The organism is Kribbella sp. NPDC104218 (genome assembly GCF_055584105.1).
In genome coordinates this window covers 1,629,666-1,671,088 of the sequence record NZ_JBVJMQ010000002.1, presented here as the reverse complement: position 1 = coordinate 1,671,088, position 41,423 = coordinate 1,629,666, and the positions used below count along the sequence as shown (strand labels likewise).

Genomic DNA, 41,423 nt, shown 5'->3' with positions numbered 1-41,423 from the left:
ACGCCCCCCCCACCCCCCCCCCCCCCCCCCCCCCCCCCCCCCCCCCCCCCCCCCCCCCGCCCACCCCCCCCCCCCCCCCCCCCCCCCCCCCCCCCCCCCCGCTCCAGGTAGCCGATCGCCTTGGAGACCGAAGCCGGGCTGACCTGCAGCGCCGCGACCAGCTCGGCCGCGGTGACGCTGCGGCCGTCCGCGGTGTAGAGCCGGGCCAGCACGCGTGCCGCCATCCGGGGGAGACCGCCGTCGACCATGATCGCGGCGAACTGCTCGGCGTACTCATGGCGCTCGTCGGGCACGGCCTCCGGACGCGGACGGCGGCGGCGGGCCCGGGCCGAGGTCGCGTAGTGCGCGTGATCCGGGCGGTAGCCGCGGGCGCCGCCGTTGCGGGCGACCTCCCGGCTGATCGTGGACGTCGGACGCTCGAGCCGGCGGCCGATCTCGGCGTACCCGAGACCGTGGCCGAGGCCGGTCGCGATCGCGCGCCGCTCGGTCTGGGTGAGGCGTCCACCAGGCATCTGCATTCACCTTCAACTCATTGCAACAATAGTGCATTCACCTTCATATGGTTGCACAGATCGGGTCGATTGAGCTTTCCGGTGCTGTGAACGCAACACTACTTTCAGGGCATGGTTCTGATGGTTGACGGTCTGCGGATGCGCTACGGCGACACCGACGTCCTGCACGATGTCTCGTTCCAGGCGCGGGCGGGCGAGGTGGTCGCGCTACTCGGGCCGAACGGCGCCGGCAAGAGCACGACGATCGAGATCCTGGAAGGTTTCCGGCTCCGGTCGGCCGGCCACGTCGAGGTCCTCGGGGTCGATCCGGCCGCGGCCGGCGAACGCTGGCGGGCGCGGATCGGCATCGTCCTGCAGTCGTGGCGCGACCACGGCAACTGGCGAGTGCGCGAACTGCTCGAACACCTCGGCACCTACTACACGCCGTACGGCGCCGATCGGCCCTGGCCGGCCGACGAACTGCTCGCCGCGGTCGGCCTGACCGCGAGCGCCCGCCAGAAGGTCCGCACCCTGTCCGGCGGCCAGCGCCGTCGGCTCGACGTCGCGATCGGCCTGGTCGGCCGTCCGGAGCTCCTCTTCCTCGACGAGCCCACCACCGGCTTCGATCCGGCCGCGCGCCGCGAGTTCCACGACCTGATCAGCAGTCTGGCCGCCGACCACCGAACGACCGTCCTGCTGACCACCCACGACCTCCCCGAAGCCGCGCGCCTGGCCGATCGCATCCTCATCCTCACCGCCGGCCGCATCGTCGCGGCCGGCACCCCCACCGACCTCACCGCCGCCATCACCGCTCCCCACGACGTCCGCTACACCCTCGGCAACCAGCACTTCCACCACCGAACCACCGACTCAACCCCCTTCGTCCACACCCTCTTCACCCAACACGGCCAAGCCCTCCAAAACCTCGAAGTCCACCGCCCAACCCTCGAAGACGCCTACCTGGCCCTGGTGAACGGAGTGCAGTCATGAGGACGGCGGTGCGGGCTGGGGTTCGGCGAGGGTGGATCGAGTTGCGGCAGTCGTTCACCAATGGGTCTGAGTTGGTGGGGCATTTGTTGTGGCCGGGGTTGACGGTTGCGGGGATGTGGTTCTTGCGGGATCGGGAGTTCGGGGGATTGGTGTTGGGGGCGTTCGTGCTGGCGAGTGTGCTGGGGATGAACGCGGCGATGGGGATGGTCGCGGTCAGCCAGCAGTTGACGGCCGATCGGGGCGACGGGACGTTGCTGCGGGCGAAGGCGACGCCGTACGGGATGGTGGGGTACCTGGTCGGGAAGGTGGTCTCGGTGGCGGGATCGGTGCTGGTGGATCTGGTGATCGTGCTGGTGCCGGGGTTGTTCATCGTCGGCGGTTTGAGCGTGACCGCCGCCGGCTGGACGACGCTGGCCTGGGTGCTGGCGCTCGGGCTGGTGGCGACGTTGCCGATCGGGGCGGTACTCGGTTCGGTGTTCACGTCGGCGCCGGCGCAAGGGCTGATCCAGCTGCCGATGCTCGGGTTCATCGCGATCTCCGGCATCTTCTACCCGATCAGCGCGCTGCCGGCCTGGCTGGAGTGGCTGGGCCAGCTCACGCCGATCTACTGGATGGGGCTCGGAATGCGGTCGGCGCTGCTGCCGCCGGAGGCGGTCTCGGTGGAGCTGGGCCAGTCCTGGCGGCACCTCGAGACGGCCGGGGTGCTCGGGCTCTGGGCGGTGGCCGGTCTGCTGCTGGCGCCGGTCGTCCTGCGCCGGATGGCGCGCCGGGAGTCGGGCTCGGTGGTGGCCGCCCGGCGGGAGCGGGCGCTGCGCCGTTCCGTCGGCTGAAACGAGGTGAACATTCCCGCCGGATGGATCGTTAGATGTGAGTGAAGATTGACCCCCAGCCCGGGCCTGGGCTTCATGCGCCGCGGCTAGGCGCGTTAGATTTGATCAAATCTGACGAGCGTCCAGGGAGCGTGAATGAGTTATGCCGGGTCTGACCAGGACGACGTGGTCGTCTCCTGGCGCCGTCATCCCTGGAACGGCGCCCAGCCGGACGCCGCGGAACCGGACAGCTGGAGGTTGCGCGGTGCGGGACGGCAAGTGCTGAGCAAGGTCCTCGGCGCGGTGGGGGTGGTCCTGCTGCTCGCCGGGCTGGTGTTCGCCCTGGGCGGCGTCCAGGTGGACAACATCGACTGCGGTTCGGTGCTGTCACCGAACAAGGGGATCACTCCGATGCAGTGCGACACCCAGCTCGACCAGCGCGGCACGATCGTCGCCGGCCTGGCCGTCGGCGGCGTCGCGATCGCGCTCGCGGGGTTCGCGCTGGGCGCCGCCCGCCAGCGCCGCGCCGAGGTCGGTTCCTGATCAAACCCGCCCACCCGCGAACGGGTCGCACGACCAGGACCTAGTCTGGACGGCGTGAAGAAGTCCGCCGTGGTGACGATGGCCGACGTCGCCCGGACGGCGGGGGTGTCGACGATGACCGTGTCCAACGTCGTCAACGGCCGGCCGCGGGTCGGCGCGGCGACGCGGGAGCGGGTGCTGGCGGCGATCAGTGAGCTCGGCTACCAGGTCAACCTGGCCGCGCGGCACCTGCGCGCGGGCCGGACCGGCGTCGTCGGGCTCGCGGTGCCCGAGCTCGAGCGCCCGTACTTCGCGCAGCTCGCCGGCCGGCTGGCGGACCGGTTCGAGGCGCACGGCCTGCGGATCGTGATGGAGCGGACGGGCGCCAGCCGCGAAGGTGAACTGGACGCCGTGGCATTCTCCCGGCTGCGGATGTACGACGGCCTGATCCTCAGCGTGGTCGACCTCGACCCCGGCGAGCTGACCGGGATCGGCACCGACGCCCCGGTCGTGATGATCGGCGAGCGCGCGCTGCCGTCGCGCTTCGACCACGTGATGATGGACAACGTTGACGGCGCCCGCCAGGCGGTCGCACACCTGCTGGCCGGCGGCAACCGCCGGATCGCGATGCTCGGCGGCGACCCGGGCGGCGTGGCGACCATGCCCGCCCTGCGGGCCCAGGGTTACGCGCTCGCGCACCACGCGGCCGGCGTCCCGATCGATCCCGCGCTGAACGTCCAGTGCCGCTTCGGTCTCCAGGACGGGTACGACGCCGTCCGGTCGTTGCTCGATCGCGGTATCGCCTTCGGTGCGGTGTTCGCGCTGACCGACGTCGTAGCGATCGGCGCCCTGCGCGCGCTGGCCGACGCGGGGCTGCGCGTCCCGGCCGATGTCGAGCTGATCGGCTTCGACGATCTGGACGAGGCGGCCTACCTGGTGCCGTCGTTGTCGACGATCAATCCCGGCCACGACCAGATGGCCGCGGCGATCGCCCGGCTGTTGCTCGCGCGGCTGGCCGGTGAGCCGCCGGCCGTGCCGCAGGAGCTGATCGTGCCGGCGGCGCTCGTGCTGCGCGGCACCACCCGCTCAAACGACTGAATCAGAAAAAGTCGGACTCCATCCGTTGACGAAACAGTTCGTCTGGGGGTTACCTATGCCTCAACTGTTAGGTAACCTTCCTAACAATTTTCTCCGCTGCGCCCCACGGAGGTTGTATGAGCAAGCGTATGCGCCGGTGGTCAGCCCTGTTGCCGATGGCCCTGGTGGCCGCGGTCGGCGGCACGGCGGCCGTCGCCAGCACCCAGGCCGATTCCCTCTTGTCCCAGGGAAAACCCGCGCTGGCCTCGAGCGTCGAGGACGGCACCTTCACTGCTGACAAGGCGTTCGACGGCGATTCGTCGACGCGCTGGGCCAGCGCCGAAGGCGTCGATCCGCAATGGCTGCGGGTCGATCTCGGCCAGCAAGCCGCAATTCACCGCGTCAAACTCACCTGGGAGGCCGCCTACGGCAAGGATTACCGGATCGAGGTGTCCAATGACGGCACCACGTTCAGTACTGTCAAGAGCCTTACCAATCAGAACGGCAAGACCGACGACATCACCGGGCTGAACGGCACCGGCCGCTACGTCCGGATCGTCGGCACCAAGCGCGGGACGACGTACGGCTACTCGCTGTTCGAGGCCGAGGTGTACGGCGAGGGCAGCTCGTCGGGTGACACTCAGGCGCCGACGGTCCCGACCGGTCTGAAGAGCACCGCGGTCACGGCCAGCACGGTCGCCCTGAGCTGGACGGCGTCCACCGACAACGTCGGCGTCACCGGGTACGACGTCCTCCGCAACGGCACCCAGGTCGGGACGACGGACAGCCCGTCGTACACCGACACCGGGCTGACCGGGGACACGACGTACAGCTACACCGTGCGTGCCCGCGATCTGGCCGGCAACGTCTCGGCGGCCAGTACGGCGCTCAGCGTCAAGACCAGCCCGGGCAGCGGCGGTGGGAGCTTCGTGCTCGCGGCCGCGGGTGACATCGCCCGGCAGTGCACGGCGTCCGACTCCAGCTGCATCCACCCGAAGACGGCCAAGCTGATCGAGACCATCAAGCCGGTCAACATCATCACGATGGGCGACAACCAGTACGACGACGCCCATCTGTCCGACTTCCAGAACTACTTCGACAAGACCTGGGGCAAGTACAAGAGCATCATGAAGCCCAGCGCGGGGAACCACGAGTCCTACGACTCGCCCGCGTTCAGCGGGTACGAGAAGTACTTCGGCGCGATCGCGAAACCGAACGGCAAGCGCTACTACAGCTGGGAGAAGGGCAACTGGCACTTCGTCGCCCTCGACTCCAACGACTTCGCCACCTCGGAGAAGCTCGCGGAGCCGGCCCAGATGACGTGGCTGAAGGCCGACCTGGCGGCGAACACCAAGCCGTGTGTCGTCACGTACTACCACCACCCGCGCTGGAGCACGGGTGAGCGCGGCGACAACCCGGACGGCGTCGACCTGTGGAAGGTGATGACCGACAACAAGGTCGACCTGGTGCTGACCGGTCACGACCACCACTACGAGCGGTTCTACCCGGTCAACAACTCCGGCAGTGTCGACGAGGCCAAGGGCACCGTCCAGATCATCGGCGGGATGGCCGGCGCCAGCCCGTACAAGCTCGGCCCGGCCAAGTCCCGGACGGCCAAGCGGATGGTCTCGTACGGCGTCCTGAAGCTGACCATGACCGAGAACTCCTGGACCTCGCAGCTGATCGGCCTCAACAACGAGGTCCTCGACAGCAGCCCGACCTACACCTGCAAGGCGAAGGGCTGAGGTCATGTACCTCGCCGGAACCCGGGCCGCGGACCAAGCCGCGGCCCGGGCGACCCCCGAATCCACCGACCAGCCGCCGTCCCGGCGGTCGAAGCTGCTGTCCCGCGTCCCCGGGACCGTCCTCGTGCTGGGGATCGTCAGCCTGGTCACCGACATCTCGGCCGAGATGGTGACGGCGATCCTGCCGCTCTACCTGGTCTTCGGCCTCGGCCTGAACCCGCTGCAGTTCGGCCTCCTCGACGGCCTGTACGCCGGCGCGACCGCCGTCCTGCGGCTCGTCGGCGGACATCTCGCCGACCGCTGGCAGCGCCTGAAGGCGATCGCCGGGTTCGGCTACGGCTTGTCCGCGGTCGCCAAACTCGGCTTCCTCGCGGCCGGCTCGTCGGTCCCCGCGATCGGCGCCGTGCTGGCTGTCGACCGGGCCGGCAAGGGGATCCGCACCGCGCCCCGGGACGCGATGATCTCGTTGTCGACGCCGCCGGCCGAGCAGGGTCGCGCGTTCGGCGTCCATCGCACGCTGGACACGATCGGCGCCTTCCTCGGCCCGCTGGTCGCGGCCGCGATCCTGTTCCTTGCTCTGAACAACTACAACGCGGTCTTCGTGACCAGCTTCGCGCTGGCCACCTGCGCGGTACTGATCCTGCTGGCACTGGCGCCCAATCATCAACGGGCGAAGCAGACCAGTAACCGGCCGTCGATCCGCGAGTCGCTCAATCTGTTGCGGGAGGCAAGTTTCCGACGCTGCTGTGTCTGGGCGGCAGCGCTGGGGCTGTTCACGATCACCGACTCGTTCGTCTACCTGGCTCTGCAGCGGCGCTGGGATCTCGACACCCACTTCTTCCCGTTGCTGCCGATCGGCACCGCGGGCACGTTCATCCTGTTGGCGATCCCGCTCGGCAAGCTCGGCGACCGGATCGGCCGCTGGAAGGTGTTCATCGCCGGCCACCTGGCGCTGGTCGCCGCGCTGGTGCTGATCTTCGGCCCGGTCGGCACGTGGTGGCTGGTGCTGGCGTTGCACGGCGCGTTCTACGCCGCGACGGACGGCGTCCTGCCGGCCGCGGCCGGGCCGATGCTGCCCGAACATCTCCGCGCGACCGGCCTCGCCGTCCTGCAGACCGGTCAGGCGCTCGCCCGGATGGCCTCGGCCGTCACGGTCGGCCTGCTCTGGACGGTCTGGGACGTCAAACCCGCGCTGCTCGCCATCACCGCGGCGTTGCTGGTGGTCACGCTGGCCGCCGCGATCCGCCGACCCTTGGAGGCCATCCGATGAGACGACTGATCAGCCTGGCGGTCGGGATCGCCGTCCTGCTCGGCGGCGCCGTCGCGTACGTCGTCTCCGCGCGGAACACCGGCGCCGCGACGAACGCCGTCCCGGTGGTCAAGGATGCGGCCTTGCACCTCGACCGGACTGCGCTGTTCTTCCGCAATCTGGCCGCCGGGCCCGATCAGGGCAAGCTGGCCGCGGTCCCGGCCGCCGACCCCGGGACCGCGCGGCGGGTGGGGGAGTTGTCCTGCGATCGGTTCGCCGCAGCACGGGGTACGGCGATCTGTCTGCGACTCCAGCCCGCGGCCCTGCCGCCGCTGACCGACATCCTCGTCCTGGATCGGAACCTGGCCGTCGTCCACGAGGAGACCCTGCCCGGGACGCCGAGCCGCGCGCGCGTCGCGCCCAACGGCCGGATCGTGAACTGGACCCTGTTCGTCAGCGGCGACTCGTACGCGGCGTCCGGCTTCTCCACCCGGACGGGGATGTACAACCTGGACACCGACCAGCTCACCAAGACGGTCGAGCAGCTGCCGATCTTCATCGACGGCAAGCGCTACTTCGCCTCCGACGTGAACTTCTGGGGGATCACTTTCGATGCCGCCGGCAAGCGGTTCTACGTGACGATGGCGAGTAAGGGCAAGACCTACCTGATCGACGTCGACTTCGCCGCCTACCAGGGCGAGGCGATCGCCCAGAACGTCGAGTGTCCGTCGCTGTCGCCGGACGGCCGCCGGATCGCCTACAAACAGAAGATCGGCGACGGCAAATGGCGGCTCGCCGTCATGGAGCTGGCCACCCGCAAGATCACCCACCCGGCCGACGACCGCCAACTCGACGACCAGCCGGTCTGGAAGGACGACAACACCCTCATCTACCCGATCCGCACCGACGACGGGAAGACCGACATCTGGTCCACCAGCCTCACCAAACCACCCACCCTGCTGATCAGCGACGCCACCAGCCCGTCCCTGGGCGGCCTGCAGTAGCTCCGATCATAACAGCACTTATATAAGTGCTGTTATGATTCCGGGATGGATGATCCGACCGAACAGAGTCAGTGGCGGGCGCTGCACGAGTTGCTGGCGCGGATGGACGGCGATATCGCGCGGATCTATACCGAGCGTGACGTCGAGGGGGTCAAGCCGACGTGGGTGATGGAGCTGTTGCGGCTGCATCTGCGCGGGCCGATGACGATCACGGAGCTGGCTGAGTCGGTCGGGCGGACGCACTCGGCGCTCAGTCAGAAGGTGGCCGCGATGCGTCAGGCCGGGCTGGTCCGGACGGCGCCGGGGGCGGACGCGCGGAACAAGCTGGTCAGCTTGACGCCGAAGGCGCGCGGGCTGGTCGAGTTGCTGGCGGCCGAGTGGCGGGCGACCGAGGCGGCGATCGCCGAGCTCGAGGCCGAGCTGCCGTACCCGATGAGCCGGGTGGTCCGCGATATCGAGGCCGCGCTCGCGCGGACGAGCTTCCACGATCGGATCGCCGCCAAGCTGGCCTCGTCGTGAAGCGGTTCCTGATCGATCTCGAGCCGTTGCGGGTCTCGCCCGCGTTCCGCCGGCTGTGGATCGGCCAGGTGGTGTCGATGTTCGGCGCGCAGCTGGCCTTCGTCGCGGTGCTGGTCCAGATCTGGGATCAGACGAACAGCACGATCTGGACGGGCGCCGTCGGGCTCGCGAAGGCGTTGCCGCTGATCGTGCTCGGCCTGTTCGCCGGGGCCGCGGTCGATCGGTTCGAGCGTCGCCGGCTCTACCTGATCGCCACGATCGGGTCCCTTCTCGCGGCCGTCGCCCTGGCCGCCCAGCTGGTGACCGGTGCGATGCCGGCCGGTGCGTTGCTCGGCGTCATCGCGGTCCAGTCGGCGTTCGGCGCGGTGTCCGGGCCGGTCGCCCGCAGCGTCCTGCCGCAGTTGCTGCCGCGTGAGCTCCTGGCCGGCGGGATCGCGCTGAACCGGATCGCGTTCCAGGGCGCGACGCTGGTCGGCCCGGCGGTCGGCGGCGTGATCGTCGGCGCCTGGGGTCCGGGGACGGCGTACCTGATCGACTGCCTGACGTTCATCGGCGTCTTGTACGGCGTTCTCGGTCTCCCGCGGCTCGCGGTCGAGGGCGAGGTCCGGCCGGGGCTGCGCGGAATCGCGGACGGGCTCGCGTTCGTGGCATCGACGCCGGTGATCCGCGGCGCGCTCATCACCGATCTCGCGGTCACCGTGCTGTCGATGCCGATCAGCCTGTTCCCGGCGATCAACGCCGAACGGTTCGGGAACGACCCGCGGACGCTCGGGCTGTTCCTGACGGCGATCGCGGTCGGGGGAGTGATTGCGTCGGTGCTGTCCGGATCGTTCACGCGCTTGCCGCGACCGGGCGTGGTGATGCTCGTCGGAGCCGGCAGCTGGGGAGTCGCGCTCGGGCTGTTCGCGTTCGCCCCGAACCCGTGGGTGGCGTTGGCCTTCCTCGCGGCGGCTGGCGCCGCGGACACGGTCTCGGTCGTTGCCCGCAGCACTATTGTGCAGCTGCACACTCCGAACGAGCTGCTCGGTCGCGTGGCCGCCGCTGAGCAGATCGTCGGTAGCGCGGGGCCCAATCTGGGCAACGTCCGTGGCGGCGTCACCGCGCAGTTCACCTCGCCGATGACGGCGCTCGTGTCCGGCGCGGTCCTGTGCGTCGCCGCGGTCGTCGCGGTCGCGGTGACCACACCCGGGCTGCGGAAGAACGTCGTACCGGCTGACGTCCCCTAGGGGTCGAGATCACCCCCTGGGTGGATCCCTGCTGACAGCGATGCCGGGCAGGGTACGGCCCATGACGACCATCGGACGCCGTACCTTGCTCACCGTCGTCGCCGGCTCTGTGGCGGCGACGACCCTGCCCGCCGCAGCCGCCAATCCACCCACCAAGCTGGTCCTTCCCGCGCCGACCGGACCGTACGCGATCGGCACCCGCGCGGTGCAGCTCGTGGACAAATCCCGCGCCGACGCGTGGCGCCCCGAGCGCCGCCGCGAGCTGATGATCAGCGTCTGGTACCCGGCCCGCCCCGGTCCTGGACGCCGGGTTCCGTACGCGCCGTCCCTGGTCGCGAAGCCGCTCGCCGACGAGCTGGGCACCTACCTCGGCCTCGCGCCTGGCCGCGTCGATTACGCCGGGACGCCGACGCACGCACGGGCCGACGCGCACCCGATCGGGCGCCATCCGGTGCTGCTCTACTCACCTGGTTTCCGCACGTCACGCCTGCTGGGGACGGCGCAGGTCGAGGACCTGGTGAGTCGTGGGTACGTCGTCGTCACCATCGACCACACCGGCGAGGCAGCGGTCGAGTTCCCCGGCGGCCGCGTCGTCCCGGAGCTTCTGCCGACCGAAGAGATCAGGCCGGTCCTCGACGTCCGGCTCGCCGATATCCGGTTCGTGCTGAACAACCTCGGCCGGCTGCCGTTCGCGGGCTCGATGGACCTGCGCCGGATCGGCATGTTCGGCTACTCCCTCGGCGGCTTCGCCGCGGCCGAGACCATGCGCACCGACCGCCGGGTCGCCGTCGGGGTCAACCTGGACGGCGCCCTGCAGTACGGCTTCCCGGTCGGCGAGCTGAGCGAGGTCGCCAAGCGCGGTCTGGATCGGCCGTTCCTGCTGTTCGGCGCCGCCGAGCACTCACGGCTGCCGATCGCCGGCGACCAGAACGACCCGTCCTGGACCAGTTTCTGGGCCAACCAGCGCGGCTGGAAACTCAACCTGCGCATCCCGGAAGGCGCCCACGGCTCCTTCGCCGACTATCAGGTCTTCGCCCCGCGGCTGGCCAAGATCCACAACCTGGAGCCGAAGCCGGTCACCGATCTGGTCGGTCTGGTCGACCCGGCCCAGAGCGTCGCGGCGCAACGGGCCTACCTGGCGGCGTCCTTCGACCAGTTCCTCAAACACCGCCCGCAACCGCTGCTCCGCAAGGAGTCACCGCGCTTCCCGGTCAAGTTCGTCTAGCCGCAGCTCGACGAACGGAACTGAGTCGCCGGGGAGCAGGTAGCGCTCGACCTCGACGAAACCGTGGGCCAGCGCGAACTTCAGCCCGTCGGCGTTGGTGGCCAGGATATGGGTCTCGACCGGCCCGTGGGTTTGCTGCAGGCAGTGCTGGTACAGCTCCTCGCCGAAGCCGCGGCGCCGGTACTCCGGCAGCACCCGCGCGATCACCGTCGCGGCCGGTGTCTCCTCGGACGGCGGCCGCACCGTCGAGCAGCCGACCAGCACGCCGTCGTCGTACGCAACCTCGAGGACGTTCCGCTCGGCGCGCTCCCGCACCTCGTCCAGCGTGAGCGCCGCCGGCGGAACGATCACGTTGTGCACCTGCTGCCAGTCGAGCAGGGTCGCCTCGTCGTGGACCCGAATGATCTGCATCCGTCCAGCCAACATCCTGTCCGGGTCAACCGGTACCGTCTGGAGGGTGCGAATTCTCTTTGTGGGGAACAGCTTCACGGCGCGGAACAACCTGCCCGGGATGTTGAAGGGGCTGGCCGCGGCGCGGGGGATCGACGTGTCGTCGACCCTGATCCAGGCGGGCGGCGCCTCGCTCCGGCAGCATCTGAACGCCGGAAAGGCGCCGGCGGCGATCGTGACCGGCGAGTACGACGTCGTCGTCCTGCAGGAGCAGAGCACGCTGCCGATCAAGAGTCCGGAGCGGTTTCGGGAGAGCGCGCGGGAGTTCGACGCGGCGATCCAGGCAGCTGGAGCGCGGACGGCGCTCTACCTGACCTGGGCCCGGCGGAACGCACCGGAAACGCAGGCCGCGCTGACCTCGGCGTACGCCGGGAGCGCGGTCGAGCTGGGCGCGACGCTGATCCCGGTCGGCCCGGTGTGGGAGCGGTTCCTGCAGGAGCAGGAGACGCCAGTGCTGCACGACAAGGACAACAGCCACCCGGCGCCCGCCGGCAGCTACCTGGCCGCGTGCGTGTTCCTGATCGCCTTGCTGACCGAGGACCCGGTGGGCATCGACGTACCGGTGAAGGGCCTCGACGCGGACACCGCGGCCCTCCTCCAACAATCCGCCTGGGACATCTGCGAGCGGTTGGCGACCGCCGAGTAGCTCGGCTACGGCGCTCGCTGGCCCAGTACTACCTGGTTGCCGTCCGGGTCCTGCACGCGCGCGATCCGCTCACCCCACGGCTGGTCGGCGGGCTCCTCAACCACCTTGGCGCCCACCTCACGAACCCGGCCGACCGCCGCGTCGCAGTCGTCGACATACACCCAGAGTGCGATCGGCGGCGTCTCCGCCACCGAGGTGGCCGGGCCGGCCGCCAGGCCCAAGGACGCCGTCCCGAACCGCAACGCCACGTACGCCGCCGCGCCCTCCTGCGGAATCCGGTAGTACTCCGCCCCGCCCAACCCGTCCGCGTAGAACGCCAGCAGCCGCGGCAGATCGCCGGTCGTCACGATCGGAAAGATGTCGTCAGCCTTCATCGGTGCCCTCCAAGTAGTTGCTCTCGGGAACCTGACGAACGGGCCGCCGCCGGATCGACAGGTGTCCGGGGAATGAGATTGCGGGTAGTAAGTCGATTGGATTAGTACTCTTTGGGTCACGTGCTGTGATCCGAGAAGAGGAAAGCCATGACTGAGACCGCGCCCAGCTGGTCGTTCGAGACCAGGCAGATCCATGCCGGGCAGACGTCGGACCTGACGACGAAGGCTCGCGCGTTGCCGATTTACCAGACGACGTCGTACACGTTCGACAGCACCGATCACGCGGCGAGTCTGTTCGGGCTGAAGGAGTTCGGGAACATCTACACCCGGATCCAGAACCCGACGCAGGACGCGGTCGAGCAGCGGATCGCGAGTCTGGAGGGCGGGACGGCGGCGTTGCTGGTGGCTTCCGGTCAGGCGGCGGAGACCATCGCACTGCTGAACATCGCCGAGGCGGGCGACCACGTGGTGAGCAGCCCGAGCCTGTACGGCGGGACGTACAACCTGTTCCACTACACGTTCCCGAAGCTCGGGATCGAGGTGTCGTTCGTCGAGGACCCGAACGACCTGGAGTCCTGGAAGGCCGCGATCCGGCCGAACACCAAGGTGTTCTTCGCCGAGACGATCGCGAACCCGAAGAGCGAGATCCTGGACATCGAGGGCGTCGCGGGGGTCGCGCACGAGTACGGCGTCCCGCTGGTGGTCGACAACACGGTCGCGACGCCGTACCTGATCCGCCCGATCGAGCACGGCGCGGACGTCGTCGTCCACTCGGCGACCAAGTACCTCGGCGGCCACGGGACGGCGATCGCCGGCGTGATCGTCGACTCCGGGAAGTTCGACTACGCGGCCAACCCGGAGCGCTTCCCGGGTTACAACAACCCCGACCCGAGCTACCACGGTCTGACTTACGCCCGGGATCTCGGCGTCGGCTCCGACCTCGGCAACCTGGCCTTCATCCTCAAGGCCCGGGTGCAGTGGCTGCGCGACATCGGGCCGGCGGTCTCGCCGTTCAACGCGTTCCTGATCGCGCAGGGCCTGGAGACGCTGTCGCTGCGGATCGAGCGGCACGTCGACAACGCGCTGCAGGTGGCCAAGTGGCTGGAGGCGCGTGACGAGGTGGACAGCGTCGCCTACGCGAGCCTGGAGTCCTCGCCCTGGCACGCGCTGGCGCAGAAGTACGCCCCGCGCGGCGCCGGCGCCGTGGTCGCGTTCGAGATCAAGGGCGGGGTGGACGCCGGGAAGCGGTTCGTCGACGCGCTGCAGCTGCACAGCCACGTGGCCAACATCGGCGACGTCCGCTCGCTCGTCATCCACCCGGCGTCCACGACGCACAGCCAGCTGTCCGCCGAGGACCAGCTCGCCTCCGGCGTGACGCCCGGCCTGGTCCGGCTCGCGGTCGGGATCGAGCACGTCGAGGACATCCTGGCCGACCTCGAGGTCGGTTTCGCCGCGGCGAAGTCGGCCTGATGACCGGTCCCGGGCGACGGTACGCCGACGTCGGCGAGCTGCTGCTGGACGGCGGAACGACGTTGCCCGGGGCAAGGATCGCGTACGAGACCTGGGGCCGTCCCCGGGCGGACAACGCGGTCCTGATCTGCCACGCGCTGACCGGCGACGCGCACGTGGTCGGGCCGGCCGGGCCCGGACAGCCGACACCGGGGTGGTGGGACGGCTTGATCGGGCCCGGCCGGTACCTCGATCCACAGGACTGGTACGTCGTCGCCGCGAATGTGCTCGGCGGCTGCCAGGGAACGACCGGCCCGGCCGGTCCGGCGCCGGACGGGCGGCCGTGGGGGAGCCGGTTCCCGGCGATCACGATCCGCGACCAGGTGACCGCCGAGGCCGCGCTGGCCGATGCCCTCGGCATCGATCGGTGGGCCGCGGTGATCGGCGGCTCGATGGGCGGGATGCGCGCGATCGAGTGGCCGCTGATGTTCCCGGACCGGGTCGGGACGGCGATCGTCCTCGCCTCGACCGGTTACGCCTCGGCCGACCAGATCGCGTGGTGCGCGCCGCAGCTCGCCGCGATCACCAGCGACCCCGATTGGCAGGGCGGCGACTACTACGGCACCGGCCGGTCCCCGATCGCCGGGCTCGGGATCGCCCGCCGGATCGCGCATGTCACGTACCGATCGGAGTATGAGCTGGCGGCCCGCTTCGGCCGCGCGCCGCAAACCGGCGAGGACCCGGCGAGCGGCGGCCGATACGCCGTCGAGTCCTACCTCGACCACCATGCGAGCAAGCTGGTCGGCCGCTTCGACCCAGGCTCGTACGTCGTCCTGACCCGAGCGATGAACAGTCATGACATCACCCGCGGTCGCGGCGAGCTCGCCGACGTCCTCGCTGGGTTGAAGGCTCGTCTGGTCGTCGCCGCGGTCGACTCCGACCGGCTCTACCCGCCGTCGTTGTCGGCCGAGCTGGTCGCCGCCTATCCGGAGGCGGACGGCGTCCACACGATCGCCTCGCCGTACGGGCACGACGGCTTCCTGATCGAGCTCGACCAGGTCGGCGCGCTGGTCGCGCGCACCCTCGCGAAGGTCGCGCATACGGCTGGGCACTGAGAGGGGGAGTGGAGGTGGCGTGGTGGAGCAGCGGTACGACTGGATCTGGCGGACGGCGGTCGCTGTACTGGCCGTAATCGGAGTCCTGGCCGGGCTGGTGCTGGTCAGCCCGACTGCGCTCCTCGCGGCGTTCTTGCTCGGCGCGGTGATGTCCGCCGCGATCTCCATCAGTCTGGGGCTCTCCTGGGGCCGAACGAACCGGGAGTCCGCCCTGGCGGCACCGCGATGGGCCGCGCTGGGCGGCGCCACCGTCGTCGCAGTCATCGGGTACGGCGCTGCCGCGGGGACTCAAGTGATGTTGTTGCTGCTCCTGGTCGCGGGGACGGCGCCGCCGGTTCTCACCGCGCTGGGCTGGCGCTCACCACCCAGCCGCGTGCAACCCACCGAGCCCGCCCCCGTCGTCGACACCTCGGGGCCGACCTTCGACGCCATCGTCAGCGGTGAGCCCGGCTTCCGCCTCGACGTCGACCTCACGCTCCTCACCGACGCCGAGCTCTGCCTGGCTTGGCGCCGCAGCTTCGCCGAGCTCGGCAGATCCGCCGCAAAGGACCGCTGGACCGCGACGGTCGACGTCCGCCGGGCCTTCCTCGACGAACTCGAACGTCGGCACCCGGAGGACTTCGCCAGTTGGCTCGCCTCCGGGCCGCGCGCAGCCGGTGACCCCGGCAGATTCTTCAACCATCACTCCGACCACTGACGCAGCTCCACCCCCATCAGTTCCACCGCGTGCCGGCCGGCTGACAGCACACCGGGGAAGTTGAGGAACGCGTGCATGGTGTCGGCGTACTCCACCAAGCGCGCTGGTACGCCGTCCCGGTTGAGCGCTTCGGCGTACTGGCGGGCGTCGTCGCGCAGCGGATCGCGACCGGCGGCGAGGATGAGCGCCGGGGGCAGGCCTTCGAACGACTCGGCGCGCAGCGGGACCGCAGCGGCGGGCAGGTCGGCGCCCTTCGGGAAGTACTGCGCGGCTGACCAGCGGCCGGGGGCGATGCTGAGGAACGTGCCGTCGAAGAGCCGGTACGACTCGGTGTCCTGGTCGAGGTCGAGACTTGGGTAACAGAGGAGTTGCCGCTCCGGTATCGGCAGTCCGTTGTCGCGGGCAACTAAACAGGCCCCGGCCGCGAGACTCGCGCCGGCGCTCTGGCCGCCGATCGCGATCGGGCCGTCGGTGAGGCTCGCCCGGATCCAGGCGAGGGTGTCGACGACGTCGTCCAGGCCTGCTGGGTAAGGATTTTCGGGGGCGAGGCGATAGTTGAGTGAGACAACGGTGACGTTGCCGAGGGCAGCTAATCTGGAGGTCGCGTACTCGATGTCGCGGAAGTGTCCGCCGATGAAGCCGCCGCCGTGCAGCCAGAGCAATACGTGCCCCTGCGGGTCGGCCGGATGATAGATCCGCGCCTCGAGCGTGCGGTCGGGGAGGTCGATGCGCAGGTCTTTCGGGTTGGTGCGCGGGTCGCAGGTTCCGGCCAGCTCCGGGTCGGGCAGCTCGTCGCGATCGACGAGTAAGGCTTCGTAGGGGTCTGCTTCCGGACCGTTCGGCTGGTCGGCGAACCGCTGGAGCAGGGCGTTGGTCTCGGCGGCGAAGGCTGGTTCGTCGACGATCACGAGGCGGGTACCAGATGCTTGGCCACGTGGCCGAAGGCCTTGTCGTTGGGCGGTGTCGTCACGTACTCCGCCAGCGCGCCGATCCCACCGTCGAAGCCGCCGCCCGTCGCCGGATCGGCCCACGCCGCGTCGTCGTACACCTCGATCTCCGCGACGAACGCCGCGGTGACGCTCTCGAGCCGTTGCAGCAGCAACTCGGACGGGATGTGCCGCGCCGCCTCGACGCCGCCGACGTTGAGCGCGCGGCCGAGCTCGGGGGTCTCCCACGCCGTGCCAAGGCTCCAATGCGACCGCCCGGCGCGCGCGTCCCGGAGCACGGCCAAGTTGATCTCGTCCCACATCAGGACATGACCGACAAGATCATGCAGCGACTCGCAAAAGTGCCCCAACGGCCCGTCGGCCACGCTGTACGGCGCCCGCAACTCAGCCTCGCTCAACCCGGCAACGGCGTCCTCAAGCAGCCGGTGATCGGCGCGAACCAACTCGATCGCCTGCCCCGGTGAAGTCTTCGGTATGCGCATGCACCCGACCCAACCACCAGCCCCGTCCCGGACCCCGCGGATTGAGCGATTCCCTCAATCCGCGAGCCCGAGCTCGGCCAGCGTCTCCGCGACCGGGCGCCCGGGCGGCGCGGCGGCGATCAGGCCGCGGATGCAGCCGGTCATCACCATCCGGAAGTAGGCCTCGCCGGAGATCGGCGGCAACTCCGCGTGCGCGGCCGCGAGCGTCGGATCGGCGCCGATCAGCGCGTACACCTTCGCCAGCTCGTCGCCCTCGTGGAAGGGTCGATGACGCTCCTCGGCCGCGGTCAGGTTGATCGCGAGCGACGCGACCGTGCCGGTCATCATCACCGCGCCGGCCGCGCCGTAGCCCCGGCGTACGAGCGCTTCGATCGCCTCCCGCTGAAGGCGCATGCCGGACGCGCCGCGGGGGAACAGCCCCTGCATGTACGCCGCCAGGCCGGGGTGGTCGAGGACGAAGGCGCGGATCTGCGCGGCGGTGGCGAGCAGATGCGCCTCGACGCCGTCCGCCGGATCGTCGCGGATGTGCAACTCGGCGAGGACGGCCTCGCCGACGACCGCCTCGAGCCCGGCCTTGCCGTCGACATGGCGGTAGAGCGCGGTCGCGCTGACGCCGAGCGCGCCGGCGACGCCGTTCACGGTCAGCTGCGCCAGGCCGATCCGCAGGCCTTCGCGCTCGATGTCCGCGAGCCCGATCTGAGCCTGCCGGCCGCCGGTCTTCCGGCGCGGCGTCGGTGCTGTCACGACCCTCCTGACCTCTAAGTTATGGTACTAACTTAGATCTTGTCCTGTCCGTACTCCCCAAGGAGACCATGGTGAGCGAGCACCGCCCCACTCGGAGAACCCTGCTGAAGGCCGCCGGCGGCCTGACGGTCGCGACCGGCCTCGGCGCCGGGACCATTCTGGCCACCTCCGCCGCCGCCAGCGCGGCGGGCGACGGCTTCGGCCTGCGCATCGTCGACCGCAACGAAGGCGATCCGCGGATGTGGTACTACCGCTTCCAGACCGGCGAGATCGGCTGGAACCCGGGCGTCAACGTCCTGCTCCCGGACGGCTACCACGGCAGCGGCCGTCGCTATCCCGTCCTCTACCTGCTGCACGGGGGTCTGCAGGACTTCATCACCTTCGACGCCGCCGGCGTCCGCGCCTGGACCGCGGGGAAGCCGATCATCGTCGTGATGCCGGACGGCGGGCGCGCGGGCTGGTACTCCAACCCCGTCACCACCAACGCCGGCCCGCGGAACTGGGAGAGCTTCCACCTGAACCAGCTCATCCCCTGGATCGACGCGAACTTCCGCACGTACGCCGAGTTCGCCGGCCGCGCCGTCTCCGGCTTCTCGATGGGCGGTTTCGGCGCCCTCAAGTACGCCGCCAAGTACTACGGCCACTTCGCCTCGGTCAGCTCGCACTCCGGCCCCGCCAGCGTCCGCCGCGACGGCGGCCTCGTCGTCCACTGGGCCAACGCCTCCTCCGCCGCCGTCGACCTCAACGGCGGCACCGTCTACGGCGTCCCCTGGGACGAAGCCCGCGTCACCGCCGACAACCCCCTCCAGAATCTCGAACGCTACCGAGGCAAACGCATCTACCTGGTCGCCGGCACCTCCCCCGGCCCCGACCCCTTCAACTACGCCAACGAAACCCAGGTCCTGGCCGGCCACCGCGAGTTCCGCGCCGCCCTAACCGCCGCCAACATCCCCCACACCGCCCACGAAGACCCCGGCGGCCACGAAATCCGCCCCCACCGCTTCATCGAAGACCTCAACGGCATCATCGCCCACCTCCGCAAACCCTGACCCCCAACCCCCACCCCCGGACCACGCCTCCGATGGCTGCTGTTCTTCTCGTCCTGACGTGGACTACTTGCCGGTGAAGGAGGAGATGGCTATGCCGAGGACGGCGGCGTTGTAGAAGAAGGCGAGGATGGAGTGCCAGAGGACGGCGTGGCGGAGGGGGCGGGTGGTGATGGTGGCATCGGAGGTGGCGAAGGCGGTGCCGATGGTGAAGGAGAAGTAGGTGAAGTCGAGGAGGTTGGGGGTTTGGGTGGGGCCGGGGAAGGTGAGGCCGATGTCGTGGGTGAAGTAGAGGTTGGCTTAGTGCGTGGCGTAGCCGGTGTGGAGGGTTAGCCAGGCGAGGAGGACGGCGAGGGCGGCGAGGATGCGCAGGGTGGGGAGGTGGGGGTAGGTGGTGTCGACGTCGGCGGCCAGGACGTCGACGGTGACGACGAGTAGACCGCTCGAGAGGCCGGCTGCGCTCGCGACGAGCAGGGCGCCGTACCGGAGTCGCATCGAGCGCGCGGGGAGTAGCCAACGGCTCTCGGCGCTGCGGGCTCGGTGGATGACGGAGAACTGACGGATGAGGAAGGCGAGCGCCAGTCCGTCCCAGACGAGCAGGGTGACGACCGTCGCCCACACCGGCACGGGGATGACCCACAGGATCAGAACCAGCGCTACCCCAGCCAGCGCGAGCAGTACTCGCATCGCCCCTTCGACCCGTGCTCCCACGCTCGGATAGTAGCCATCGGCAACCATCCCGTCCCGCCGCAGCGCCGTACCGCCGGATTCGGTCAGTCGGCGGCGAGGCGGGTTAGTAGGTCGTGGAGGGTGGTTTGCTCGGTGGGGGTGAGGCGGTCGAGGAGGGTGACCATGGCGTCGCGGCGGTTGCGGCGGATGGTGGCGAGGAGGGTCGCGCCGGCGGGGGTCAGTGCGACGAGGGTGGCGCGGCGGTCGTGCGGGTCGGGGGTGCGGGCGACGAGACCGGCGGCTTCGAGGTCGTCGACGAGGGACGTCGCCGAGCGGGGCACGATGTCGAGCAGGGTCGCGAGCTCGCTCAGGCGGACCGGACGGTCGGCGTGGTCGAGTGTGCGCAGGGCGCGGACGCGGCCGTGGGTGACGCCGGCGCCGAGGTCGGTCCTGGCGGCGCGGCGCTGGCGGCGGACGAGGACGTCGAGCAGGGCGGCGATCTGTTCCGCGGTGCCGTCGGGAGCGTTCACGGGGTGAGCCTAGTCGTCGGGATCTTGTGAGGCACTCTCATTGTGAGGTAGCCTCAGTATATCCCTACCGAAAGGCCTCGATGTCACAGATCTCCAGCCTGCCCGGCGGGGGAGCCGGCGGCGGGCGCGCGATGCGCTCGCTGCTCAAGGACTCCGCCGTCCGGCATCACAAACTGTCCACCGGGACGCTGCGCCGGATCGCCGGCTTCGCCGTCCCCTACCGCGGCTACCTGGCCGTCTTCCTGTTCCTCGTCACGCTGGACGCCGCCGCCGGCGCGGCCACCCCGCTGCTCTACCGCGCGATCATCGACCGCGGCATCGTGGCGAAGAACACCGGGCTCGTCATCTGGCTCGCGCTCGTCGTCGCCCTGCTGGCGATCGTCAGCGGCGCGATCACGCTGATCCAGCGCTGGTTCTCCGCGCGGATCGGCGAAGGGCTCGTCTACGACCTGCGGACGAAGGTCTTCGACCACGTCCAGGAGCTACCGGTCGCGTTCTTCAGCCGGACCCAGACCGGCGCGCTGATCCAGCGGCTGAACGGCGACGTCCTCGGCGCCCAGCAGGCCTTCACCTCCACCTTGTCGAACGTGGTCAGTAACCTGCTGAGCGTCGTCCTGGTGCTCGCCGCGATGTTCGTGATGTCGTGGCAGATCACGCTGCTCGCCCTCGTCCTGCTCCCGCTCTTCGTCCTGCCCGCGCGGCTGATCGCGGGCCGCCTGCGGGCGGCGACCGCGGAGACCTACCGGCTGAACGCGGTGATGGCCCAGACGATGACCGAGCGCTTCAACGTCGCGGGCGCCGTCCTGGCCAAGGTGTTCGGCCGGTCGACGCAGTCGTCCCGCGAGTTCGCCGAGAAGGCCGCGCAGGTGCGCGACATCGGCGTAACGACGTCCATGTACGCCGGGGTCTTCCGCGTCTCGCTGACGCTGGTCGCGGCGCTCGCCGTCGCGCTCGTGTACGGCGTGGGCGGGGTGTTCGCCGTCCAGGGTGCGCTCGGGATCGGGACGGTCGTTGCCCTGACCGCCTATCTGGCCCGCCTCTACGGCCCGCTGACCGCGCTGTCCAACGTGCAGGTCGACATCATGACGACGCTGGTCAGCTTCGAGCGCGTCCTCGAAGTCCTCGACCTCGAGCCGATGGTCGCCGACCGCCCGGACGCCGTCCACCTCCCGGCCGACGCCGAACCGTCGATCGAGTTCGACGCCGTCCACTTCCACTACCCGTCGGCGTCCGAGGTCTCGCTCGCCTCGCTGGAGTCGGTCGCGACCCTGTCCACCGAGACCGGCGCCGAGGTCCTGAACGACGTCAGCTTCACGGTCGAGCCCGGGCAAATGGTCGCCGTCGTCGGCCCCTCCGGCGCCGGCAAGACCACCCTCGCCGCACTCGTCTCCCGGATGTACGACGTCACCGGCGGCGCGATCCTGGTCGGCGGCCGCGACGTCCGCGAGGTCACCCAGAGCTCACTGCGCGACGTCATCGGCGTCGTCACCCAGGACTCGCACATGTACCACGACACCATCCGCCAGAACCTCCTCTTCGCCCGCCCCGAAGCCAACGAACCCGAACTCCGCGCAGCCCTCGAAGCCGCCCAGATCGCGGCTCTGGTCGACTCGCTCCCGGACGGCCTGGACACCGTCGTAGGCGACCGCGGCTACCGCCTCTCCGGCGGCGAACGCCAGCGCCTGGCCATCGCCAGACTGCTCCTCAAGTCCCCCTCCGTCGTCATCCTCGACGAAGCCACCGCCCACCTCGACTCCGAGTCCGAAGCCGCCGTCCAAGCCGCCCTCGCCAACGCCCTCACCGGCCGCACCTCCCTAGTCATCGCCCACCGCCTCTCCACCATCCGCAACGCCGACCAAATCCTCGTCCTCGACGCCGGCCACATCCGCGAACGCGGCACCCACGACCAGCTCCTAGCCGCCGGCGGCCTGTACGCCGACCTCCACAAAACCCAGTTCGCCCCCCAACCCGCCGTCTGACCACCGCAGCCGACCCCACGCCCCGACGTCCCACTCCTCCGTCGCCGTCCACCCGCAGTCGATCCCAAGCCCCGACGTGCCATTCCTCCGTCGCCGTGCACGCGCAGTCAATCCCACGCCCCGACTACGCCCAGCTCCTCCGTCGCCGTGCTCGCGTGGCTCCCGCCCGCCCTGGAAGCGGTGCGTGCTGCCGCGCGCTCCTTCCGCGCTACCGCGCGAACCGGCGCTGCCGCGCGAACCGGCGCTGCCGCGCGAACCGGCGCTGCCGCGCGAGGCGAGCGCTTCCGGGCGAGATGCGTCGTCGTGTGAACCGGGTGCTGTCGCGCGAGGTGCGATGTCGTGCGAACCGGCGATGTCGTGCGAACGGGCGCTGCCGCGCGAGGGCGTGCGCTACTGCACGCGAACCGGCGCTGCCGCGCGAGATGCGTTCTTGTGTGAACCGGACGCTGCCGCGCGCTAGGCGTTGGGCGAGCTGTGGTTGTGGGCGGCGACTGGTGCTGGGTGGAGGGTGTGAGAGTCACTCCCGCCGTGGGTTCCGCGCACTGTCACGGGAGGCTCGTGGTGCTTCTGCGGGGGATGTGCTGGTTGGGAAGCGACGCTAACGACAGGAGGTGGTTGTTGCTGGTGGGCGCTTCTGCGCTGACTTTCCGCTGCCGTGACGTCGTGCGGGTGAGGTACCTCCTGTCGTTGGTGTCGGCGGCGTAGGGTCGGTCGGGTCAGCTGGGGGCGACGAGGAGATGCGCATGCGTTTGGTTGGGCGAGTTTTGCTGGTGGTGGCCGCTGTGCTCGCATCCAGTCAGGTGGTGACGCCGGCTTACGCGAGTACACCTGCCGTAACGACGAGCCGGGTCGGGTTCGCTCACCTGACTGAGCTTGTCGTACGGCGGATTGACGTTGGTGATGAAGTGGCGGCGTCGAAGTACTTCAGTGGGCGGCCGGTCGACGATCCGGTGCGTGAGCAGCAGATCTTGACGGCGGTGCGGGCGGAGGCGGTCGAGCTCGGGATCGATCCGGGGGAGACCGCCGCCTTCTTCCGGGCGCAGATCGAGGCGAGCAAGGTGGTTCAGCGGGGTTTGCTGGCCCGCTGGGCGGCCCACCCGGAGGAGGCGCCGACGACCGGTCCTGATCTTGAGGCTGTGCGCCAGGAGCTTGATCGGCTGACGGTGGGTCTGCTTGCCGAGTTGGTTGTTGTCGACCACCTTCGGGACAGCCGGCCGCGTTGTCAGGTGGAGTTGCTGATGGCAACCATACCGGCAGCTCAGCGGCTGGATCGGCTGCACCGGAGGGCTTTGGCGGTGGGGGCCGGGACGGTCTGCTGACCTAGAGGCGGCGGGGTGGGTGGTAGGTGGGGGGTTGGGTGGTGCGCCAGTCGTCGGTGGGGTCTAGGGAGGCGCGGACGATGCGGCCGGCGAAGGCGGGGAGTTCGGCGTCGGTGAGGCGGTCGTCGGTGATGACGAGGTCGAGTTCGGAGGCTTCGGCGATGAAGCCGACGCAGCGGGCGCCGAAGGCTTGGGAGCGGGCCAGGCCGACGCGGCGGTCGCCGGCGGAGAGGAGGGCGCGGGCGGTGGAGACGTGCCAGGTGTGGGAGGTGGTGATCCCGGCGAAGGGGTGGATGCCGTCGACCTCGAGGAAGACCCAGTCGGCCTGCTGGGCGGCGAGGAAGTCGGCGGTGGCGGCGCCGGAGACGACGGTGGAGCCGGGGGCGTCGCGGAGTTCGCCGCCGGCGATGACGACGCGGATGTTGGGCTGGCGGCTGAGGCGTTCGGCCGACTGCAGGTCGGTGGTGACGACGGTGAGGTCCTCGACGTCGAAGAGGGTGCTGACCAGGCGGTCGATGCAGACGCCGGCGCCCAGCGCGATCCGGTCGCCGTTGCGGACCATCCGGCGGGCGGCGTGCGCGATGGCGTCGACGCCGGTGTCGGGGGTGGCGGCCAGGGCGACGGCGGGGACGTCGGCGGTGCGACGGCGGACGCCGCCGTGCAGGCGTTCGACCAGGTCGTCGCGGACCAGGCCCTGCAGGTCGCGGCGGATGGTGGAGACGTCGACGTCCAGGCGGTGGGCGAGGTCCTTGACCTCGACGTACTCGCGGCCCTCGACCTCCCGAAGGATCGCCCGCTGCCGCGCGTTCAGCCGCAACCGCATCCGTCGCCTCCCTGTGGTCCGCGCCCGGGAGGGGAATCGTTTACCTCCGGGTAGTGCCCGACTGTAAAGCATCGGTCACCACGCCGTAAGGTCGCAACTGCCCGAAATCGGACCGTCACTCAACCATTGACATAGACCGGAACCAGCCGCCAGAGTGAGCGCACTGCACGAATTCGTGCAGGGAGTCGTGCAGGAACGTGCGACATCAAACGCTGGTTTGCCGACCGCGCCAGGAGGAGTTTCGCATGCTGAGGACGTCACGGGTAGTGTCCGGCGCCCTACTGATCGCGATCCTCGCCGGCTGCGGGACGGTCGACCAGGGCACGACGGCGCCGCCCGCCGGACCCCCCTCCTCCTCTTCCAGTGCGGGCGGCGCCTACATCAACGTCGTGAAGCTGACCGGGATCGCCTGGTTCGACCGGATGAACTCCGGCGTCAAGGAGTTCGCGACCACGGCGAACGTCAAGGCGACCCAGACCGGCCCGTCGACCAACAGCCCCGAGCAGCAGGTCAGCCTGATCCAGGGCCTGATCGCGCAGAAGCCCGCGGCGCTGGCGATCGTCCCGTCGGACCCGAGCTCGGTGATCCCGGTGATCAAACAGGCCCGGTCCGCGGGGATCAAGGTGGTCACCCACGAGGCGCCGGCGCTGACCGACGTGGACGCCGATATCGAGGCGTTCGACAACGCGAAGTACGGCCAGAAGATCATGACCGACCTGGCCGCGTGTATGAAGGACGGCGGTGAGTACGTGCAGTTCGTCGGCACGCTGACCGCCGCGACGCACATGGCCTGGACGACGGCGGCGTACGAGCTGCAGCAGCAGAAGTACCCGGGGATGAAGCGGGTCAGTGCGCCCGTCGAGTCGAACAACAACGGCGACCAGGCGTACCGCAAGGCCAAGGAGCTGCTTCAGGCGCATCCGAAGCTGGCCGGTTTCCAGGGCGCCTCGTCCGAGGACGTGCCGGGGATCGCCCGCGCGATCAAGGAGGCCGGCCTGCAGAACGACACCTGCGTGTTCGGGACGGGCGTCCCGTCGCAGACCAAGTCGTTCGTCGACGACGGGTCGATCGACGCCATCTACCTGTGGGACCCGCAGCTGGCCGGCGAGGCGATGCTGAGCGCCGCCAAGCTGATTGTCGAGGGCAAGCAACTCGCCGCCGGGACCGACCTCGGCGTCAAGGGCTATGAGAAGCTCACGGTCTCTCCGCAGAACCCCAAGGTCTTCCTCGGCGACGCGATGCTCGTGCTGACCAAGGCCGAGATCGGCAACTACGACTTCTGAACGGGCCCTGATGTCAGCTCCCATCGTCGAGGCGGTCGACGTCTCCAAGCGCTTCGGAGGGGTCCGCGCGCTGACTGAGGTCAGCGTGGCCTTCCGGCCTGGCGAGGTGCACTGCATCGCGGGGGAGAACGGCTGCGGCAAGTCCACGCTGCTGAAGGTGATCAGCGGCGCGCACCGGCCGACGTCCGGCCAGGTGATCGTGGCCGGGACGGCGTACGACCACCTGACGCCGCGCCAGGCGCTGTCGGCCGGGATCGAGGTCATCTACCAGGACTTCAGCCTGATGCCGAACCTGACCGCCGCGGAGAACATCGCGTTACCGCGGTCCGTCGCCGGCGGGCGACGGCTCTATTCCCGTACGGCGGCCCGCACTCTGGCGGAGCGGGCCGTCGTACGGCTCGGGGTGGACATCGAGCTGGACATCCCGGTCGGCGAGCTGACGGTCGCGGAGCGACAGCTGACCGCGATCGCGCGGGCACTCGCGCACGAGGCGAAGTTCATCGCGATGGACGAGCCGACCACGGCGCTGACCTGGAAGGAGGTCGACGCGCTGTTCGTGGCCGTCGGCCGGCTCAAGGACGCCGGGGTCGCGCTCGCGTTCATCTCGCACAAGATGCAGGAGATCTTCTCGATCGCCGAGCGGGTCACCGTGCTGCGCAACGGCGCGGTCGTGACCAGCGGCCGGCCGGACGAGTTCACCCACGCGTCGCTGGCCGAGACGATGACCGGTCGCGGCAGCCAGAGCTTCGACCGGGTCGCCCCGCGGAACAAGAACCGCGCGCCGGCGCTGCGGGTCCGCGGCCTCGGCCGGGACCCATTGTTCGCGGACGTCGATCTCGAGGTCGGCCAGGGTGAGATCGTCGGCCTGGCCGGGCTGCTCGGCTCCGGCCGGACGGAGATCGCCGAGGCGATCTGCGGCGTCCGCCCCGCGCAGACCGGGACGGTCGAGGTGCTCGGCAAACCGATCAAGGTGCGGTCGCTCAGCGACGGCGTCGCGGCCGGGATCGGCTACGTGCCGGCCGATCGGCTCACCCAGGGCCTGTTCCTGGACCAGCCGATCGGCGACAACATCGTCGCGACGCATCTGCCGGCCCGCCGCGGGGTCCTGGACGCCGAGGCGATCGAACGCCGGAAGACCTCGGTGGTACGCGATCTGCGGATCAAGCTCGGCAAGCTGACCGACCCGGTCCGTTCGCTGTCCGGCGGGAACGCGCAGCGCGTCCTGCTCGGCAAATGGCTGGTCGGCGAGCCGAAGGTGCTGATCCTGAACGGCCCGACGGTCGGCGTCGACGTCGGCTCGAAGTTCGACATCCTCGGCGTCCTGAACGCGCAGTCCCTGCAAGGGCTGGGCGTGCTGATCATCAGCGACGACGTGCCCGAGCTGATCTCGATGTGCCACCGGGTGCTCGTCGTCCGGAGCGGCCGGATCGTGCGCGAGCTGAGCGGTGACCAGCTCCGCGAGGACACGGTCGTCGAGGCGGTCACCGCATGAGGCGCGTGCTGGCGAACCAGGAGCTGCTGCTGATCGGGCTGATGGCCCTGCTGCTGCTCGCGGTCAGCCTGAAGTTCCCCGACTTCTTCGGCCTGCAGACGCTGTTCAACGTGCTGACCGCCTCGATGGTCGGCATCCTGTTCGCGGTCGGCGTGATGCTGGTCGTGGTCTCCGGCGGGATCGACGTCTCGTTCCTTGCCGTCGGCATCTTCTCGGCGTACGCGACGGTCCGGTACGGCCCGCAGGGCGACGGCCCGCTCGGCGCGCTGCCGGTGTTCGCGATCAGTACGGCGATCGGCCTCGGGCTCGGCCTGGTCAACGCGGCGGTGGTGATCGTGGCCCGGACGTCGGTGCTGATCGCGACCCTGGCGACCAGCTCGATCTACCTCGGCACGATGTTCGCGGTCGTCGGCGGTGAGGTGATCTCGACGCTCCCGCAACCGCTGCAGACCCTCGGCGCGACCCACCTGTTCACCGCGAAGGGCGCCGTCCGCGGGACGACCAGCCTGAACGTGCTGATCCTCGTCGTCCTGGCGGTCTGCGTGCTGGTGTGGGCCTTCCTGCGCTTCACGATCGCCGGCCGCAGCGTCTTCGCCGTCGGCGGGGACGCCGAAGCCGCGTCTCGGGCCGCGATCTCGGTACCCCGCACCCGGGTGCTCGTCTTCGCGATCGCGGGCGCCGTGGCCGGGCTGGCCGGGATCATCTCGGTCACCCTGAGCGGCCGCGCGGACCCGACGACGTTCATGGGCCGCGAGCTGGACACGCTGGCCGCCGTCGTCCTCGGCGGCGTGGCGATTGCCGGTGGCAAAGGGACCGTGCGCGGCGCGGTCCTCGGCGTCCTGCTCATCTCGCTCGTGACCGCGTCCTTGGTGCCGCTCGGCATCCCGACCATCTGGCAGCGCGCGGCGGTGGGCGCGCTGCTGATCGCGGGCATCCTGCTGCAGACCTCGATCAGCCGCCGCCAACGCATCCGCCCGATCCTCGACGCCCCCGCGCCGGAGGTGACCAATGCCTGAGCGCTTCCGCACTCTCCTCCTCACGATGGGCGGCCGCGCCAGCTTCATCCGGCTGCTGGTCGTCGCCGTCGCGATCGTCGTGGTCTTCGGCGTACTGAACCCGTCCGTCTTCCTCAGCGGGCAGAACCTTCAGTACGTCGAACTCGCGTCACCCGAGGTCGCGATCCTCAGCCTCGCGATGGCGTTGACCATGCTGACGGCTGGCATCGACCTGTCGGTGGTGTCGATCGCCAACCTGTCCGGGGTGGTGGCGGCCCTGCTGATGACAAACGGGCAATCGACCGGTCTGGCGCTGCTTGGCGCGGTCGGTACCGCGCTGGCCTGTGGTGCGGTCAACGGGCTGCTGGTCGGCTTCAAACACGTACCGCCGATCCTGGCCACGTTGGCGACCGGCCAGCTCTTCTCTGGGCTCGCGCTGGTCGCTTCCGGTGGCACGGTGGTGAAGGGGCTGCCGGAGTCCTTCACCAGGATCGCGCTGGTGACGGTGGCCGGAGTGCCGTTGATCTTCTGGGTCATGCTGATCGTTGCCGCGATCGTCGGCGTAGTGGTCGCCAAGACGCCGCTGGGCTTTCGGATGCGACTGGTCGGGGCGAACCCGACCGCTGCGGACTTCAGCGGGATCCGCCGGGCCCGAGTGCTGCTTGCGACGTACGTGATGAGCGGTGCGCTCGGTGGAGTGGCCGGTCTGATCATTTCGGCCCGAGCTGGTGGCGCCAACTCGGACTACGGCTCGTCGTACGTGCTGCTGGCGGTAGTGATCGCCGTACTGGCCGGTGTGGACCCGGAAGGCGGCTATCTGACTGTCGCCGGTGTCGTCATCGCTGCGATCGCGATGCAGTTGCTCGGCGCCGGTCTGCTCTCGCTCAGTGTCAGCTCGCATGTGGTGAACATTTGTCAGGGCCTGTTACTGGTCACCATGGTCTTGCTGAACACCTGGGGAACTGCCTTGTCCGGGTTGTTCGCACGCCGGAGGGTGGTCGCGTGAGCTACCTGATCGGCGTCGACATCGGCACGGGTAGCACCAAAGCCGTGCTGACCCGCCCGGACGGCACTCTGGTCGCCACCGCGCGCCGGGACCACGCACCGACTTTCCCACAGCCCGGCTGGGCCGAGATGGACGCCGAACAGGACTGGTGGGCGGACGTCGTCGCAGTACTGCGCGAGCTGACCACAGCGCACCCAGAAGCACGGGTCACCGCGGTGTGCGTCTCCGGTCTGGGCCCGTGCGTCGTCCAGACCGATGCGGAGCTGCGGCCGCGGCGTCCGGCGATCTTGTACGGCATCGACACCAGAGCGACCGCGGAGATCGATGAGATCACCGCACAGCTTGGCGCGGACGCGATTCTGGTTCGGTGTGGGAAGGACCTGTCCAGCCAGGCGATTGGGCCCAAGCTGGCCTGGCTGCGCCGTGAAGCTGGTGAGGCGTGGCGGCCGCAGGACCAGTGGTTCAGCGCGCACAGCTACGTCGTCGCGCGACTGACCGGCGAGTGGGTGCTCGACCACCACACGGCCAGCCAGTGCGACCCGTTCTACGACATCCAGCTGCAGACCTGGGCTACAGATTGGGTTGAAGCCGTGTTGCCCGGCCTGGCGCTCCCGCGGTTGGTGTGGCCGGCGGAGGTGGTTGGCAACCTGCACACCGAGGCGGCCGCCGCGACCGGGCTCGCAGTGGGGACGCCGGTGCTCGCAGGGACTGTTGACGCCTGGGCGGAGGCTTTCAGCGTCGGAGTCCGCCGTCCGGGCGATCTGATGCTGATGTACGGCTCGACGATGTTCTTCGTCCAGGTGCTGACCGCTCCGACCAGCGTGCGTGGGCTCTGGACGACGTCCGGTGTGGATCGCGGTTCGCACACTCTGGCCGCCGGCATGGCGACGTCGGGCATCATCACCAGCTGGCTGCAGGAGCTGACCGGGGGAGTGCCGTTCGAGACCCTCGTGACCGAGGCTGCCGCGGTCCCTGCCGGTAGCGAGGGGCTGGTGATGCTCCCGTACTTCAGTGGCGAGCGGACGCCGATCTACGACCCGCTGGCGCGTGGAGTGATCGCTGGGCTGACGCTGCGGCATCAGCGCGGTCATCTGCTTCGAGCGACGTACGAAGGTATCGCCTGTGGCGTGCGGCAGATCGTCGCCGAGTTCGAAGCCGCAGCGGGACAACCGGCCCGGGTAGTAGCCGTTGGCGGTGGCACCCAGGGCGGGCTCTGGACTCAGATCGTCAGCGACGTCAGCGGGCTCTCCCAGGAGGTGCCCGCGCAGACGATCGGAGCGGCGTACGGGGACGCCCTGATGGCCGCGATCGGCGTAGGGCTCGTGTCTTCCGACACGGACTGGGCGCAGCTCGACCACACCGTCCAGCCGAACCCAGCGACGGCATCGACGTACTCCACGCTCTTCCGCACTTACGCCGAGCTCTACCCGGCGACTCGGCGGCAGGTGCACCGACTTGCCCGGTCGGTGCAGACAACGGACGGGGGCGAGTAGATGATGATCGGCCGCCCGAAACCACTGGCCCTGGGATACGTCCTGCGGCGGTGTTCACTGCGGCACTACGAGATCGGCGCGGAGCAGCAGATGCTCGCCGAAGCAGCCAAACTCCAAGGCCACACTCTGGGCACCGTCCACGTGGATGACGCCCTCACCGACCCGGACGGCTTCCACCTCCTGCTGGAAGCCGCCGAAGAACCGCATGTGGACGCCGTCATCGTCCCGGTGCTCACCCTCCTCGGCAGCCCCGAGGACCCGCACTCCAAGTTCAGCCAGCTCCTCGAACGCGGCATCCTCGTTCTGAGCGCGGACCAACCGGTCGTACCACCGGAACCGCCGCCGATCGACGGCGTCCCGCTGATCCAGGGCTGCGCGCCCAAACGCCGCCAGGTCCGCTCTCGGACCTAGACACACCCTAGGAACGGCCGGAGCGGCCACCCCCGAAGGGCAGCCGCTCCGGAGGGACGACGCTCAGGCGTTCCTGTCCTCGATGTCGTCGTTCTCGCCGTCCAGACCGTCGAGGCGGTCCTTGGCGAAGTCGGTGCCCTTGTCGATCTTGTCACCGTGTTCGCCGCCGGTCTTCTCGTTGGCGAACTCGCCGGCCTTGTCCAGGCCGTCGCTGACCTTGTCGCCGTGGTCGTCGACCGCGCCGGTGGCCTTGTCCTTCAGGTTGTCGAACATACCCATCGTCTTTCCCCGTTCTGTCGATGGTGGTCGTTGCCTTCCGCCCCCGCCGATACCCGTTTCCGCGGATCTCACACCCGGACGGCGAAGTTTGTCCGGACATGTGGCTCAGAGCAACGGTCCCAGCGCGCTGCGCCGGGCCACTCCGAGCTTCCGGAAGGTGCTGGTGATGTGGTCCTCGATCGTGCTCACGGACAGCTTCAGCCGGCCGGCGATCTCGCGGTTGGTGAGCCCCTGTGCCGCCAGCCGGGCGACCTCCAGCTCGCGCGGTGACAACTTGTTGTTGTAACCGCGCCGCCCACGCTTGCGAGGCGCTGTGAAGCCGGCCGCACGCAGCACGCTCCGGCAGCGCTCGCCGTCCCCGCGGGCACCGAGTGCGTCGTACGCGCGCGCAGTGGTTCTCAGCACTTCCGCATCCCCTTGGGACAGCAAGTACCGCCCGAACTGCTCCCGTGCGACGCATTCGTAGTACTTCCAGCCCAGCGCGCCGTACTGCGCGGACGCCTGGCCGAAGATCGGGAGCTCCGGCCGTACGACGGCCTCGACCAGTGTCGCCGCCGCAGCGGCCGCGGGAGCGTTCAGATCCGCCACACCTTCGGCGAACTCGTCGGCCAGCTGTGCTGCCTCCTCCCAACGGCCGGTCTGCACCAGCGACGTACAAGCCGTCACGACGAGGTCGCTGCAGCCGGCCCACAGCGATTTCCGGCGGACGACGTCCAGACACTTGGCCCAGCTCGCATCCGGACACGCTGCAACCGCTGCGGCGTGAACCTGGAACGGACCGAGCGCCGTCCGGGCGATCACTGACTCCAGGATCGCCTTGCCGGCGGCAACATCGCCACGGGCGAGGCGATGGCGGCCGTCGATCAGATCGAGCTCGGCGACCACCAGTGGTAGCCCGGCCGCCAGGGCGCGGGCGCGCAGCAACCGCTCCTCCAGCGTCGCCCAGTCTGCGGCCGCAAACGCCACGCGGACCTGCGCAGCTGCCGCAACTGCCCGCTGGTAACGGCCACTGCCGACGTCCCCGAAGGACTGTCGCTGGCCGAGCCACGTCCGTGCGCTGGCCGCCTCCGCACCCGCCACCTGGTCTGGCTCACCCAATGCGAGCCGGAAGCGCGCCTCATTCGTCCGAACCGCGACGCGCGGTCCCGGATCGACGGTCTCGTACGCGAACGATCGCGCCTGCCGTAGCCAGAGCCGCTGCTGGGACAGGGCTTCGCCGCCGTACGTCGGTACCGCGAGCGCGGTCAACGCCCAGGCGATCGCCCCGGGATCGCCGTCCAGCTCGTGAATTGCCGCCGACAGCTCGTGCCGCCCGGACCGGATGTCGCCGGACCGCTCGTGCAGCAGCAGCCCGAGCATCAGCCGCAGCCGGCCGCGCGTCACCCCGGGGATGTCGGACTCCGCCAGCACCCCGCTCAGGACGACGATCGCGTCATCCCAGGACTCGCTGTCCGCCAGCGCGGCGCGACCGAGCTTGGTCGCGAGCCGCGCCCGGTCCGACCAGGGGAGCGCCTTGACGTCGAGCATCGCCGTGAGCTGCTCGGCCGCGGTCAAAAGGTTGCCGGTGGCAACCGCATGGTCGGCGGCCAGCTCGGCGTGGGTGAGCCAGGTGCCGATCAGTCCGCCGCGGCGCGCGTGCTCGGCGATCCGGGCGTGCGGCGGCGGTGTGATCGACGTGAGCGCCCTTGCGGCCTGGCGGTGCAGCCGACGGAGCTCGTCCGGCGGCAGCATGGTCAGCACGGCCCGGCGGGCCAGCGTATGTCGGTGGTCGTACAGCCCGGGCCGCTGCTCCTGCAGCAGGCCGGTGGTCAGCGCGTGGTCGATCGCTGCGGTCAGCGTCGGCCCAGTCAGCCCGGACACCGTACCGAGCAGGTACTCCGGCGCCGCGGTCGTCAGCACTGCGGCCGCCCGAACGACATGTCGACATGACTCCGGGACTTCGCGCATCCGAATCCCCAACGCGGCCCGCAACGCCACTGGGGGTTGGGTTTCCACCAGTGCGCGGCGTACGTCGGTTTCAATCGTCGGACCGGGCCGAACGGCCCGGAGGAACTCCAGCACGGCGAACGGCAGCCCGCCGCTGTGCCGAGTCAGCTCCTCGGCCAGCGCAATCGGCAGGACCCGGCCACCGAGGTGTCGTGCGGCTACTGCCTGCACCTCAGCTGCGTCGAGCGGTGCGAGCCGGACCTCGGTCAGCCGCTCGGTCAGCAGCCCGAGCTCACCGACCTCCGGTCGGCAGGTCACCACGATGTGCACGCCGGCCGGCATCCGCGCTGCGATGAAGCGGACCAGCCGCAGCGTCTCCGGGTCGGCCCACTGCAGGTCTTCGATGGCCAGCACGATCGGGTGCAGTCCATTGAGCCCTTTCAGGACCGCAGTACGCCGGTCGGCCGTGCGGGGATCGACTCCGAGGACTTCGAGCAGTGCGGCCAGCGGTGTGGCGCCGGACGGCAGGCACTGGGTGAAGAACCAGGGGACTGGGTGTCTGGCGGCTGCCTGGCGCAGCAGGTGGCTCTTGCCCACACCGGACTCGCCGACCACGAGGATCAGGCCGGAGCGTCGGGAGAGCGCGGTTTCCAGGGTGTTGAGTTCACGGTCGCGGCGGGCTTCGGTACAAGTAGCGTTCATGGGCGACGCATTCGTCGTTGGGCGGCCATTGCAGCGCCGCCGGAGAGGATCAGGATCACTGTGGCGAGCGACCAGCGGCGCATCGTCTGCACGGCGCGACTGGCGGGCTCTTGTTCGGCTGCTGCTTGCTGCGCTGCGACGAACTCCTTCGGTGGCGGTTCGGGTGCTGGTGGAACGGGTGTCGGAGTCGGCGTCGGGGTCTCCTCAGGTGGCAGCACCACCTGCTCGGCCGGCGGCGTGGGTGTTGGGGTAGGTGTCGGCGTCCGGACCGGTGTCCGAGTAGGCGTCGGGGTCGGAGTGGGTCTGGGCGCCGGTGGGCGCGGTGTGGTCGCCGGTGGCCGCGGAGTCGGCGTCAGCGTCGGACGTGGTGTCGGTGTGGGTGTTGGCGGTCGCGGAGTCGGCGTGGGGGTTGGCGTCGGCGGCGGAAGCGCTCGGCTCAGACAGCCCGCGGCCTCGCTACCGGCGATCGCCGGCCAGGAGCCGATCTGGCTCGAGGAGCCGTCGAAGCCGATCCGGTACGCCCGGCTCGGCCGGCCGTGGCCGGTGTGCACCGCATAGATGGTCGATGCGCTGACCACGACCGAGGTGTACGAGTCCTGCCAGGGCACACCAGGCACCGAGGCGACAACTCGCACCGCGCCACTCGACGGGTCGAGGCTGACCACCTTGGCCGTGTGCCCGTACGTCGCAACGCCGTACAGCGTGCCGCTGACCGGGGACGCGCCGAAGTCGTCGACCGACAACCCCACCGGCACCGGTTTCAGCCGGACCACCGCGACCACCTTCCGGTACGACGAACTGTCCGGGTCGATGTTGATCGTGTAGAGCCGGTGGTGGTCGCGGACGTAGAAGCGCGAGCCGAACACGGTGCCGCCGATCGGATCGGCCAGCCCGCCGACGCCCTCGCGCAGCTGACCGAGGTCGACCACACTGCCCCGGCGGTCCACGGTCACCAGCCGTGGCCGCCGCAGCAGCCAGCCGTTGCGATCGCGGGTCGCAACGCCGTACACGAGGTCCTGCCGGCTGGAGTACCCGGCGGCCTGGATCTGGTAGTTCAACCGGCCCAAATCGGTCGACGCCCCGGACGGCAGGTCGACGCGGACCAGCCGGGACAGCGACGAGTAGTGCGTGGACCGGAAGTCGAAGATCGAGCACTCCGCAGCCGCCACCGACGGCTGGGCCACGAACAGGACGCCGGCGGCCGCGGTCGCGCCGACCACGGCCACGCCGGCGAGCGCCCGGCGTACCTCACCCACTGTCGCCCAATCGCGTCAGCGCGGACAGGAACGCGTCCGGGCCGACGTCCGCACCGCCACTGAACGGGTTCTGCAGCTGGTAGATCGCGAACAGCAGCAGACCGATCGCACCGGCCAGCATCGACACGATGAACGCGTACGAGTAGAGCCCTGGCCCGCCGAACATGAACATCAGCGCTACCGACATCACACTGCCGATCAGGATCGCGAACCAGACCACTCCGCTGACGCCGCTCCCGCTGGAGTTCAGACGCTCTTGCCGAGCCTGGTAGACGTTCCAGACCTGCGTAGCGGCCTCAGCCCGGCTGTCCGCCTGCCGCTGCGTGATGGTCTTCGACTGCTCGATCGTCTGCTGCAGCTCACTCAGCAGCGTCCAGCCGGTGTTGCCGACCGCACGGCCCTCCCGCATCGCCGGCCACTCGCGCTCCGCGACCTCGGTCGCGTAGTCGCGAGTCAGCGTCTGCACCTCGGTCCGGCTGGGCTCGGGAAGCACGTTCCCGGCCCAGCGCACCGCGACCAGCGCGTTCGCCTCGTCGTACGTCGTCTTGTCGGCCGAGTCCATCCCGTCGAACAGCGAGATCAGGACGAACGCAGCGATCACCACATTGACGCCGCCGACCACAGTGAAGACCTGGCCGGCCACCTCGTTGTTGGCCTCCCGGCCGCTGTGCTGGCGCCATTTGCGCAGGATGACGGCCAGCACCGCGGTGACGGCCATCGTGCCGACCACCCAAAGCAATCCAGTGACGAACAGACTCATACGTGCCTCACCGCCGGCGGTAGCGTGAATCGGACGGTCTCCCGGGTGACCTCGTGCTCAATGACCTCGACCGGCCCGAACGACGCGATCCGGTCGATCACGTCGGCCACCAGCTCCGGTGGCGCGGATGCCCCCGCGGTCAGCCCGACGACGCGGACGCCGTCGAGCCACGCCTCCGGGACGTCGGACGCCGAGTCGACCAGGTACGCCGTCGTACCGATCCGCTCGGCCAGCTCGACCAGGCGGACCGAGTTCGACGAGTTGGTCGAGCCGACCACCAGGACGAGGTCGGCCTGCTCGGCGATCACGGACAGCGCGGACTGCCGATTCGTCGTCGCGTAACAGATGTCGGCGGTGTCCGGGCCCCGCGCACCCGGGAACTTGTTGCGCAGGGCGTCGATCAGCGCGGTGGTCTCGTCCACCGCGAGCGTGGTCTGGGTCAGGTACGAGACCCGCTCCGGGTCCGGCACCACCAGCGACTCCACGTCGGCGAGCGTTTCGACCAGTACGCTCTGGTCGGGTGCTTCGCCGAGTGTTCCTTCCACCTCCTCGTGCCCGGCATGTCCGATCAGTACGACGGTGTCGCCGCGCGCGGCGTACCGCCGGGCCTCGACGTGCACCTTGGTGACCAGTGGACAGGTGGCGTCGACGACGTCGAGCCCGCGCTGCGCGGCGTCCCGATGGACGACCGGCGCGACCCCGTGCGCGGAGAACACGACGGTGGCGCCCTCGGGCACCTCGTCGAGCTCCTCGACGAACACTGCGCCGCGTTCGCGCAGGTCCTCGACCACTCTGGTGTTGTGGACGATCTGCTTCCGCACATAGATCGGTCCGGAACGTGCTGCGAGCAGGCGCTCGACGATGTCCACTGCGCGTTCGACCCCGGCGCAGAACGACCGGGGCGACGCGAGCAGGATGGTTCGGGTCGTCATCAGGATCCCCCCTCAGTGATCGCGATGTGTGGCCAGCCGGGCCAGCCTCTCGAGCTCGGTTGCAGCCGGTGCGATCGCGCCGGCAATGGTCAGCTCTCCCAGCGCGGCGGCCAGCAGTGCGTCCGCCTGTGCCTGACTGGTCGCCCGGCCGCCCGCCCTGTCCACCAGCGCGGCCGCCCGGACCAGATCGGTCTCCGACAGCTCATCGCGCTGCCCGTACAGCAATGCGAGCTCCCGACCGGCGGGCGTGCCCGATGCGAGTGCGGCGACCACCGGCAACGACTTCTTCCGGCGGGTCAGGTCGGAGTAGACCGGCTTGCCGGTGACCGACGGCGTCCCCCAGATGCCGAGGAGGTCATCGACGTACTGATAGGCGAGCCCCAAGTCCTCGCCGTACAGCCGGAGCGCGTCGACCTGGTCTGGCCGACCGCCACCGAGCAGCGCACCGAGCGCAGTACAGCAACCCAGCAGCGCACCGGTCTTCAGCTGCGCCATCCGCACACACTCCGCCGGGACGACGTCGTCCCGGGTCTCGAACTGCGCATCGGCCAGCTGGCCGTCGACCAGCTCCTGCACGGCCGCACCGAGCATTCGCGCCGCTTCGCCACGCGCTGGATGCCCACTGGCGACCAGCACGTCGAAAGCCAAGCCCAGCAACGCATCCCCGGCCAGAATCGCCGGACCGAGCCCGAACACGGTCCACGCGGTCGCCCGGTGTCTTCGGGCGGTGTCGCAGTCCATGACGTCGTCGTGCAGCAGAGAGAAGTTGTGCACCAGCTCCACGGCGACTGCGGCCGGTAACGCCGCCTCCGTCGTACCGCCGACCGCCTGTGCGGCCAGCAACGCCAGCGCGGGCCGGATGGCCTTGCCGCCGTCGGCCTGCGCCGGACGGCCCTCCTCGTCGGCCCAGCCGAAGTGGTAGTCGGCGATCCGCCGGGTGGCCGGGGGGAGTGACGCTACCGCGGCGCGCAGTGCCGGCTCGACCTGCTCGCGACTCCACGCGAGCACCTCGGCCGCCGATCGGTCACCCTGACTGGTCTCCTGGAGTGTTGACATCTCATGCTCCTCATCCACCGAGCTCGACGTTTTCCAGGACACCGAGCGCGTCCGGGACGAGAACCGCGACCGAGTAGTACGTGCTGACCAGGTAGGAGATGACCGCCTTCTCACTGATGCCCAGAAATCGGACGTTCAGACCTGGTTCGTACTCATCGGGCAGACCGGTCTGCCGCAGCCCGACGACGCCCTCGTCGTCGGCGCCGGTGCGCAGGACCAGGACGGACGTCGTGTTGTTCGCCGAGATCGGGATCTTGTTCGACGGCAGCAGCGGGACGCCGCGCCACGCGTGCACGGTCCGCCCGTCGACCACCGTCGTTTCCGGATAGATCCGGCGTTTGGTGCACTCCCGGCCGAACGCCGCGATGGCGCGCGGATGGGCGAGCAGGAGCCGTGGTTTGCGCCGCCGGGTGAGCAGCTCGTCGAAGTCGTCCGGTGTCGGCGGTCCGGTCCGGGTGTAGATGCACTGCTGGTAGTCCGCGTTGTGCAGCAGACCGAACTCGCGGTTGTTCAGCAGCTCCCACTCCTGCCGTTCCTTCAGCGCCTCGATGGTCAGCCGGAGCTGCTGTTCGGTCTGATCCATCGGGTCGTTGTAGAGATCCGCTACCCGTGTCTGCACCCGCAGGATGGTCTGCGCGACGCTGAGCTCGTACTCCCGCGGAGCCGGGTCGTAGTCGACGTACGTACCGGGCAGGTCGGACTCACCGGCGTGACCGGAGGCCACGTCGATGGCGGCCTCGCCGTTCTTGTTCTGCGCGCGCTGCGGCCGCTGCCGATACTCGTCGAGGTGCCTGCGCAGAGACTCGGAGCGATCGACCAGCTGGGCGAAGTCCTCCCGGCTGAGCTTCAGAACCACACAGGTGGTCAGAGCCTTCGCCGTGTACTCCCAGAGGTTCTCAGGTGGCTCTGTCATCAGCTGCGACCCGAGGTGGTCGCCGTCCGCGACAGTGCCGAGGTCGGTGCCGGCGCCGTACTCGCCGATGCCGGTCTTGCCGACCTTGCCGTGGGCGATCAGGACGACGTCGTCCACCCGGCTGCCGAACTCGACGATCACTTCGCCCGGCGCGACCTCCTCGCGCCGGAAGCGATCAGCCAAGGCGTTGAGCACGTCTTCGTCGACGAACCCGCGCAGCGGCGGCAGCTCGGTCAGCTCGGCCGGAATGACCCGGACGTCCGAGCCGGTCACTGAGAAGCTCAGCCGGCCGTCGCCGACCGAGTACGTCGTCCGCCGGTTCACCCGGAACGTCGCACCCTTGGTCTCCACCCACGGCAGCTGCCGGAGCAGCCAGCGCGGGCTGATGCCCTGCATCTGCGGAACGGACTTGGTCGTGCTGGACAGCTGCCGGGCAGCCGCCGTCCCGAGACTGAGCTGTGCGTTCTCCTGGTCTGCGACTGTCATGCCACACCCGCCTTTCTAGGCAGTCGGAAGGCGGAGGTGCCGAGCCCGGTCGGGATGCCGACCCGGTGCGGCCGGCCCAGCCGATGCGGCAGGGCCGAGGCTTCGTAGCGGTGACAGCCCTGGTGCCAGACGAGAATCCCCGACATCCAGTTGCGCAGCTCTTCGGCGTACCCGAGGACGGCCTGCCGGACGTCGTCGTCCAGGCCGAAGTCCGTCACCATCGTGGGCAGGTCGGTCGCGGTGACCCGCTCGAACTCCTGCATCCGGGCCGTCATCAGATCGTTGACCACGGCAACGGCCTGCTCCCTGCCGACGGCCAGGAAGTTCTGTACGACCGCCACGCCGTTGTGGAAGTCGCCGTCGTACTGCATCTCCTTGTGGTACGAGAAAACGTCGTTCATCAGGCAGGCGTAGTCGGCGGCCGCGTTCTCCATCGCCTGCACCGGGCGGGACCGGTAGACCTCGGCCGGGATCCGCCGGTCGTGACCGATCCGGCACAGGCTCATCGTCAGATCGGAGCCGAACGTCCGGCGCCGCATCTCGATGTAGTCGACCGGATCCGGGATCCGGTTCTGCGCCTGGTTGGCGAGCTCCCACAGCCAGCTCTCGGTCATCGTGTCGACGGCCTGCCGGAAGGCCAGCCGGTTGTCCGGCGCCATCGGCCCGGCGGTGCGCTCCCAGAGGTCGGCGAGCGAGACCTCCAGCGGACCGACCGGCGGTGGACCGTTCAGATCCAGCGGCATCAGCGCCGACAGCCGCGCTGTCGTAGCCTTGGCTCCGGCCAGGTCCCTCCGCTGGCCGAACACCTGTGGGTAGTAGTCGTCGGCGTAGGTGCCCCAGGCCAGCCACTCGCTCGCCAGCTCCAGCTGATCGGCCGAGGCGTTCGGGAAGATCCCGGACGCGCACAGCGGCAGGTCGAACGCCTCCAGCATCCGCGCGTCCCAGATCGTCCCATCGGAGATCCCCGTCCGCGCACCCCACTCCAGGATGGCGAACCGGGCGCTGTCCAGATGCGGACTGCGTTTGGCGGTGAACGGCATGTAGAAGTCGGGCAGCGTCGTCGGCCCCACCGGCTGGTACGGCGTGAAGCTGTGACTCCGCGTCCGGTACGGCGCCGTGTTGATCAGCGACGAGACGATCTTGAACGCCGACGTCCCCAGCCCGGCGGACGACGCCGCCTTACCGCCTTTGTTCATGTAACGGCTCGACCGCAGATGCCACTCGTGGCCGCCGGACTGCCAGTCCTGCAGGCCTTTCACGTAGTGCAGGACCGCGGCCGGATCGGCCTGGTGCTCGGCGACCAGCGCCGGCACCTCGACGACGGCCGTGTTCTCGAACTGGTGCAACCGCGAGGTGAGGATGTCGTTGACCAGGTCCGCGGCTCGTTGCGTCGGGCAACCGAAGAAGGTCTCCATCACCAGGACGGCGTTGTTCACCTCACCCTCGACCTCGACCTCGCGCTGGTAGGAGAACAGGTCGTTGCGCATGTGGATCGCGTCCGAGAACGTGTCGCTGAGCACGTGCATGGCCCGGGTCTCGGCGATCTCGGCCGGCACCTCGGCGGTCACGTACTCGACCAGGTTCGCCGACCAGGGCGCGCCGCCGACCTTGCGCCGCATCTCGACGTACTCGATCGGGTTCGCGATCCGGCCGCTGCTGATGTTCGACAACTCCCACAGCGACTCGGCGAGCAGCGCCTCGGTGGTCAGCCGGAACCGCCGCCGCCAGTCCGCCGACATCGACGGGATGGTCCGGTTCCACAGATCGACGAGCCCGCGCTCGACCGGGTTCTGCGGAATCTCGGTGATCTCACCTGCGGCCGGCATGAACAACGGCAGCCGGTCGAGGTAGGCCTTGGCGGCCGGGATGTCCCGGGTCTTCTTGTACAGCTCGAGGAAGTGGTCGTCGAAGTAGAAGACCCAGACGTACCAGTCGGTGACCAGATCCAGCTGCGGACCGGTCGCGTCGGGGTGGGTGTAGGCGCACAGCAGGGCGTAGTCGTGGGAGTCGAAGTCGTGCTCGTCCCAGACGTGGCGCCCCTCCTGCGGGACGTCGATCATGTCGAACTCGTAGGCCCAGGACTTGCTGTGTGCCCGGGCTCCCTCCAGGTGCGGATTGATCCTGGCGGGATACGGCACATAGAAGTCGGGCAGCTCGTAGGGCTGCTCGGCCATGGCTCAGCCCTCGCGACCGATCTCCACGCCTTCGAGCACACCTAACGCGTCGGGGACCAGGACGGCGGCCGAGTAGTAGGCGCTGACCAGGTAGTTGATGATCGCCTTCTCGCTGATGTTCATGAACCGCAC

At 69.6% G+C, this 41,423-nt stretch carries 40 protein-coding genes and 2 pseudogenes (1 of these 42 only partly in view); 23 read left to right on the top strand and 19 right to left on the bottom strand.

Going from position 1 to position 41,423, the window contains the following annotated elements; all coding sequences use genetic code 11:
* Window positions 1–98: 98 nt before the first annotated feature.
* Window positions 99–512, bottom strand: a pseudogene (locus ACZ6ZD_RS23665) (helix-turn-helix domain-containing protein); the annotation flags it as partial.
* Between the two features lie 111 nt (window positions 513–623).
* Between ACZ6ZD_RS23665 and ACZ6ZD_RS23660 the strand changes: the two are divergent.
* The 10 genes from ACZ6ZD_RS23660 (at window position 624) to ACZ6ZD_RS23615 (ending at window position 10,857) form a co-directional block, all read left to right on the top strand.
* Window positions 624–1,481, top strand: a complete 858-nt coding sequence (locus ACZ6ZD_RS23660; RefSeq protein ID WP_465675531.1) for an ABC transporter ATP-binding protein — start codon at window positions 624–626, stop codon at window positions 1,479–1,481.
* On the top strand, window positions 1,478–2,311 hold the full coding sequence (locus ACZ6ZD_RS23655; protein WP_465675529.1) for an ABC transporter permease: 834 nt from the start codon (window positions 1,478–1,480) through the stop codon (window positions 2,309–2,311). Before ACZ6ZD_RS23660 ends, ACZ6ZD_RS23655 begins: the two co-directional genes overlap by 4 nt.
* A gap of 135 nt (window positions 2,312–2,446) precedes the next feature.
* Entirely contained in the window at window positions 2,447–2,833 is a 387-nt protein-coding gene (locus tag ACZ6ZD_RS23650; RefSeq protein ID WP_465675527.1) for a hypothetical protein, read from the top strand.
* Window positions 2,834–2,887: 54 nt separating this feature from the next.
* A complete protein-coding gene (locus ACZ6ZD_RS23645; RefSeq protein ID WP_465675525.1) occupies window positions 2,888–3,910 on the top strand; it encodes a LacI family DNA-binding transcriptional regulator in 1,023 nt (340 codons plus the stop codon).
* A 116-nt stretch (window positions 3,911–4,026) separates the two neighbouring features.
* Complete coding sequence (locus tag ACZ6ZD_RS23640) at window positions 4,027–5,634, top strand: discoidin domain-containing protein (protein ID WP_465675523.1); 1,608 nt, start codon at window positions 4,027–4,029, stop codon at window positions 5,632–5,634.
* Window positions 5,635–5,638: 4 nt separating this feature from the next.
* Window positions 5,639–6,904: an MFS transporter gene (locus ACZ6ZD_RS23635; RefSeq protein WP_465675521.1), complete on the top strand. Its 1,266-nt coding sequence runs from the start codon at window positions 5,639–5,641 to the stop codon at window positions 6,902–6,904.
* Window positions 6,901–7,887: a TolB family protein gene (locus tag ACZ6ZD_RS23630; protein WP_465675519.1), complete on the top strand. Its 987-nt coding sequence runs from the start codon at window positions 6,901–6,903 to the stop codon at window positions 7,885–7,887. The genes ACZ6ZD_RS23635 and ACZ6ZD_RS23630 overlap by 4 nt, the downstream gene beginning before the upstream one ends.
* A gap of 45 nt (window positions 7,888–7,932) precedes the next feature.
* Entirely contained in the window at window positions 7,933–8,406 is a 474-nt protein-coding gene (locus ACZ6ZD_RS23625) for a MarR family winged helix-turn-helix transcriptional regulator (RefSeq protein ID WP_465675517.1), read from the top strand.
* Window positions 8,403–9,632, top strand: coding sequence for an MFS transporter (locus tag ACZ6ZD_RS23620; RefSeq protein WP_465675515.1), 1,230 nt, complete (start codon window positions 8,403–8,405; stop codon window positions 9,630–9,632). Before ACZ6ZD_RS23625 ends, ACZ6ZD_RS23620 begins: the two co-directional genes overlap by 4 nt.
* 61 nt (window positions 9,633–9,693) lie before the next feature.
* Window positions 9,694–10,857: an alpha/beta hydrolase family protein gene (locus ACZ6ZD_RS23615; protein ID WP_465675513.1), complete on the top strand. Its 1,164-nt coding sequence runs from the start codon at window positions 9,694–9,696 to the stop codon at window positions 10,855–10,857.
* On the opposite strand, the gene ACZ6ZD_RS23610 is transcribed toward ACZ6ZD_RS23615, so the two are convergent.
* On the bottom strand, window positions 10,828–11,268 hold the full coding sequence (locus tag ACZ6ZD_RS23610) for a GNAT family N-acetyltransferase (protein ID WP_465675511.1): 441 nt from the start codon (window positions 11,266–11,268) through the stop codon (window positions 10,828–10,830). The genes ACZ6ZD_RS23615 and ACZ6ZD_RS23610 overlap by 30 nt on opposite strands.
* 46 nt (window positions 11,269–11,314) lie before the next feature.
* Here ACZ6ZD_RS23610 and ACZ6ZD_RS23605 point away from each other — a divergent pair, with 46 nt between their 5' ends.
* Window positions 11,315–11,953 (top strand): SGNH/GDSL hydrolase family protein, encoded by a 639-nt coding sequence (locus ACZ6ZD_RS23605; protein WP_465675509.1) that lies wholly within the window; start codon window positions 11,315–11,317, stop codon window positions 11,951–11,953.
* A 5-nt stretch (window positions 11,954–11,958) separates the two neighbouring features.
* Here the strand turns inward: ACZ6ZD_RS23605 and ACZ6ZD_RS23600 are convergent, their stop codons facing one another.
* On the bottom strand, window positions 11,959–12,327 hold the full coding sequence (locus ACZ6ZD_RS23600; protein ID WP_465675507.1) for a VOC family protein: 369 nt from the start codon (window positions 12,325–12,327) through the stop codon (window positions 11,959–11,961).
* Between the two features lie 147 nt (window positions 12,328–12,474).
* On the opposite strand from ACZ6ZD_RS23600, the gene ACZ6ZD_RS23595 reads away from it, so the two are divergent.
* The 3 genes from ACZ6ZD_RS23595 to ACZ6ZD_RS23585 are packed head-to-tail and all read left to right on the top strand — an operon-like array spanning window position 12,475 to window position 15,588.
* Window positions 12,475–13,797, top strand: coding sequence for a bifunctional o-acetylhomoserine/o-acetylserine sulfhydrylase (locus ACZ6ZD_RS23595; RefSeq protein ID WP_465675505.1), 1,323 nt, complete (start codon window positions 12,475–12,477; stop codon window positions 13,795–13,797).
* Complete coding sequence (metX, locus tag ACZ6ZD_RS23590; protein ID WP_465675503.1) at window positions 13,797–14,891, top strand: homoserine O-acetyltransferase MetX; 1,095 nt, start codon at window positions 13,797–13,799, stop codon at window positions 14,889–14,891. Before ACZ6ZD_RS23595 ends, metX begins: the two co-directional genes overlap by 1 nt.
* A gap of 19 nt (window positions 14,892–14,910) precedes the next feature.
* Window positions 14,911–15,588, top strand: a complete 678-nt coding sequence (locus tag ACZ6ZD_RS23585; RefSeq protein WP_465675501.1) for a hypothetical protein — start codon at window positions 14,911–14,913, stop codon at window positions 15,586–15,588.
* Here ACZ6ZD_RS23585 and ACZ6ZD_RS23580 read toward each other — a convergent pair.
* Genes ACZ6ZD_RS23580 through ACZ6ZD_RS23570 form a run of 3 tightly spaced genes read right to left on the bottom strand, consistent with a single transcriptional unit; the run spans window position 15,573 to window position 17,761 of the window.
* Window positions 15,573–16,496 carry an alpha/beta hydrolase fold domain-containing protein gene (locus ACZ6ZD_RS23580; protein ID WP_465675498.1) on the bottom strand — a complete coding sequence of 308 codons (924 nt, stop codon included), beginning with the start codon at window positions 16,494–16,496 and terminating at the stop codon, window positions 15,573–15,575. The two genes, ACZ6ZD_RS23585 and ACZ6ZD_RS23580, sit on opposite strands and share 16 nt — an antisense overlap.
* Window positions 16,493–17,017 carry a DinB family protein gene (locus tag ACZ6ZD_RS23575; RefSeq protein ID WP_465675496.1) on the bottom strand — a complete coding sequence of 175 codons (525 nt, stop codon included), beginning with the start codon at window positions 17,015–17,017 and terminating at the stop codon, window positions 16,493–16,495. Before ACZ6ZD_RS23575 ends, ACZ6ZD_RS23580 begins: the two co-directional genes overlap by 4 nt.
* Before the next feature lie 54 nt (window positions 17,018–17,071).
* Window positions 17,072–17,761 (bottom strand): hypothetical protein, encoded by a 690-nt coding sequence (locus ACZ6ZD_RS23570; protein ID WP_465675494.1) that lies wholly within the window; start codon window positions 17,759–17,761, stop codon window positions 17,072–17,074.
* Window positions 17,762–17,832: 71 nt separating this feature from the next.
* Here ACZ6ZD_RS23570 and ACZ6ZD_RS23565 point away from each other — a divergent pair, with 71 nt between their 5' ends.
* A complete protein-coding gene (locus ACZ6ZD_RS23565) occupies window positions 17,833–18,810 on the top strand; it encodes an alpha/beta hydrolase (protein WP_465675492.1) in 978 nt (325 codons plus the stop codon).
* Between the two features lie 63 nt (window positions 18,811–18,873).
* Here the strand turns inward: ACZ6ZD_RS23565 and ACZ6ZD_RS23560 are convergent.
* The 3 genes and pseudogenes from ACZ6ZD_RS23560 to ACZ6ZD_RS23550 all read right to left on the bottom strand — a co-directional run.
* A pseudogene (locus ACZ6ZD_RS23560) lies at window positions 18,874–19,095 on the bottom strand (DUF1345 domain-containing protein); the annotation flags it as partial.
* A 12-nt stretch (window positions 19,096–19,107) separates the two neighbouring features.
* Complete coding sequence (locus tag ACZ6ZD_RS23555; RefSeq protein ID WP_465675490.1) at window positions 19,108–19,518, bottom strand: hypothetical protein; 411 nt, start codon at window positions 19,516–19,518, stop codon at window positions 19,108–19,110.
* A gap of 62 nt (window positions 19,519–19,580) precedes the next feature.
* Entirely contained in the window at window positions 19,581–20,006 is a 426-nt protein-coding gene (locus ACZ6ZD_RS23550) for a MarR family winged helix-turn-helix transcriptional regulator (protein WP_465675488.1), read from the bottom strand.
* A gap of 80 nt (window positions 20,007–20,086) precedes the next feature.
* Here ACZ6ZD_RS23550 and ACZ6ZD_RS23545 point away from each other — a divergent pair, with 80 nt between their 5' ends.
* Entirely contained in the window at window positions 20,087–21,985 is a 1,899-nt protein-coding gene (locus ACZ6ZD_RS23545) for an ABC transporter ATP-binding protein (protein ID WP_465675486.1), read from the top strand.
* Between the two features lie 737 nt (window positions 21,986–22,722).
* Window positions 22,723–23,304: a gamma subclass chorismate mutase AroQ gene (aroQ, locus tag ACZ6ZD_RS23540; protein WP_465675484.1), complete on the top strand. Its 582-nt coding sequence runs from the start codon at window positions 22,723–22,725 to the stop codon at window positions 23,302–23,304.
* 1 nt (window position 23,305) lies between these two features.
* Here aroQ and ACZ6ZD_RS23535 read toward each other — a convergent pair whose 3' ends face one another.
* Window positions 23,306–24,127, bottom strand: a complete 822-nt coding sequence (locus ACZ6ZD_RS23535; RefSeq protein ID WP_465675483.1) for a DeoR/GlpR family DNA-binding transcription regulator — start codon at window positions 24,125–24,127, stop codon at window positions 23,306–23,308.
* A 245-nt stretch (window positions 24,128–24,372) separates the two neighbouring features.
* Between ACZ6ZD_RS23535 and ACZ6ZD_RS23530 the strand changes: the two genes are divergently transcribed.
* From ACZ6ZD_RS23530 to ACZ6ZD_RS23505, 6 genes are read left to right on the top strand one after another with little or no spacing between them, the layout of a single operon-like run.
* Window positions 24,373–25,410 carry a substrate-binding domain-containing protein gene (locus tag ACZ6ZD_RS23530; protein ID WP_465675481.1) on the top strand — a complete coding sequence of 346 codons (1,038 nt, stop codon included), beginning with the start codon at window positions 24,373–24,375 and terminating at the stop codon, window positions 25,408–25,410.
* A gap of 10 nt (window positions 25,411–25,420) precedes the next feature.
* Entirely contained in the window at window positions 25,421–26,902 is a 1,482-nt protein-coding gene (locus tag ACZ6ZD_RS23525) for a sugar ABC transporter ATP-binding protein (protein WP_465675479.1), read from the top strand.
* A complete protein-coding gene (locus tag ACZ6ZD_RS23520) occupies window positions 26,899–27,918 on the top strand; it encodes an ABC transporter permease (RefSeq protein ID WP_465675477.1) in 1,020 nt (339 codons plus the stop codon). Before ACZ6ZD_RS23525 ends, ACZ6ZD_RS23520 begins: the two co-directional genes overlap by 4 nt.
* A complete protein-coding gene (locus tag ACZ6ZD_RS23515; protein ID WP_465675475.1) occupies window positions 27,911–28,903 on the top strand; it encodes an ABC transporter permease in 993 nt (330 codons plus the stop codon). The genes ACZ6ZD_RS23520 and ACZ6ZD_RS23515 overlap by 8 nt, the downstream gene beginning before the upstream one ends.
* Window positions 28,900–30,396, top strand: a complete 1,497-nt coding sequence (locus ACZ6ZD_RS23510) for an FGGY-family carbohydrate kinase (RefSeq protein ID WP_465675473.1) — start codon at window positions 28,900–28,902, stop codon at window positions 30,394–30,396. The genes ACZ6ZD_RS23515 and ACZ6ZD_RS23510 overlap by 4 nt, the downstream gene beginning before the upstream one ends.
* Window positions 30,397–30,807 carry a hypothetical protein gene (locus ACZ6ZD_RS23505; RefSeq protein WP_465675471.1) on the top strand — a complete coding sequence of 137 codons (411 nt, stop codon included), beginning with the start codon at window positions 30,397–30,399 and terminating at the stop codon, window positions 30,805–30,807.
* A gap of 63 nt (window positions 30,808–30,870) precedes the next feature.
* Here the strand turns inward: ACZ6ZD_RS23505 and ACZ6ZD_RS23500 are convergent, their stop codons facing one another.
* The 9 genes from ACZ6ZD_RS23500 to ACZ6ZD_RS23460 form a co-directional block, all read right to left on the bottom strand.
* Complete coding sequence (locus ACZ6ZD_RS23500; protein ID WP_465675469.1) at window positions 30,871–31,086, bottom strand: antitoxin; 216 nt, start codon at window positions 31,084–31,086, stop codon at window positions 30,871–30,873.
* Window positions 31,087–31,191: 105 nt separating this feature from the next.
* Entirely contained in the window at window positions 31,192–33,714 is a 2,523-nt protein-coding gene (locus ACZ6ZD_RS23495) for an ATP-binding protein (protein ID WP_465675467.1), read from the bottom strand.
* Complete coding sequence (locus ACZ6ZD_RS23490; protein WP_465675465.1) at window positions 33,711–34,970, bottom strand: DUF6923 family protein; 1,260 nt, start codon at window positions 34,968–34,970, stop codon at window positions 33,711–33,713. The genes ACZ6ZD_RS23495 and ACZ6ZD_RS23490 overlap by 4 nt, the downstream gene beginning before the upstream one ends.
* Window positions 34,963–35,730 carry a bestrophin-like domain gene (locus tag ACZ6ZD_RS23485; RefSeq protein WP_465675463.1) on the bottom strand — a complete coding sequence of 256 codons (768 nt, stop codon included), beginning with the start codon at window positions 35,728–35,730 and terminating at the stop codon, window positions 34,963–34,965. The genes ACZ6ZD_RS23490 and ACZ6ZD_RS23485 overlap by 8 nt, the downstream gene beginning before the upstream one ends.
* Entirely contained in the window at window positions 35,727–36,662 is a 936-nt protein-coding gene (gene ispH, locus ACZ6ZD_RS23480; RefSeq protein ID WP_465675461.1) for a 4-hydroxy-3-methylbut-2-enyl diphosphate reductase, read from the bottom strand. The genes ACZ6ZD_RS23485 and ispH overlap by 4 nt, the downstream gene beginning before the upstream one ends.
* Window positions 36,663–36,674: 12 nt before the next feature.
* Entirely contained in the window at window positions 36,675–37,718 is a 1,044-nt protein-coding gene (locus tag ACZ6ZD_RS23475) for a family 2 encapsulin nanocompartment cargo protein polyprenyl transferase (protein ID WP_465675459.1), read from the bottom strand.
* 10 nt (window positions 37,719–37,728) lie between these two features.
* Complete coding sequence (locus ACZ6ZD_RS23470) at window positions 37,729–39,117, bottom strand: family 2B encapsulin nanocompartment shell protein (RefSeq protein ID WP_465675457.1); 1,389 nt, start codon at window positions 39,115–39,117, stop codon at window positions 37,729–37,731.
* A complete protein-coding gene (locus ACZ6ZD_RS23465) occupies window positions 39,114–41,291 on the bottom strand; it encodes a terpene synthase family protein (protein WP_465675455.1) in 2,178 nt (725 codons plus the stop codon). Before ACZ6ZD_RS23465 ends, ACZ6ZD_RS23470 begins: the two co-directional genes overlap by 4 nt.
* Window positions 41,292–41,294: 3 nt before the next feature.
* On the bottom strand, window positions 41,295–41,423 hold the 3' end of the coding sequence (locus ACZ6ZD_RS23460) for a family 2B encapsulin nanocompartment shell protein (protein ID WP_465675454.1). Its footprint extends 1,281 nt past the window's final position; only the last 129 of its 1,410 coding nucleotides appear in the window; the start codon falls outside the window, past its right edge; it ends in the stop codon at window positions 41,295–41,297.

Coding starts and splice junctions, on each gene's coding strand:
- ACZ6ZD_RS23660 (WP_465675531.1), top strand. CDS start 624: ATGGTTCTGATGGTTGACGGTCTGCGGATGCGCTACGGCGACACCGAC.
- ACZ6ZD_RS23655 (WP_465675529.1), top strand. CDS start 1,478: ATGAGGACGGCGGTGCGGGCTGGGGTTCGGCGAGGGTGGATCGAGTTG.
- ACZ6ZD_RS23650 (WP_465675527.1), top strand. CDS start 2,447: ATGAGTTATGCCGGGTCTGACCAGGACGACGTGGTCGTCTCCTGGCGC.
- ACZ6ZD_RS23640 (WP_465675523.1), top strand. CDS start 4,027: ATGAGCAAGCGTATGCGCCGGTGGTCAGCCCTGTTGCCGATGGCCCTG.
- ACZ6ZD_RS23635 (WP_465675521.1), top strand. CDS start 5,639: ATGTACCTCGCCGGAACCCGGGCCGCGGACCAAGCCGCGGCCCGGGCG.
- ACZ6ZD_RS23630 (WP_465675519.1), top strand. CDS start 6,901: ATGAGACGACTGATCAGCCTGGCGGTCGGGATCGCCGTCCTGCTCGGC.
- ACZ6ZD_RS23625 (WP_465675517.1), top strand. CDS start 7,933: ATGGATGATCCGACCGAACAGAGTCAGTGGCGGGCGCTGCACGAGTTG.
- ACZ6ZD_RS23615 (WP_465675513.1), top strand. CDS start 9,694: ATGACGACCATCGGACGCCGTACCTTGCTCACCGTCGTCGCCGGCTCT.
- ACZ6ZD_RS23610 (WP_465675511.1), bottom strand. CDS start 11,268: ATGCAGATCATTCGGGTCCACGACGAGGCGACCCTGCTCGACTGGCAG.
- ACZ6ZD_RS23600 (WP_465675507.1), bottom strand. CDS start 12,327: ATGAAGGCTGACGACATCTTTCCGATCGTGACGACCGGCGATCTGCCG.
- ACZ6ZD_RS23595 (WP_465675505.1), top strand. CDS start 12,475: ATGACTGAGACCGCGCCCAGCTGGTCGTTCGAGACCAGGCAGATCCAT.
- metX (WP_465675503.1), top strand. CDS start 13,797: ATGACCGGTCCCGGGCGACGGTACGCCGACGTCGGCGAGCTGCTGCTG.
- ACZ6ZD_RS23575 (WP_465675496.1), bottom strand. CDS start 17,017: ATGCGCATACCGAAGACTTCACCGGGGCAGGCGATCGAGTTGGTTCGC.
- ACZ6ZD_RS23545 (WP_465675486.1), top strand. CDS start 20,087: ATGTCACAGATCTCCAGCCTGCCCGGCGGGGGAGCCGGCGGCGGGCGC.
- aroQ (WP_465675484.1), top strand. CDS start 22,723: ATGCGCATGCGTTTGGTTGGGCGAGTTTTGCTGGTGGTGGCCGCTGTG.
- ACZ6ZD_RS23535 (WP_465675483.1), bottom strand. CDS start 24,127: ATGCGGTTGCGGCTGAACGCGCGGCAGCGGGCGATCCTTCGGGAGGTC.
- ACZ6ZD_RS23530 (WP_465675481.1), top strand. CDS start 24,373: ATGCTGAGGACGTCACGGGTAGTGTCCGGCGCCCTACTGATCGCGATC.
- ACZ6ZD_RS23525 (WP_465675479.1), top strand. CDS start 25,421: ATGTCAGCTCCCATCGTCGAGGCGGTCGACGTCTCCAAGCGCTTCGGA.
- ACZ6ZD_RS23520 (WP_465675477.1), top strand. CDS start 26,899: ATGAGGCGCGTGCTGGCGAACCAGGAGCTGCTGCTGATCGGGCTGATG.
- ACZ6ZD_RS23515 (WP_465675475.1), top strand. CDS start 27,911: ATGCCTGAGCGCTTCCGCACTCTCCTCCTCACGATGGGCGGCCGCGCC.
- ACZ6ZD_RS23505 (WP_465675471.1), top strand. CDS start 30,397: ATGATGATCGGCCGCCCGAAACCACTGGCCCTGGGATACGTCCTGCGG.
- ACZ6ZD_RS23500 (WP_465675469.1), bottom strand. CDS start 31,086: ATGGGTATGTTCGACAACCTGAAGGACAAGGCCACCGGCGCGGTCGAC.
- ACZ6ZD_RS23495 (WP_465675467.1), bottom strand. CDS start 33,714: ATGAACGCTACTTGTACCGAAGCCCGCCGCGACCGTGAACTCAACACC.
- ACZ6ZD_RS23485 (WP_465675463.1), bottom strand. CDS start 35,730: ATGAGTCTGTTCGTCACTGGATTGCTTTGGGTGGTCGGCACGATGGCC.
- ispH (WP_465675461.1), bottom strand. CDS start 36,662: ATGACGACCCGAACCATCCTGCTCGCGTCGCCCCGGTCGTTCTGCGCC.
- ACZ6ZD_RS23475 (WP_465675459.1), bottom strand. CDS start 37,718: ATGTCAACACTCCAGGAGACCAGTCAGGGTGACCGATCGGCGGCCGAG.
- ACZ6ZD_RS23470 (WP_465675457.1), bottom strand. CDS start 39,117: ATGACAGTCGCAGACCAGGAGAACGCACAGCTCAGTCTCGGGACGGCG.
- ACZ6ZD_RS23465 (WP_465675455.1), bottom strand. CDS start 41,291: ATGGCCGAGCAGCCCTACGAGCTGCCCGACTTCTATGTGCCGTATCCC.